Source organism: Parcubacteria group bacterium (genome assembly GCA_016181765.1).
Lineage (GTDB): Bacteria > Patescibacteriota > Patescibacteriia > UBA2169 > UBA2169 > CG10-46-32.
Genome location: JACOYR010000001.1, coordinates 1 through 57,671, shown reverse-complemented (window position 1 = coordinate 57,671; position 57,671 = coordinate 1). Strand labels below are relative to the sequence as shown.

General features: G+C 56.2%; 54 protein-coding genes, 3 tRNA genes and 1 other RNA gene (1 of these 58 running past the window's edge). 50 read left to right on the top strand and 8 right to left on the bottom strand.

Annotated elements, in window-relative coordinates; translation table 11 throughout:
- The 5 genes in view from HYT31_00290 to HYT31_00270 are tightly spaced (at most 58 nt apart) and all read left to right on the top strand, a layout consistent with a single transcriptional unit that may run on beyond the window.
- Positions 1-335, top strand: partial view of an NAD(P)H-dependent glycerol-3-phosphate dehydrogenase gene (locus tag HYT31_00290; protein MBI2050226.1) — the 3' portion only. 661 nt of this gene lie to the left of the window's left edge; the window shows 335 of its 996 coding nt (coding positions 662-996); its start codon lies off the left edge, out of view; the stop codon is at positions 333-335.
- 32 nt (positions 336-367) lie between these two features.
- Positions 368-607 carry a hypothetical protein gene (locus HYT31_00285; GenBank protein ID MBI2050225.1) on the top strand — a complete coding sequence of 80 codons (240 nt, stop codon included), beginning with the start codon at positions 368-370 and terminating at the stop codon, positions 605-607.
- A gap of 58 nt (positions 608-665) precedes the next feature.
- Positions 666-1,589, top strand: a complete 924-nt coding sequence (locus HYT31_00280) for an ATP-binding cassette domain-containing protein (protein ID MBI2050224.1) — start codon at positions 666-668, stop codon at positions 1,587-1,589.
- Positions 1,586-2,329, top strand: a complete 744-nt coding sequence (locus HYT31_00275; GenBank protein MBI2050223.1) for an ABC transporter permease subunit — start codon at positions 1,586-1,588, stop codon at positions 2,327-2,329. The genes HYT31_00280 and HYT31_00275 overlap by 4 nt, the downstream gene beginning before the upstream one ends.
- 4 nt (positions 2,330-2,333) lie before the next feature.
- Positions 2,334-3,950, top strand: a complete 1,617-nt coding sequence (locus HYT31_00270) for a GldG family protein (GenBank protein ID MBI2050222.1) — start codon at positions 2,334-2,336, stop codon at positions 3,948-3,950.
- A gap of 64 nt (positions 3,951-4,014) precedes the next feature.
- On the opposite strand, the gene HYT31_00265 is transcribed toward HYT31_00270, so the two are convergent.
- Entirely contained in the window at positions 4,015-4,485 is a 471-nt protein-coding gene (locus HYT31_00265; GenBank protein MBI2050221.1) for a hypothetical protein, read from the bottom strand.
- A gap of 296 nt (positions 4,486-4,781) precedes the next feature.
- Here HYT31_00265 and HYT31_00260 point away from each other — a divergent pair, with 296 nt between their 5' ends.
- Positions 4,782-5,741, top strand: coding sequence for a DUF4340 domain-containing protein (locus HYT31_00260; GenBank protein MBI2050220.1), 960 nt, complete (start codon positions 4,782-4,784; stop codon positions 5,739-5,741).
- 136 nt (positions 5,742-5,877) lie between these two features.
- On the opposite strand, the gene HYT31_00255 is transcribed toward HYT31_00260, so the two are convergent.
- Positions 5,878-6,306, bottom strand: a complete 429-nt coding sequence (locus HYT31_00255; GenBank protein ID MBI2050219.1) for a hypothetical protein — start codon at positions 6,304-6,306, stop codon at positions 5,878-5,880.
- Between the two features lie 305 nt (positions 6,307-6,611).
- On the opposite strand from HYT31_00255, the gene HYT31_00250 reads away from it, so the two are divergent.
- From HYT31_00250 to HYT31_00185, 14 genes are all read left to right on the top strand, one after another.
- Positions 6,612-7,580 carry a sensor histidine kinase gene (locus tag HYT31_00250; protein MBI2050218.1) on the top strand — a complete coding sequence of 323 codons (969 nt, stop codon included), beginning with the start codon at positions 6,612-6,614 and terminating at the stop codon, positions 7,578-7,580.
- Positions 7,581-7,583: 3 nt separating this feature from the next.
- Positions 7,584-7,871, top strand: coding sequence for an STAS-like domain-containing protein (locus HYT31_00245; GenBank protein ID MBI2050217.1), 288 nt, complete (start codon positions 7,584-7,586; stop codon positions 7,869-7,871).
- Between the two features lie 149 nt (positions 7,872-8,020).
- A complete protein-coding gene (locus HYT31_00240; protein MBI2050216.1) occupies positions 8,021-8,491 on the top strand; it encodes a Gmad2 immunoglobulin-like domain-containing protein in 471 nt (156 codons plus the stop codon).
- A 6-nt stretch (positions 8,492-8,497) separates the two neighbouring features.
- The gene (locus tag HYT31_00235; GenBank protein ID MBI2050215.1) at positions 8,498-9,145 is read left to right on the top strand and encodes a peptidylprolyl isomerase; all 648 of its coding nucleotides are present in this window, start codon (positions 8,498-8,500) and stop codon (positions 9,143-9,145) included.
- A 24-nt stretch (positions 9,146-9,169) separates the two neighbouring features.
- Positions 9,170-10,399 carry a PKD domain-containing protein gene (locus tag HYT31_00230; protein MBI2050214.1) on the top strand — a complete coding sequence of 410 codons (1,230 nt, stop codon included), beginning with the start codon at positions 9,170-9,172 and terminating at the stop codon, positions 10,397-10,399.
- A complete protein-coding gene (locus tag HYT31_00225) occupies positions 10,396-11,310 on the top strand; it encodes a magnesium transporter CorA family protein (protein MBI2050213.1) in 915 nt (304 codons plus the stop codon). The genes HYT31_00230 and HYT31_00225 overlap by 4 nt, the downstream gene beginning before the upstream one ends.
- The gene (locus tag HYT31_00220; GenBank protein MBI2050212.1) at positions 11,307-12,317 is read left to right on the top strand and encodes a carbohydrate kinase family protein; all 1,011 of its coding nucleotides are present in this window, start codon (positions 11,307-11,309) and stop codon (positions 12,315-12,317) included. The genes HYT31_00225 and HYT31_00220 overlap by 4 nt, the downstream gene beginning before the upstream one ends.
- On the top strand, positions 12,310-12,552 hold the full coding sequence (locus tag HYT31_00215; GenBank protein ID MBI2050211.1) for a hypothetical protein: 243 nt from the start codon (positions 12,310-12,312) through the stop codon (positions 12,550-12,552). The genes HYT31_00220 and HYT31_00215 overlap by 8 nt, the downstream gene beginning before the upstream one ends.
- Positions 12,553-12,597: 45 nt before the next feature.
- Positions 12,598-13,239: a DUF975 family protein gene (locus tag HYT31_00210; GenBank protein MBI2050210.1), complete on the top strand. Its 642-nt coding sequence runs from the start codon at positions 12,598-12,600 to the stop codon at positions 13,237-13,239.
- Positions 13,232-14,914, top strand: coding sequence for a single-stranded-DNA-specific exonuclease RecJ (gene recJ / locus HYT31_00205; GenBank protein MBI2050209.1), 1,683 nt, complete (start codon positions 13,232-13,234; stop codon positions 14,912-14,914). Before HYT31_00210 ends, recJ begins: the two co-directional genes overlap by 8 nt.
- A complete protein-coding gene (locus HYT31_00200; GenBank protein ID MBI2050208.1) occupies positions 14,904-15,521 on the top strand; it encodes a DUF3800 domain-containing protein in 618 nt (205 codons plus the stop codon). The genes recJ and HYT31_00200 overlap by 11 nt, the downstream gene beginning before the upstream one ends.
- Positions 15,522-15,632: 111 nt before the next feature.
- Complete coding sequence (locus HYT31_00195; protein ID MBI2050207.1) at positions 15,633-16,076, top strand: ribonuclease HI family protein; 444 nt, start codon at positions 15,633-15,635, stop codon at positions 16,074-16,076.
- Between the two features lie 91 nt (positions 16,077-16,167).
- Complete coding sequence (locus HYT31_00190; protein ID MBI2050206.1) at positions 16,168-16,401, top strand: hypothetical protein; 234 nt, start codon at positions 16,168-16,170, stop codon at positions 16,399-16,401.
- A 39-nt stretch (positions 16,402-16,440) separates the two neighbouring features.
- Complete coding sequence (locus HYT31_00185) at positions 16,441-16,611, top strand: hypothetical protein (GenBank protein MBI2050205.1); 171 nt, start codon at positions 16,441-16,443, stop codon at positions 16,609-16,611.
- A gap of 63 nt (positions 16,612-16,674) precedes the next feature.
- Here the strand turns inward: HYT31_00185 and rnpB are convergent.
- Positions 16,675-17,081, bottom strand: an RNA gene (gene rnpB / locus HYT31_00180) — RNase P RNA component class A.
- Positions 17,082-17,191: 110 nt separating this feature from the next.
- Here rnpB and HYT31_00175 point away from each other — a divergent pair.
- From HYT31_00175 to murJ, 7 genes are all read left to right on the top strand, one after another.
- Positions 17,192-18,604, top strand: coding sequence for a sugar transferase (locus tag HYT31_00175; protein MBI2050204.1), 1,413 nt, complete (start codon positions 17,192-17,194; stop codon positions 18,602-18,604).
- Entirely contained in the window at positions 18,601-19,692 is a 1,092-nt protein-coding gene (locus tag HYT31_00170) for a glycosyltransferase (GenBank protein ID MBI2050203.1), read from the top strand. Before HYT31_00175 ends, HYT31_00170 begins: the two co-directional genes overlap by 4 nt.
- Positions 19,676-20,836, top strand: a complete 1,161-nt coding sequence (locus tag HYT31_00165) for a glycosyltransferase family 4 protein (protein MBI2050202.1) — start codon at positions 19,676-19,678, stop codon at positions 20,834-20,836. The genes HYT31_00170 and HYT31_00165 overlap by 17 nt, the downstream gene beginning before the upstream one ends.
- Positions 20,820-21,980, top strand: a complete 1,161-nt coding sequence (locus HYT31_00160; GenBank protein ID MBI2050201.1) for a glycosyltransferase family 4 protein — start codon at positions 20,820-20,822, stop codon at positions 21,978-21,980. The genes HYT31_00165 and HYT31_00160 overlap by 17 nt, the downstream gene beginning before the upstream one ends.
- 9 nt (positions 21,981-21,989) lie before the next feature.
- The gene (locus HYT31_00155) at positions 21,990-24,824 is read left to right on the top strand and encodes a DUF4012 domain-containing protein (protein MBI2050200.1); all 2,835 of its coding nucleotides are present in this window, start codon (positions 21,990-21,992) and stop codon (positions 24,822-24,824) included.
- A 389-nt stretch (positions 24,825-25,213) separates the two neighbouring features.
- Positions 25,214-25,729 carry a hypothetical protein gene (locus tag HYT31_00150; protein MBI2050199.1) on the top strand — a complete coding sequence of 172 codons (516 nt, stop codon included), beginning with the start codon at positions 25,214-25,216 and terminating at the stop codon, positions 25,727-25,729.
- Between the two features lie 401 nt (positions 25,730-26,130).
- Complete coding sequence (gene murJ, locus HYT31_00145; protein ID MBI2050198.1) at positions 26,131-27,696, top strand: murein biosynthesis integral membrane protein MurJ; 1,566 nt, start codon at positions 26,131-26,133, stop codon at positions 27,694-27,696.
- Between the two features lie 63 nt (positions 27,697-27,759).
- Here the strand turns inward: murJ and HYT31_00140 are convergent, their stop codons facing one another.
- The 3 genes from HYT31_00140 to HYT31_00130 all read right to left on the bottom strand — a co-directional run bounded on the left by HYT31_00140 (position 27,760) and on the right by HYT31_00130 (position 28,657).
- Entirely contained in the window at positions 27,760-27,987 is a 228-nt protein-coding gene (locus HYT31_00140) for a type II toxin-antitoxin system HicA family toxin (GenBank protein MBI2050197.1), read from the bottom strand.
- Positions 27,988-27,992: 5 nt separating this feature from the next.
- Positions 27,993-28,247 carry a type II toxin-antitoxin system HicB family antitoxin gene (locus HYT31_00135; GenBank protein ID MBI2050196.1) on the bottom strand — a complete coding sequence of 85 codons (255 nt, stop codon included), beginning with the start codon at positions 28,245-28,247 and terminating at the stop codon, positions 27,993-27,995.
- A 149-nt stretch (positions 28,248-28,396) separates the two neighbouring features.
- Positions 28,397-28,657, bottom strand: a complete 261-nt coding sequence (locus tag HYT31_00130; GenBank protein ID MBI2050195.1) for a hypothetical protein — start codon at positions 28,655-28,657, stop codon at positions 28,397-28,399.
- A 146-nt stretch (positions 28,658-28,803) separates the two neighbouring features.
- Here HYT31_00130 and lepA point away from each other — a divergent pair, with 146 nt between their 5' ends.
- The 5 genes from lepA to HYT31_00105 all read left to right on the top strand — a co-directional run bounded on the left by lepA (position 28,804) and on the right by HYT31_00105 (position 35,095).
- Positions 28,804-30,570 carry an elongation factor 4 gene (gene lepA / locus HYT31_00125; protein MBI2050194.1) on the top strand — a complete coding sequence of 589 codons (1,767 nt, stop codon included), beginning with the start codon at positions 28,804-28,806 and terminating at the stop codon, positions 30,568-30,570.
- 95 nt (positions 30,571-30,665) lie between these two features.
- The gene (locus HYT31_00120; GenBank protein MBI2050193.1) at positions 30,666-31,352 is read left to right on the top strand and encodes a PH domain-containing protein; all 687 of its coding nucleotides are present in this window, start codon (positions 30,666-30,668) and stop codon (positions 31,350-31,352) included.
- 134 nt (positions 31,353-31,486) lie between these two features.
- Positions 31,487-33,700 carry a hypothetical protein gene (locus tag HYT31_00115; GenBank protein MBI2050192.1) on the top strand — a complete coding sequence of 738 codons (2,214 nt, stop codon included), beginning with the start codon at positions 31,487-31,489 and terminating at the stop codon, positions 33,698-33,700.
- 1 nt (position 33,701) lies between these two features.
- Positions 33,702-34,178 carry a septum formation initiator family protein gene (locus tag HYT31_00110; protein MBI2050191.1) on the top strand — a complete coding sequence of 159 codons (477 nt, stop codon included), beginning with the start codon at positions 33,702-33,704 and terminating at the stop codon, positions 34,176-34,178.
- Positions 34,175-35,095, top strand: coding sequence for a peptidylprolyl isomerase (locus HYT31_00105; protein MBI2050190.1), 921 nt, complete (start codon positions 34,175-34,177; stop codon positions 35,093-35,095). Before HYT31_00110 ends, HYT31_00105 begins: the two co-directional genes overlap by 4 nt.
- 6 nt (positions 35,096-35,101) lie before the next feature.
- On the opposite strand, the gene HYT31_00100 is transcribed toward HYT31_00105, so the two are convergent.
- Positions 35,102-35,175: transfer RNA gene (locus HYT31_00100), tRNA-Gly, on the bottom strand.
- A gap of 1 nt (position 35,176) precedes the next feature.
- Positions 35,177-35,252: transfer RNA gene (locus tag HYT31_00095), tRNA-Thr, on the bottom strand.
- 92 nt (positions 35,253-35,344) lie between these two features.
- Between HYT31_00095 and ftsE the strand changes: the two genes are divergently transcribed.
- The 18 genes from ftsE to HYT31_00005 form a co-directional block, all read left to right on the top strand.
- Positions 35,345-36,025 (top strand): cell division ATP-binding protein FtsE, encoded by a 681-nt coding sequence (gene ftsE / locus HYT31_00090; GenBank protein ID MBI2050189.1) that lies wholly within the window; start codon positions 35,345-35,347, stop codon positions 36,023-36,025.
- 67 nt (positions 36,026-36,092) lie between these two features.
- Complete coding sequence (locus tag HYT31_00085) at positions 36,093-37,013, top strand: ABC transporter permease (protein MBI2050188.1); 921 nt, start codon at positions 36,093-36,095, stop codon at positions 37,011-37,013.
- Positions 37,014-37,083: 70 nt separating this feature from the next.
- Complete coding sequence (locus tag HYT31_00080) at positions 37,084-37,329, top strand: AbrB/MazE/SpoVT family DNA-binding domain-containing protein (GenBank protein ID MBI2050187.1); 246 nt, start codon at positions 37,084-37,086, stop codon at positions 37,327-37,329.
- The gene (locus HYT31_00075) at positions 37,326-37,709 is read left to right on the top strand and encodes a PIN domain-containing protein (protein ID MBI2050186.1); all 384 of its coding nucleotides are present in this window, start codon (positions 37,326-37,328) and stop codon (positions 37,707-37,709) included. Before HYT31_00080 ends, HYT31_00075 begins: the two co-directional genes overlap by 4 nt.
- Before the next feature lie 4 nt (positions 37,710-37,713).
- Positions 37,714-37,787: transfer RNA gene (locus HYT31_00070), tRNA-Gln, on the top strand.
- A gap of 178 nt (positions 37,788-37,965) precedes the next feature.
- On the top strand, positions 37,966-38,340 hold the full coding sequence (locus tag HYT31_00065) for a response regulator (protein ID MBI2050185.1): 375 nt from the start codon (positions 37,966-37,968) through the stop codon (positions 38,338-38,340).
- A 171-nt stretch (positions 38,341-38,511) separates the two neighbouring features.
- Positions 38,512-39,204, top strand: a complete 693-nt coding sequence (locus HYT31_00060) for a VIT1/CCC1 transporter family protein (protein MBI2050184.1) — start codon at positions 38,512-38,514, stop codon at positions 39,202-39,204.
- 201 nt (positions 39,205-39,405) lie between these two features.
- Complete coding sequence (locus tag HYT31_00055) at positions 39,406-41,400, top strand: hypothetical protein (protein ID MBI2050183.1); 1,995 nt, start codon at positions 39,406-39,408, stop codon at positions 41,398-41,400.
- Between the two features lie 136 nt (positions 41,401-41,536).
- Positions 41,537-46,030 (top strand): fibronectin type III domain-containing protein, encoded by a 4,494-nt coding sequence (locus tag HYT31_00050; GenBank protein ID MBI2050182.1) that lies wholly within the window; start codon positions 41,537-41,539, stop codon positions 46,028-46,030.
- Positions 46,031-46,217: 187 nt separating this feature from the next.
- Complete coding sequence (locus HYT31_00045) at positions 46,218-47,198, top strand: hypothetical protein (protein MBI2050181.1); 981 nt, start codon at positions 46,218-46,220, stop codon at positions 47,196-47,198.
- A 133-nt stretch (positions 47,199-47,331) separates the two neighbouring features.
- Positions 47,332-48,456 carry a hypothetical protein gene (locus tag HYT31_00040; GenBank protein ID MBI2050180.1) on the top strand — a complete coding sequence of 375 codons (1,125 nt, stop codon included), beginning with the start codon at positions 47,332-47,334 and terminating at the stop codon, positions 48,454-48,456.
- 1 nt (position 48,457) lies between these two features.
- Entirely contained in the window at positions 48,458-49,312 is an 855-nt protein-coding gene (locus HYT31_00035) for a hypothetical protein (protein ID MBI2050179.1), read from the top strand.
- Positions 49,313-49,316: 4 nt separating this feature from the next.
- A complete protein-coding gene (locus HYT31_00030) occupies positions 49,317-50,423 on the top strand; it encodes a hypothetical protein (protein MBI2050178.1) in 1,107 nt (368 codons plus the stop codon).
- A gap of 5 nt (positions 50,424-50,428) precedes the next feature.
- A complete protein-coding gene (locus HYT31_00025) occupies positions 50,429-53,008 on the top strand; it encodes a hypothetical protein (protein MBI2050177.1) in 2,580 nt (859 codons plus the stop codon).
- 44 nt (positions 53,009-53,052) lie between these two features.
- On the top strand, positions 53,053-53,970 hold the full coding sequence (locus HYT31_00020) for an ABC transporter ATP-binding protein (GenBank protein ID MBI2050176.1): 918 nt from the start codon (positions 53,053-53,055) through the stop codon (positions 53,968-53,970).
- Position 53,971: 1 nt separating this feature from the next.
- Positions 53,972-54,766: an ABC transporter permease gene (locus HYT31_00015; protein ID MBI2050175.1), complete on the top strand. Its 795-nt coding sequence runs from the start codon at positions 53,972-53,974 to the stop codon at positions 54,764-54,766.
- Between the two features lie 96 nt (positions 54,767-54,862).
- On the top strand, positions 54,863-56,371 hold the full coding sequence (locus HYT31_00010; protein MBI2050174.1) for a glycosyltransferase family 2 protein: 1,509 nt from the start codon (positions 54,863-54,865) through the stop codon (positions 56,369-56,371).
- Between the two features lie 442 nt (positions 56,372-56,813).
- A partial coding sequence (locus HYT31_00005; protein ID MBI2050173.1) for a helix-turn-helix domain-containing protein occupies positions 56,814-57,671 on the top strand: 858 nt, incomplete at its 3' end.

Genomic DNA, 57,671 nt, shown 5'->3' with positions numbered 1-57,671 from the left:
AGGGGTTCCGCGAGCTCTCGCGCCTCATCTGGAAGATGGGCGGATCCGAGGAGACGGTGTACGGCCTTGCCGGATTCGGGGATGCCCTGGCAACATGCCTGTCCCCGGAGAGCCGCAACCGGGCCTTCGGCGAGCTCATCGGGAAAGGCAAGACCATAACCGCGGCCCTCTCAAAAGTTGGGGAAACCGTGGAAGGCCTCTCTGCCATTGAGAGCCTGCACCAGATTGCGGCAAAAGAGCGGCTCAAACTGCCCATACTCGCGGCATTGAACGATATCGTGGTTGAGCGCAAAAAAGCGGACAAGGTGTTCCGCGAGCTGATGCAGAGTTTGTAGGAAAAAGACGAGTTATATGGTATAATAATCGCATGGAACGAATCCATTTCATAAAAGAAGCAAAGCACTCCACGCACGCATTGGCGTGGCAGTTGGTGGTGCAGGGCGGGGTCATGGTTTTCCTGGGGCTCCTCATTGTGATGTACCCACAGCTCCTGATCCTGTTTTTCGCGTTCGCGTTCATCCTCATGGGTTTGGGCTCCATTGCGGCGGCCTACAAAATCCGGCGGTTCGCCAAAAAGTTTGACCTGTTTTTTGACCTGTTCGGGTAGCTTGATTGCCGGGCAAGGTATGCTATAATGACATCCCAAAAGATGTCGTTTTTTCAGTATGATCCAGATACAAAATCTCACCAAAACCTACGGCCCTACCCGCGCCTTGGATAACGTGAACTTTGAGGTGCGGACCGGGGAAGTCCTGGGTTTTTTGGGCCCGAACGGAGCCGGAAAGTCCACGACCTTAAAGATCATCACCGGCTTTATTGCGCCCACGTCCGGCACTGCCATGGTGGACGGGTTGGACGTGGTGGACAGCTCGTTTGAAATCCGCAGCCGCATCGGGTATCTGCCCGAAACCAATCCTCTGTACACGGACATGCGCGTGCACGAGTATCTGGCGTTTGTGGCAGCCGCCCGCAGGATTCCCAAAGCCAAGCGAGGTACCGCCATCCGGCGCATGGTTGACGTGTGCGGCTTGGGGAGCGTGTACTCAAAATCCATTGACGCGCTTTCCAAGGGGTACCGCCAGCGCGCGGGCTTGGCGCAGGCCATGATGCACAACCCGGACATCCTCATCCTGGATGAGCCCACGAGCGGATTGGACCCGAACCAGATCGTTGAGATCCGCGATCTCATCAAGCAGATCGGAAAAGAGAAGACCGTCATCCTCTCAACCCACATCCTGCCGGAGGTTACGGCGACATGCTCGCGCGTGGTCATCATCAACAATGGGAAAATCGTTGCCCAGGGCACGGCGGATGAGCTCACCCTCGGCTCTAACCGCGAGGTCATTTACATCAAGTTCAAGGGCGACCGCGGCCTGGTGCGGCAGATGCTTTCCGAGTACCGCACCGTGGGCGCCATCAGAGAATATGCGGGCGAGGGCAGGGACATCTACGCGTTCGGGGTTGAGATTACGGAAGGGGACGGCAGGGAGTTGATTTTTAAGTCAGCCGTGTCCAACAAGTGGACCCTGCTGGAAATGTACAAGAAGCACGAGAACTTGGAGGACGTGTTCAGGAGATTGACGGTATGAAACTAACAGCCATCACCTCAAGCATCTCAAACATCACCCCTATTTTCAGGCGGGAATTTGCGAGCTACCTCGGAAGTCCCATTGCCTATATTTTCGCGGCCGTGTTTTTGGTGGCCACCAACTGGCTGTTTTTCCAGAGTTTTTTCCTTACGGACCAGGCAGTCATGCGGCAGTGGTTCGGGCTCCTGCCCTGGGTGTTCCTCCTCCTCGCGCCGGCCATTACCATGCGCAGCTGGGCCGAGGAGAAAAAGAGCAACACCGTGGAGTTTCTGCTCACCTTGCCCATCCGCGACTTTGAGGTGGTGCTTGCAAAATTTTTGTCCAGCTTTGCGTTCCTCGCCTTGGTGCTCGCCTTTTCTTTCACCCTTCCCGCAACCATTGGCTGGCTCGGGGACATTGATACCGGGGTGGTTGTCACCGGGTACCTGGGCGCGCTCCTCCTCGGTAGTGCGTACCTCTCGCTCGGGCTCTTGGCGTCATCATTCACGCGCAACCAGATTGTGGCGTTCCTGGTGAGCTTGTCCGTGATGTTTGTACTCTTTATCATGGGTTCCAACCAGGTGCTCGGGTTCGTGTCCGGCCCCGTGGCCGCGGTGCTGCAGTTCCTCTCCACAGCCTCCCACTTTGATACGCTCTCGCGCGGGGTGGTGGACACGCGGGACGTCATCTACTACCTCTCATTCACCGGCCTTTCCGTGTACCTCAACGTCCAGGCCATTAGCTCGCGCAACTGGCGGTAATCCTATGGCGCTTTTCAACTCCAAAAAACAAGTGAACCGCGCAAGCGCCCTGCTCGCCATTGGTTTGGTTGCGGCAGTGGCAGTGGTGCTGAACCTGGTGTCGCTCAAAATTTTTGCGCGATGGGACGCGACCGAGAACAAAGACTACAGCATCTCGCGCACTACGAAAGATATCTTGGCGAGCATGGATGACGTGGTGAACGTCAAAGCCTACTTTACGAGTCAGCTGCCCGGGTACTTGCTGGTGCGCAACCAGGACGTGCGCGGCATCTTGTCCGAATTTGAAAACTCAAGCTCCGGCAATGTCAAAGTTACGTACCTTGACCCGGGCTCAAGCGACGAGCTCGCGCGGGAGGCGCAGGGCGTCGGCATCCCGACCCTGCAGTTCAACGTGGTGCAGAAAGATGCGTTCCAGGTTACGAACGGGTATTTGGGGCTTGCCGCCTTTTACGGGGATAACCAGGAGATTATCCCTATTGTGCAGGACGCATCCACGTTGGAGTATGATCTGGCCGCGGCCATCACGCGGGTGGCCCAACAGGAGCTCCCCACGGTTGCTTTTGTGGCGGACAAGGGAGCACAGCCCGGGACAGCGCTCGCGCGCGTGCGCGGGATGCTGGAACAGCAGTACCGCGTGGAAGACATTACCCTGCAGAACGTTGAGCTCATTCCGGAGCGCATCGCGACGCTGGTGGTTCCGGGGCCTACAAGCCTCAACCGCAGGGACCTCTACGTGCTTGACCAGTTCTTGATGCGGGGCGGCGATCTGCTAATCCTTGCCGAAGGCGCGGACGTGGACTTTAACACCCTCACCGCCCAAAAGCGCGAGGGCTCGCTCGGAGAATTTTTGGCGAGCCACGGCATCCGCCTGAACAAGGATTTGGTGCTGGATGTTTCCCATGAGCTCGCGCCGTTCCGCACGGACCAGACCCAGTTCTATGCGCCGTACCCCTTGTGGGTCAAGATCCAAAAGGGAGGGTTTAACCCGGATTCAAACATAGTGAACCAACTGGAGTCCCTGGTGCTGACTTGGGCATCAAGCATTGACGTCATTGAGGAAAAACTTGATGAGCGCACCGTGCGCACGGATTTGGTGCGCACCACCGCAGGCGCCTGGGCCCAGGACAGCAACTGGCAGTTGAACCCGCGCCTGATACAGGCTCCCGCGCCCGAGGACCAGCGGTCATTTGTCGTGGGAACCATGCTCTCCGGGTATTTCAAGAGCATGTTTACGGCTGACGACATTCCGGGCCGGGTTAGTATTGATGGCGATGGAGAGGGCTCCGAGCCGCCGGCCGCAGCCGAGCGTGTGCAGTTCAAATCCGAAACTGCGGAAGGCCGGCTCATTGTGATCGGGGATGCGGATTTTCCGCTTGATATCAACGTCAGCCGGTGGGAGGCGAATGCCGTGTTTTTCGCAAACCTGGTGGACGCGCTTACGAGCGATGCAAGCCTCATTGAGATCCGCTCCAAGGGCGTCACGGACCGGCCGCTTAAGCAGCTCTCGGACCAGCGCAGATCCCAGATCAAGTGGCTCAACATCGCTGGCATGCCGATTCTGTTCGCGTGCTACGGTCTTCTCCGCGCGGCCCGCAGGCGCAAGGCAAGGGTGGAGATATAAAAAAAGCGAGGGTACCACATCCGTGTGATACCCTCCTCAAAAGTGCATGACGACTTCCTTGTCGTCAGTGAGCGATCCTGGCTCCCTTGACTCCGAAGGGATGATCGCAGATGAGTTCTGAGAGTCCCATCAGCCCGATCGGGGTTGCGATGACCCAGATCAGGCCCTCCATAACCTGATGGAGGTAAGGGTGCTGCAGGGGGACAGAGGGGAGCATCCCAGAGAACCCCCAAAAGCATGAGGCTGAGGTGATGATCATCGACGCTCCCATCAGGAATCGGGCCTTGGCCCCCGTCGACATGATTGAACCAAATATGCCGACACCGATGGCACCGAAAATGATGACCTCTGCGATGACCATCCATGGCGAGTTGCCGTCGCCGACGGTCCCGGTCATCATCGGGATCAGCACCCCGATGATCAGGAGGCTGAAGAATAGAGTGGTGGGACGCTTGGTGAAGGCGCCCCAGAAACTCAACCCCAGGAACCCCGCCAAGGCTCCCAACAACATTCCTACTGCCTCAAAAAACCCCATGGTTCACCTCCAAAAATGAAGTGAGTTGCCTAGGTCGGCCATTTAGCCAACCCATTATGACTTTTTTCTGACTACTGGTCTATAGGCATTTAACCTATAAAACAGTAGTCAGAAGAGGATAAAAAGAACTTTTTGTATGCCTACATATTAACATATCTAATATATTTTGTCAATGAAAAACTATTATTTTTAGCTTAAATTAGCCAAAATTTCTCCTTATTTTGTCCCATGCCAAATCCTATGTTAATATATAAATACTAACGATTGCTCAAACGGACGCCGTCTCGTATTAAAATATGACTTTGCTAATCTCCAAGTTCAAAAATATTTTTTTCCTCCTCGGCGTGCTCGCCGTGCTTCTTGTCGGCTTGGGTATATATCAAGGCATGGCCGGCAACAAAAATGCGCGTTCTGATGCCACATTTTTCCGCGTGGACGCGGATGCCCTGGATAAAATCCGCATCCTCGGGGTCAACGGATTATATGAGAATGTTCTGGAAAAGCGGGATGATGAATGGGTGGTCGCGAACAAGGGCGCGTACCGCGTGAATCCGGAGTACATCGCGGACCTGCTCAAGATATTTGCTGACCTGCCCCGCGGGGAGCTCGCGAGCCGCAATCCGGAAAAGCGCGAGGAACTGCAGGTGGATGATGTGGGCGTCAAGATTCAGGCGTGGGAAGGGGATACCCAGGTTATAGACGCCATTATCGGCAAAGAGGGCCCGGGTTTTTTGAGCACATACGTCCGCCGCGCCGATTCGGACAACGTCTATCTGGCGGCGCAAAACATCCGGCCCGTGTTCAACCGCACGGACTGGCGCGACAAGCGCGTGTGGATATTTGACCCGCTCAAAGTTACGTCCATTGACTGGCGCTATAATGAGGTGGAGATTTCGTTGATCAAAACCGGGGACGGCTGGAAGCAGGTAACGCCGTTTTCAAAAGATTCGTCCGATGCGGTGATCGGGCCTGTGCTCGCGTCATTGGCAGATTTATTTGCGGCTGATATCAAAGAAGATGTCACCAAAGAGCAAGCCGGCATTACCGGCAGCTCCTCTTCTTCGGCGGACAAGGCGCAAACTATCCGCATTGAGCTTGGGTTTGAAACCGGGGAAAAAGACGCGCTGTACGTGGGGGACAAGCTGCCCGCGCCGAGCGAGGAATACTACATCAGCCGCGAGAATTCAAAACTCGTGTGGACCCTTGATTCGTTCACCATTGAGGAAATCTTCAAAAAGGAAATCGGCGACTTTTAGGTTTCCTCCCCTTACCAAGGGGAGGACTAAGGTGGGGTTCTTTGCAAACGTGTGCGCATTGCGGACAAAAAAAGAAGCCTCGGGCGCGGGGAGCGCACGAGGCTTCGGTTCGGGGTTGTTGCGCCCCAAGGAGCGGTCAGGCCGGAACCGCCTGTTCGGTTTCCGCGAGGATTTCACTCACCCGCGCGGTCCATCCCTCCAACTGGCGCTGGAGCTGGGGCAGGGCCATCTGCTGGATGGAACACGCAGCCTCTTTGAGCATGTGCCGAAAGAACTGCGCGTTGGTTGTGTCTGGAAGCCACTCATCCGGCGTCCTTTTGTAGTCAACGTTCTTAAACACCAGGAACCGAGCTATTCCGTGGCCGACTCTCGGAAACGTGATATGGCACATAGCGCTCGGTGCGTTCCCATGGAAACCTGTGTTGTACACCATCTCCACCGGCATTCCGAGGCGCTCTTCCAGGAACATTGCGAGCTCGCTCGCCAACAGCGCGGCAGGTCCATCCTCTTCCCGAAGAAAGCGGACCACACCGTCGTACGAGGTTGCGCTTTCAACACGGAACATACTCTCCTCCTTCCGGGTCAGCGGATCGTGAGCGCCATGAGTGCGCCACGTGGGAAACGGTCTGATCGCGGTTTTGACCACAGTGCCCTCCTTGCGGCAAAGGGTGGGGTGATTGGTTGTCCAGGTGCGGATTACAAAGGTACCTTTATCACAACGTTCGTGTTCTGTCAACAGATTACAAGTGGCACCGTTCATTCTGTGGTTGGTAAATACAGAAACCCCTTATTTTTACCGGGAATTTGGGTATATTGACTTTTATCAAAAATCCCGGTAAAATATTGGATAAATGAACATAATTTGAGTTTATGAAGATACATTTGCCAAATAGCGCTTTTTTGGGTAATATTGATTCTTTTTTTAAGAGTTTTGACCCATCAAACAAGGGGAAGCTTGAGATTACCGCGAATCCGAATTGGATATCCATTCATCCAGTTGTTTTGGCAATGGTTGCGGCACTTGGCCTTGAGTTAGACCCCTCATATATTACGTGTGAAAAATTTACTGCGCGGTCAAAACACTACTTGGAACGCATGGGGCTTTTTAAATTTTTAGGTGTTCAGTCGGACATGGTAATAAAAAAACATGAACCAGCCGGACGATTCATACCTTTAACTCAAATTAACACCAGCGAGGAATTGAAAAAATTTATCACCGAGATGACGCCTCTTTTGCACCTTAGTCCAAAACATGCGGAACCTATACGGTATATTATCAGCGAGTTGGTGCGTAATGTGCTTGAGCACTCTTTGTCACAGTACGGTGCTCTTGTTGCGGCGCAATATTTTCAAAAGAGCAATACTATCCGAATCGGAATAGCCGATACCGGGGTCGGCATCTGGAAGACTATTAATAATGCGTATAATCCAAAAGATGATCTTGACGCAATACGCCTTGCGTTAACTCCTGGCATTACTGGTACGACGAGAAAAGAAGGCGGGACAGAACAAAATGCCGGAGCTGGATTATTCTTTATCAAATCAATTGCTAACGTAAATCGGGATTTTTTCGTGATTTACAGCGGCACGGCAATGTACAAACTGTTAAAGAGACAATCGTCGAAGATTAAGAAGATTAAATTGTATGCTGACCCGTTGCGCGACCGTCATTCGAGCGAGGTTCATCTTCCCAATTGGGAGGGCACGGTGGTTGGCATAGATATTTCTTTGGCGACCACGAGCGAGTTTTCGCTGCTTTTGGATTTAATCTCGCAAACATACCGCGAGGCTATTAGAGAGAGAAAAACAGCGCGTTACAGAAAGCCTAAATTTATATAACCTATGAGAACCATTACATTATTCGACAAAACCGGCTCGTTTGCCGAAGACAAGGATTTAGCCAGGAATATAAGGGTTGCGCAGCTGATACCCGCGTTGGAAAAAGGAGAAAGCATTGTTTTGAATTTTGAAGGCGTTGATTCTGCGACCCAGTCTTTTATTCATGCGCTGATTAGCGACTTGATGCGGAAGTATGGAAATGACGTTTTAGATAGAATTCAATTTAAATCATGCAGCGAGACGGTGCAAAAAATTATAGCTATAGTCGTTGACTACATGCAGGAAAGCTAGTCGGCAGTTTTAGAATTTTCAGTGGAAGTTCCGAGAGGCGTTGTTTCTGCGGGAGTTTGCACATAGGAGACGTGCATCTTGCGCACCGCGTTCATTGCATAAGTTCAGATACGTTTGACGGCTAAAAAGGCGGATGATATTATCAACCCATGGCAAAATACATTTTCATCACCATCATACTGCTCGCTGCCATGCTCGGCCTCGCGTACAAGCAGGCGCCGAATGAGCCCGAGGTGAGTCGGCCGCAGGAGGACTCAAGCCAGGAAATAATTGCCGATGTTCCGCAAGCCGAAGAAGGCGAGCCTGTTATTTCAGATTCCGGGAACGTGCGAGTCACCCAGCCCCGGCCGGACGCAACAATAACAAGCCCCATGCTCGTTAAAGGCTCTGCCAAGGCCTCCGCACCCGCGCTCCACTTGCGCCTTAAAGATGCAAGCGGAACCGTGATTGCCGAAAAGCAGGCAACCGCGGCCGCGGCAGGGGAAGACGGGTTTGGTTCGTTCGGCGAGCTTCTGCTGTTTGAAAACGTTGCCGCTGATTCAGGCGTACTGGAAGCCTTTTCCAAGAGCCCGTTTGACGGCTCGGAGCAGGACCTTGTTTCAATACCAATTAAGTTTTAAGCGCGTATGCAAAAAGCAAAATTGTTCCCGCTCGTGTTCGCAGTTGCACTCCTCGGGGTGTCGTGCGGCCAAAAGGACCAAGCATCAGTATTTAATGAGCCCCAAGGAGAAGAAACCATGGCCCCAGAATCAAGCGCGCCCGAAACCCCTTCCGCAAACCCAATCGCGACCCTCAAGACGAGCATGGGCGACATTGCGATTGAACTGTTTATGGACAAGGCCCCGATCACCGCAGGCAATTTCCTCAAGCTCGCCAAAGAAGATTTCTATGATGGGGTCGCGTTCCACCGCGTGATTCCGGATTTCATGATCCAAGGCGGAGACCCTTTGTCAAAAGATGATGATCCGGCAAATGACGGCACCGGAGGCCCGGGCTACTTCATAGAAGACGAGTTTTACCAGGGCTCATCCAACGTGCGGGGCGCCATTTCCATGGCAAATGCGGGACCCGGAACCGGGGGCTCCCAGTTCTTCATCAACATTGCTGACAACACGTTCCTGGATTACGACAAAGAGCCGCTTTCATCCAAGCACGCGGTGTTCGGCCAGGTCACAAGCGGCATGGATGTGGTGGATGCGATTTCCAAGGTTTCCCGCGATCCGCGCGACCGGCCCAACAAGCCTGTGGTCATAGAAGACGTTGTTGCCCAATAATCCAAAATATAGTATACTAGCTGCATGCTGAAGCTTGTTCAGACCATCGCAGTAGTGAGTTTAATACTGCTCGCTCCGCTCGCCGTATCTGCGGCTGATTTGGCCGTGCCCAAAGAAAACGTCTACTTTTCCAATACAAAGCCTCTGGCCGGGGAGATTGTCCGCATCTACGCGACCATCAAGAACCAAAGCCAGCAGGACGTGCGCGCGAGCGTGGAGTTCAAGGTGAACCAAACCCAGGTCGGGAGCGTTCAGCCCATCACCGTGCTCAGCCAGAAAGAATCCACCGTGTTCGTGGACTGGGGGCCCTTGGAGGGGTACTACGACATTGCGGTATCTGTCATCAATCCGGATGCAGGGGATGAGAATTCCGAAAACAACACCGCTGAAATCACTGATTTTATCGTTGATTTGGACACGGACAAGGACGGCATCTTTGACACCATAGACATGGATGATGACAATGACACTGTTGAGGACGGCTTGGAGCGCGTCAAAGGCTCAAACCCGCTTGTCGCGGACACGGACCAGGATGGTGCGCACGACGGGATTGACGCGTTCCCGCTTGATCCCAACGAAAAATACGATAACGACAAGGACGGCATTGGCAACAACGCGGACCCGGACAACGACAATGACGGGGTGCCAAACGGGGATGATCCTGCCCCGTTTGACCCGAACATCAAGGCCGCTCCAGCGCCAAGCGTTCCAGAGCCAAGCGGCGTGGATCCCTCGGGAATACTCGGGACAGGCTCTGGCGGCCGCGACGCTGGCGGTCAAAGCGGCTCCGCCGCCTCCGGCGTCGAAGCCGCGCCGCAGGCAGAGCAGGAACCCGATGGCGCGCCCGAATACAAAACAGAGGAAGTTGAATACACGTTCCCGGACCAGTCCGAGGCTGACTACACTTTGGACGTTTCAATCGCAAAAAGCAAAATCGCCTGGAACCGCTACCAATTTGAGGTGCTGGGCGCAGACGGCTCATTCTTGTATTTGTGGGATTTCGGGGATGGGACGTATGCCCAGGCCATGGATGCGGAACACGCGTTTCCCGGGGCGGGCGAGTATGAGGTGGCTTTGTCCGTAAGCGACGGCGCCGGAGGCCTGGGTCTTGCAGCAGAGCGCATATCCATCGGCTTCTGGAACCTGGGCAACCTTGCGGTCAAGCTCCTGGTCGGCCTGCTCGGGTTGTTCAGCCTTTTCTTGATCGGGTATCTCGTGCTCCAGGCCCTGCCAGCGCGCGCAAAAAGAACATGAAACCAATCATCCGCAACAACATCACGTGGCGCCACTTTACGGACAACGACAAGAAAACCGTAAGCGCGCTCAAAAAAGATTTTCAGTTCCACCCCCTGGACATTGAGGACGTACAGGCCGGCCCCCAGCAGCCCAAGTCCGACTTTTACAAGGACTATGTGTTCGCGATTTTCCACTTCCCGCACTACCACAAAGACGAGGAGCGCATCCACGTGTTTGAGCTTGACGTGTTCCTCTCAAACAGCCACCTCATCACGGTCGCAAAGGGCGACTCCGGAAAAATCCACGAGATCCGCCAGCAGATTGAGGCGGACGATGAGTACCAGCACGAGTTCATGGGCCAGGGCGCCGGGTTTCTGCTGTACAAGCTCCTGGATGCGCTCACCGAAGCGAGCTGGAGCGTGATCAGGAGGATGTCCACGCAGATGGGGGACATTGAAGAGGAAATTTACAGCGAGCAGACAGGCAAGGGCACGGTCTGGCGCATTGCGCTCATCCGGCGCAACCTCATCCGCTTGCAGCGCATCTTAAACCCCCAGCTCGTGGCGCTCGCCTCGCTCGTGCACGCGGACAAACCCTACCTCCCCAAAGACCTGTCACTGTACTTTGACGACGTCCAGGATACCCTTAACCGGCTCCACGCAATCACCGCGGGCAATGTGGAGGTCATGAACACCCTGCACAACGTCAATGAGTCCTTGATTTCCCAGCGCACCAACGAGGTCATCAAGCTTCTCACCGTAATTTCCGTATCCCTCCTGCCCATGACGCTCTTAACCGGGTTCTACGGCATGAACGTTGAGGGGTTGCCGCTCATAGGGCACCCGAGCTTCGTGTGGCTGCTCTTCGGGGCGCTCGGCGGGATCATCCTCGTTTTCCTCCTCATTTTCAAGCGCAAGGACTGGGTATGAAGTACGACGTGATCACTATTGGCAGCGCGGTGCGCGACACTTTCTTGTTCGTGGACCCTGCGGATGCGCCGGTCATCGCGAACCCGAACCCTGACCCAAAGCGCAAAAAGTTGATTGCGCTTGAGCAGGGCGCGAAGATTGACGTTGTTTCTTCGGCGCGGACCATCGGCGGGGGCGGGGCCAACGCCGCGGTCACGTTCAGCCGGATGGGCTTGAAAGCCGCGGCAATGGTGCGCGTGGGAAATGATGAAGCTGGCAGGGTTGTGGCGCGCACGCTTGCATCCGAGGGCATAGCCACGCGGTTTGTGCAGCGCGACCCAAAGCTTCCCACGGCCTTTTCCACGCTCATTGTTGCAGGCTCACGGAAGCGCGACCGGGTCGTGCTCACCGAGCGGGGGGCCTCCAAGGCCAACAACTTTTCTCCGGCCGCGCGTTCAGCCGCCAAAACGAAATGGTACTGCACGTCCGCGCTCTCGGGGCGTGCGTGGAAAAATGAGCTCCGCGATATTTCAAAAACCGCGAAAGCGCACAACATTTCATGGGCATGGAACCCAGGCTCGGTCCAGCTCAAAGCGGGCCTTTCCGGGGTGCGTCCGTTTATGAAAATTTGTTCTGTGTTCAACGTCAACAGGGATGAAGCGCTTGAGCTTACGGGTGCGGCCAACAACCCCAAAGCGCTTCTCGGGGCCCTGGTCGCGGCCGGCCCCGAGCGCGTGCTTTTAAGCGACGGGCCGGCCGGCGTTTACTACGCGGACGCGGGCGGGATGCTGCACATGGCTGCTGACCCGAGGATCAAGGCGCTGGAGCCGACCGGCGCCGGGGATGCGCTCCTCTCCGGGTTCATTGCCGGCTTGATTGCAAAGAATGATGTTGCGTACGCCCTGGATCTCGGCCTTGCTAATTCCGAATCAGTCATCTGTAAAATCGGCGCCCAGGCGGGCATACTGCGGCCGAGCGAGCTCGCGGCCGCCTTAAAGAAACAAAACCACAAACTTTCCCATGCCTAAAAAACGCCTAAAATTGGAAATCCTGGAGCACATGGCAACCCTCGCAACCGCGGGCTTTGGCCTGGTGGCGGCACTCGCGTGGAACAGCGCTATCCAGGATTTATTTGAAAAGGCCAACGTGTTCGGCGAACCGGACGGGATCGCCGTCAAATTCATCTACGCAGCCCTGGTCACGGCCATTGTGGTTCTGGTAACCATGGGCATCGGGCGGTCCATCAGCAAGCTCAAGGGCTAACGCGTACTCATGCGCCTCAAAAAAATAACTTAATTTCCACATACTATGGGAGCACAATTTTTTTCAATCAGCGAAGCCATGCGTTTCGGGTGGCGCACCGCCAAAGAGCGTTTTTGGTTCTTTGCGCAGGCCATCATTGTTATAGCGCTCATCACGTACGGGCCGGGCGTCATCATGCGGAGCTTTGACCGCATTGAATTACCCACGCTCGTGACCCTGTTCTTTTTCCTGGCGGGAATCGTTTTTTGGGTGGTCCAACTCTTGATTTCCATCGGGCTCATCCAGATCACGCTCTCGCACGTGGACAGCCGCAAAACAGATATTGCCGAATTGTTCACGGGCGCCCGGTTTCTGATGGATTATGTTTTGGGTTCATTTCTCTTTGCGCTGATTGTCGGCGTGGGCTTGGTGCTCCTCGTAGTGCCGGGGCTCATTTTTTTGGCCCGATTCCAGTTCTATCAGTATGTGATTGTGGATAAAGGAGCCGGATCTGTCCAAGCGCTCAAAGAGAGCTGGCGCATCACAGCCGGCGCGTTCTGGCAGCTGGTCCTTTTCTGGCTCGCAGTGCTCGGCGCGAACATTTTGGGCTTTGCCGCGCTCGGCATTGGTTTGTTCTGGAGCATCCCCGCTACCATGCTCGCGACAGGCTGGGTGTACCGGAGGCTATCGCACCGCTCGCATGCGTAACTGGAAAGTATCGGAGAAAATTTCAGAAGATTTCATTTTGCAGTTGCTCTCAAACCGCGGCATCTCGTTGCCGGAAGAAGCCGCGTCATTTTTGAATCCCGCGTATGAACAACTGCACGACCCGTTCCTGTTTCGCGACATGCAGAAAGCGGTGGACCGCGTCAAAATCAGCCGTGACCAGAACCAAACCGTGTTCGTGTACGGGGATTATGACGCGGACGGTGTTACCTCATCGGTTCTGCTGGTTGAAACACTGCGGCAGTGCGGCATCACCAACGTCCAGGCGTACATTCCGCACCGCGAAAAAGAGGGCTATGGCCTCAACACTGCTGCCCTGGATTACATCGCATCCCAGGGTACTGCACTCCTCATCACCGTGGATTGCGGGACCTCGGCCGTTGCCGAAGTCGCGTACGCGCGCGCAAAGGGCATGGATGTCATCATCTGCGATCACCACGAAGAGCCCCCCGCGCTCCCCCGTGATGTTGCCGCGTTTTTGAACCCGCACCTTTCGGGCGAAACCTATCCCTTTATGGGCTTGGCCGCGGCTGGGGTCGTGTTCAAATTCATCCAGGCGTTGTGGAAATCATGCGGGCTTCCTGCAGGACAAGAAAAATGGTTTTTAGATCTCGTGGCAATCGCAACAGTCGCGGACATGATGCCGTTGGTCGGAGAGAACCGCGTGTTCGTGGCGTTTGGTTTGAAAGTGCTGAACAAAACCAAGAGGCCGGGCCTGCAGTCGCTCCTCTCGGGCGCGCAGATTGATCCGCAATCCTTGGGCACCTACGAAATAGGGTTTGTGATCGCGCCGCGGCTTAATGCCGCGGGCAGGATTGATCATGCCAACACCGCGTACGAGCTGCTTGAAACGCACGATCCGGCTCGGGCGGCAGAACTTGCCCAGTCCCTGAATAGGACCAACAAAGAGCGCCAGTCCGAGACCTTAGCCATCACCAGGGAGGCGGAAGAGCAAGCCAAAGCCCAGCTCCCCGCGAAAGTGCTGGTCGCACAAGGCGAAGATTGGCCCGTAGGGGTGGTGGGTTTGGTGTCCGGCCGCATCACGGAACAATTTTTTCGGCCAACGCTGGTGGTCACCAAATCGGAAAAAGGCCTGGTCGGATCGGGCCGCTCCATTCCTGGGTTCAACATCACCCAGGCCCTGGCCGAGTCTGCCGAGTATTTGGAGCGGTTCGGCGGGCACGAGGGCGCGTGCGGGTTTACGCTGAAATCAGAAGAGTCGCTCGCGCCATTCGTGGCCAAGCTCAACGCAATCGCGGATGCGCGGCTCTCGGACGCTGACCTCGTCAAGACGCTCGCCATTGATATGGAGCTCTCCATGAGCCAGATAAACTGGGAGCTGATTGGGCTCCTCAAAAAACTTGAACCCCATGGCATGGGCAACCCGGTTCCGAAGTTCGTTTCCTATGGAGCGCGCGTGGCTGATGTGTTTTTGATGGGTAAGGATGGCCAGCACATGCGCATCAAACTGGATCAATCCGGCGTCCTGCACCAGGCAGTTGCGTTCGGATTCGGACAGTACTTCCACGGCACCCTGAACCAGGGCGATTTGATTGATGTGGTGTACACCATTGGCGTGAACGAGTGGAACGGCCGCAGGGATATCCAGCTCAAAATTGTTGATATTAAGCACCTCTGTCATCCTAATGAACAGTGATCCAAAATTGCATTACGGGTTTCTTGATGAATCGGGGATTTTAGAGAAGAAAGCGACAAGCGGAAATTATTTTATCATCTCTGTTGTGGTCGTGGGCAACCCGGCTGAACTCGGCCGGGTGATGAAACGCGCGCGGTACCGCGCGCGTGGAAGATTCAAGGCGCATTCCGTTTTTAAGGCCAGCAAAGAGAGCGCGGGGTTTATCAAGATAGTTTTGGAGGAAATCGCAAAACGAGACGTTCAGATTATTGCGGACGTTTGGGATAAACGGAAGAAACATTTTGACGGAGACAAAAATCAGCTCTACGCGCATCTGCTCGCGGAAACGACAGCAGACACGCTTGCGCTGCACCCCAAGCTTGATGTGGTGGTGCACAAGCGGTACGCCTCGCCCCGTATCCGCGACCTGGTGACCCGCGCCATGAGCGAGATTGCGGGATCGGGACATTTCCTCTCGGTGAGCCATCGGTCAGAGACCGAGTGCCGCCAGTTAGAGCTCGCGGATGCGGTTGCGTGGGCCATTTTTCAAAAGTATAATAACAGAGACGAAACTTTTTACCGCATTATTGAGCGCGCAATCAAAAAAGAAAACAGGCTTGCTGCCTAGGGTCTGATTCTCACCCCGGAATCGGGGAGTAGCCTCACGCTCTGGTGAGGCAGACGGTCTGGGCCTTACGCGGACCTGTTTTCTGTAAACAGTATAGCATAGATAGGAATTATGTCAAGCGGAAAATTAACCATCCACACCGATGGAGGGGCCAGAGGAAATCCGGGCCCATCAGGGATTGGCGTGGTCATTTCTGACGAGAAGCGCAAGACCGTTCGTGAAGTGTCAGAATATATCGGAAAGGCGACCAACAACCAGGCAGAGTACCGCGCTTTGATCCGCGGCTTGGAAGAGGTCAAAAAACTCGGCGCAACTTCAGCTAGCATTTTCATGGACAGCGAGCTCATCGTCAAACAGCTCAACGGAGAGTACAAGGTGCGGGATAAAGGGCTGCAGCCGTTGTTTGCCAGAGCGTGGAATCTTTTGCAGGGCTTCTCGTCATATGGCATCAAGCACGTCATGCGCGCAAAAAACAAACGAGCAGACGCGCTTGTGAATCAGGCGCTGGACGACCAAGGCGGCGTTGATGCGAAAGAACTGTTGAAGCGCCTCTAGGGTATAGACCTTTTGCAAAATAACTTAACAATTTAACAAAATTGGCTTAAAATAAAGGAAAAGACAATCTAATGTCAATGCTTTAATTGGTGTGATTGAGAGTTCATCAGAAATGTTAGGCAAAGAAGCGCCGAGCCGGGCGCGCCGCGTTCTTAAGACTGGAGATGTTATTGTATCCAGTGTGGAAGGGTCGCTCGGAAAAGTGGCGTTTGTCGATTCTGCGCAAGATGGTTATTTGGCGTCCACTGGATTTTTTCAGTTTAGGAGTAAGGAAATATTGCCAGAGGCTCTTTTGATGTTGGCAAAAAGCATAGTTTTTAATTAGCAGTTACAACAGAGAACGGCCGGGACTATCTTAACCGCAGTGCCGGGCGAATCATTGAAATCTGTTTTAGTTCCGGTTTTGCCAAAATCAACCCAACAAAAAATCGCCGATCTAGTCCGTCAGTCGCACGAAGCGAGGAAGAAGGCGAAGGATTTATTAGATGAAGCCAAACGCACGGTGGAGCGCTTGATTGAACAAGGTAAACAATAAATACGCCAGTCGTATGGCGTATTTACAACTATCATGACTATTGGGTCAATCGCACGCTTGCAGCGGACAGGAAAACCGATAAGCCGAATTCCGTAGTCCGTCCGCCGAAGAGGCGGACGGACGGCAATCATCTATCTAGACGCACGATTGCTCGTACGTTCTAACGGGCTACCATTTATGCGCCCTTTCGCCGGGTAGGGTTTACCTCTTTTCGCGCGTCACCGCGCGAACGCGTGGGCTCTTACCCCACGATTTCAACCTTGCCGGTCCTTGCGGACTTAGGCGGTATGCTTTCTGTTGCACGTGCCCTGGCTTGGTATTCCTATGAGAATTCTCGAGAGACTCCTCATAGAATTACGTATACCGGTCGGTGTTACCGATTACCCTTGTCCCGCCGGTGAGGCGGGGGTGTTCGGACTTTCCTCCCGCCTTCGCGCGAGGCTATGGCGGGCGATTGCCTGGTCTTCCTGTCCATTGCAAATGTGCGATTTTTAGTATATTATCAAAACTTGCCAAATCTGTCAACTTTTGCTTATCATGCTTTGATACAAAGGCTCCAAAGTGCTAGAGTATACCCCACATGAAACGATCTGAATTATTCTTCTCATTTCTCCTGATTCCGGTTGACTGGCTCATGGTGGTGCTGGCTGGTTTAGGCGTATACTTTTTGCGGTACCAGACGTTCTTGACGGACGTGCGGCCCGTGGTATTTGAGATAACGCTCGCCGAGTACGCCCGCATTGCCGCGCTCGTGGCGCTCCTGTGGCTGCCGGCGTTCGCCCTGGCCGGCATGTACGCCATCCAGGCCAACCGCCGGCACATCGGGGAATTCAAGCGCGTGGTGGTGGGCTGTTCGCTCGGGCTCGTGGAGATCGTGCTGTTCATATTCTTCCGGCACGAGCTTTTCGGCTCGCGGTTTATCGTGCTTGCCGGATTTTTGGCGTCCATTGCCGCGGTATTCATGGGCCGCGTGCTCATCCGTTCCGTTCAGCGCTCGCTGTATAAAAAGAACATTGGCGCTTACCGCACCGTGGTGTTCGGGGGAGGCACTGCCGCGCACCGGCTCATCCAAGCCCTCAAAGACGACTCCACTGCCGGGTTTCGGGTGGTGCGCCATTTCCGCACCCTGGATGACGCGTCTCTGGGAATGCTTGCGAACATCGCAAAACACGATCAGGCTGACCTCGTGATCCACGCCGAGCCGGACCACGGCCGCCGCGAGATCACCCGCTTGTACGAGTTCTGCCGGGAGCACCACTTTGAGTTTTCCTACGCCGCAGATGTCCTGGAAGCAACCAGCGCGAACGTGGAAGTGACGGACCTCGGTGGCACGCCCGTGGTGCACATCAAGCGCACCCCGCTTGACGGGTGGGGGAGGATCGTCAAGCGCGTTTTTGACATTGTTGCTTCCGCGGGCTTGCTCGTCTTTTTTTCCCCGCTTCTCGCGGCCACCGCGATCTTGATCAAGATTGATTCAAAGGGGCCGGTGTTTTTTACGCGGCTTGACGACGGGACGCTCCAGCGCCGGATCGGCCAGGGCGGCAGGGCCTTCAGGTACTTCAAGTTCCGCTCCATGCGCGCTGGAACGCACGGGATGCGCTACGCCGAACTCTCGGGGCTCAATGCCCGCCGCGGCCCCCTGGTAAAGATACCGGACGACCCGCGCGTCACGCGCGCGGGGAAGTTCATCCGCCGGTTTTCCATTGACGAGCTTCCGGAGTTTTTCCTTGTGTTTTTGGGCAGGATGAGCCTGGTCGGGCCCCGTCCCCACTACCCCGAGGAGGTTGCCAAGTACACGGGTTACCAAAAACGGCTCTTAACCATCAAGCCCGGGGTTACGGGTTTGGCCCAGATTTCCGGAAGGAGCGATCTTGATTTTTCCGAAGAAGCGCGGCTGGACATGTTCTACATAGAAAACTGGAGTTTTTGGATGGACCTGCAGATTCTCCTGCGCACGCCGTGGGCCGTGTTCCGGGGGAGAAGGGGAGTATGAAACTCGCATTGGTGCATGACCACTTAAACCAGATCGGAGGGGCCGAGCGAGTGCTCTCGGCAATGCACGAGGTATTTCCTCGGGCGCCTCTCTACACCTTGGTGCACGACCGGCGCATTGTCGGCAATTTTTTTAACAGCCTCCCGATCAACACGTCATTCATCCAGAAGATGCCGTTCTCGCGCACCCGCTTGCGCTGGTACCTCGCGGCCATGCCCGCAGCCATTGAATCGTTCAACCTTTCAAAGTACGACGTGGTGCTCTCAAGCGCCAGCGCGTTTGCGAAAGGAGCTATTGCGCCGGCCCACGCCATCCACATCTGCTACTGCCACACCCCGACCCGGTATCTGTGGAGCGACAGCCACACCTACGTCTCTGAAGTCGGCGGGGGCCGCATCATCAGCGCCATTCTTCCGTTCGTGCTGCAGCAGCTTCGGATGTGGGACTATGTGGCGGCCCAGCGCGTTGACCGCTTCATCGCAAACTCGCAGTTCGTGGCCCGCCGCATCAAGCGCTACTATAACCGGGAGTCAACGGTCATTTATCCTCCGGTTGATGTGCACCGCTACCCCGACGTTGCCAAACTCAACTACTTTGCCCTGGTGTCGCGCTTGCGGCCGTACAAAAAAGTTGATATCGCGATCCGCGCGTTCAACCGGCTCAACATGCCCCTCGTGATCATGGGGGACGGGCAGGAGCGGAAGCGGCTTGAATCAATTGCGGGCCCCAACATCCACTTTACGGGTACCGTGGACGAGCGCGCCAAAAAGCGCCTGCTTGCCGGGGCTCTGGGGTTTATCCACCCGCAGGAAGAGGATCTGGGAATCTCCGCGATTGAGGCCATGGCAGCCGGCACCCCGGTGGTTGCGTACCAGTCCGGCGGCGCGTGCGAGACCGTGCGCGAGAACGAGACCGGCGTGTTTTTTGAGGAGCAGACCTGGCAGTCCCTGGCGGACGCCGTGATCCGGTTCCGGCGGCAGCGGTTTGACTACGGCCGAATCCGCGCCCATGCCCGGCAGTTTTCCCGCGAGCGGTTCCAAGGCGAGCTCAAAAATTTTGTAACCAAGGCGTATGAGAATCGGCATTGATGCGCGCGTCCTTGCCGAGGGGAACGGGGGCGTGTTTGTGTACGCAAAAAATCTCCTGGAGCATCTCATACCCCTTGCCGCGCGCCACGAAATCAAGCTGTTTGCAAACCAGGCGAGCCGCGCGGATTCCCCGGTTCTGTACTCGCTCGCACAGCACCCGAACGCTACCGTGCACCAGTACCGGTTCCCGAACAAATTTTTAAACGCGTCATTCCGCTTCAAGTCCTGGCCAAAGATTGATGAGCTCGTCGGCGGCTGCGACGTGCTGTTTTTTCCGAGCATGATGTACGCCGCCTGGTCGCCCCGCACGAACACCGTGCTGACCATGCACGACCTTTCGTACGAATTTTTTCCGGAGTTTTTTACGTACCGGCAGCGCGTCTGGCATAAGCTTATGGATCCGCGGAAGCTGTGCGAGCGGTCCGATGCGGTCATTGCGGTTTCGGAGAGCACGCGCCAGGACGTCATTGCCCGCTACCGCATCCCCGAGCGCAAAGTCACCACCATCCATTCAGGCATTGATTCCGCCTTCAGGCCAATCCGCGACCGCGCGGTCCTTGCGCGGGTGCGCGCAAAGTACGGCTTGCCCGAAGGCCGGTACATCCTGCAGACCGGCACCCTCAACCCCCGCAAGAACTGCCAGGCAACCCTGGCCGCATTTGAGCGCCTCGCAACGCGCTATTCCGCCGAGTTCTCGGACGTGCGGCTTTTGTGCGTGGGCCACGCCGGCTGGAAGTCCGGGGGCCTCCTCTCCGCAATGCGCGCGAGCGCGTTTAGTGATAGAATACATGTCATACGCGAGGTTCCGGCCTCCGAGCTGCCGGCCCTGTACTCGCTCGCAAGTGTTATGGCGTACCCGAGCTTTTACGAGGGGTTCGGGTTCCCGGTGCTGGAGGCGTTCTCGTGCGGCATACCCGTGGTGGCAAGCAATACATCGTCTTTGGGAGAAATCGCCCAGGGTTCAGCCCTTCTCGTAAACCCGCACCGCGTGGATGAGCTCGCGGCCGCGCTCCGCGAAATTTTGAACACGCCGGAGCTGGCGCGCCGACTGCGAAGCGCGGGCTTGCTCGCAACCGTGCGCTTCGGGTGGGACAAAACCGCCAAACTTACCTTAAGCGTCATTGAACATGCGCATCGGCATTGATTGCAGATTGTACGGAACACGCCATCGGGGAATCGGCCGCTACACGGAGCAGCTTGTGTTGAATATTGCCAAGTACCCGGCCAGCCACCAGTACGCGCTGTTCGTGCCAAGCGTTGTTGCGGACGCGCTCCGCCTGGACCCAAATCAATTCACCATTGTCCGCGCGGACGTGCCGCACTACGGCCCAGCCGAGCACCTGCGCATGCCCAGGCTCATTAGGAGGAGCGGCGTTGATGCGATGCATTTTACGCACCTCAACGTGCCGTACTGGTGCCCGGTGCCCTACGTGGCCACGATCCACGATTTGATCGCGTTCCACTTTCCCTCGGAGCGCGCCACCGAGCTGCCGAAGTGGAAGCACCGCATCAAAATATGGGGGCTCAAGGCGGTGCTTAAGAACGCGGTTAAGAAAGCGCGTAAAGTCATCGCGGTCTCGGAGTTCACCAAGCGGGACCTTGTGCGGCATCTTAACGTTCCCGAAGAGAACATCATTGTCACGCACTTGGGCGTTGAGCAGCTGCTCTTGGGCACAGGCCTCTTGCGCAACACGCCCCAGTTTGACGCGATGCTTGCTGAAAAGTTCGGGATTGACCGGCCGTACCTCTTGTACGTGGGCAGCGCGTACCCGCACAAAAATTTGGAAAAGCTGATTGATGCGTACGCACTGCTCTGCCGCGAGCACCGGCGCAGATGGCAGCTCGTGCTCGCCGGCAGAGAGGATGCGTTCTACGGCCGGGTTCGCGCGTACGCAGATGCCGCGCTTACAGAGCCGGAGTTTCGGCGCGGCGTTATTTTTACGGGCGAGGTTTCGGACAGCGTGCTTGACGGGCTGTACCGCAGCGCCAAGTGCTTCGTGTTCCCGTCCCGCTACGAGGGGTTTGGCTTGCCGCCCCTGGAAGCGGCGCTGCGGGGCGTGCCGGTTGTGTGCTCAAAAGCAGGGAGCCTGCCCGAGGTCATGGCAGAGGGCGCGTGCTATATTGATCCGGACAGCGCCTCGGACATTGCGGACAAACTCAACGCCATTGGAAGTTCGCACAAAGTTGCGGACGAAATCGCATCTCTCGGCCGGGAGCGCGCAAAGCGGTTTACCTGGGAAAAGACAGCGCAAGAGACTGTTGATGTGTACGACAGTATTGTGGTATAATCACCGCACATGCCCAAAAAAGAAAACAAAACTCCGCTAAAATCAAAATCGCTGTCATCACGGAAAATTGCCCGGGAGGCCAAGGACAATCTTGATTTTTCAATCACCAAAAAGGTGATCCACCACGACGATTACGAGGCTCTGGTAACCAAGCGCGGGTACGAACACCGACGCGCACCGAGGAGCACCATGCCCACGGAAGCGCCCGCGCCCGCACAAGAGAGCGCCCTAAAGGCCCCAAGCAGAGAGAAGCCTGCCGCGCCCTCGTACGTCCTGGCTGTGCGCCACGGCGAAAACACGCGCTCCCCGCACGTGGTGCGCCTGCTCGGGGAGTGGGAGAAAGGGGCACAAGCCGCGCCCAAGCAGGCCGCCCGCAAAAGCAGCGCAAGCCGCGTGCTTCCGGACAATCCCCGGTGGCAGAAGGAGGTTGCGCGCTTGCGCAGCCAGGCCGCGGAAACGTACAAAAACGCCGCAGGCCGGGTTACGGTTGACCTCTTGGGGAGGAAAAGCAAATCAAAGCACAGGGCAAAGCAAAAACCTGTCGCATTTTCGGAAATAATGGACCGCACGAGCGCCGGGGTGATACGCGCCTTTTTCGCAACCATACGCTGGCTGTTTGAATTCGTACTTTCCATTCCGCTCGGATTTTTGCTTGCGTGTACCGTGCTCCTCTCCCTCATAGAGGCGGGAAACAAGGGCAGCAAGAGCGTGGTCCGGGCAGCGGCCCGATTCGTGTCGTGGGCAATCCAGCAGGCGTTTTTTACGCTCATCGCAGTGGCCAAAGCAGTGCTCGTGGTGCCCATCAAGCTCGTGACGCTCGGCGTTGCCGGAGTCTACCGCGCGGTCAGCGCTCTCGGCTTGCTTGCGGCGGGTTCGGGCAAAGCCGCGGCAGAGGCAGTTATCAATTATTTTTCCGTGTTCGCGCGCCCGCCGCAACACCTCTACCGCAAGCTCGCGGCGTTTGCCCTCATCGGCATGTTCGTGATGTTGCCGGTTAAGTTTTTAGAGACTGCTCCAGAAAAAATAAGCTTTCTGCGCGGATCGGTCCTCGGAGCCACCAAGGAAGGCTACCAGAATATCGCCCTTCTGGACCTTGCCGCGGCAAGGACGAATTTTGAGCAGGCGCGGCAGAGCCTGGATTCCCTCAATGCACCCTTGCGCGCGCTCGTGGAAGTTTTGCCGGCCGGCCAGGATGGCGTGCACGCGATCGGCGCCGGAGATGAGCTTGCCCAGGCCGGGCAGTACCTGGAGGAAGCAGCGCGCGCTTTGGGCGCGGGAGAACGCCCGACCGAAACACTCGCAAGCTTGAGTTCAGCGCTCCAGGCCGCTCTGCCGCATTTGGCAAGCGCAGAAGCGCACCTCTCGGCAGTCAGCCCAAATGCCGTGCCCGAAGAGTACCGCGAAAAATTTTCAGCTGCATCCGAGGCACTGCCCCGCGTGAATGCGGCGATCCAGGATACGCTCCAGCTTACGGGCACAGTCTCCACGCTCCTCGGGGAACGCGAGCTCAAGCGCTATGCCGTGCTCTTCCAGAACAACAATGAGCTGCGCCCGGCGGGCGGGTTCATCGGCAGCCTCGCGTTCGTGGATATTTCCGGCGGGCAGGTTGTGAACATAGAGGTTCCGGGCGGCGGGGCATACGATTTCCAAGGCTATCTCTCGGAGCATGTCAAAGCCCCAAAGCCGCTCTCCCTCATCAATGCCCGCTGGGAACTGCAGGATGCGAACTGGTACCCGGACTGGCCAACGAGCGCCGCAAAGGTCGTCTGGTTTTTGGAGCACGCCGGCTACTCCACGGTGGACGGGGTGATTGCGGTGCAGGCAACCACCCTGGAAAAGCTCTTGGCAATCACCGGGCCCGTGGCATTCCCGGAGCAGGGGGTAACGCTTACCAGCGAAAACGTGATTTCCGAAATCCAAACTGCGGTTGAGCTTGAGTATGATAAAGAAGAGAACAAGCCAAAGGCGTACATCGGGGAATTATTGCCGCGCGTCCTGGAATCCGTGCTCGCCTCAAGCGGGGAACGCGCGCTTGAACTCCTCGGGCTCATCAGGTCTGAAATCAGCCAAAAGAACATTCTGCTCTACTTTGCGGACCAGGAGGCAAACGAGTCGTTCAGAGCCCGGGGCTGGCAGCCGGGCATTGCATCCGCGAGCACGGATTACCTCTCCGTGGTCCACGCGAACATCGGCGGCGGCAAGACCGACGGGGTGATCAGTGAATCCTGGAGCCAGGAAGTGGTGATTGATGATGAAGGCAGGGCCACAACAGAACTCACCATCATCCGCGAGCACCGCGGGGACCTTGGTGATGCGTTCACCGGCGTAAACAACGTGGACTATGTGCGCGTGTACGCCCCCGATGGCAGCGAGCTTGTTTCATTTACCGGAACCAAAGCGCCGGCATCAAATTTATTTGAAACTCCGCAGGTATATTACCAGGACGATGAAGAGCTTGCTCGCATTGAAGGCAAGGTGATCATTGATGAGGCGAGCGGCACGCGCATCACCCGCGAGTTCGGCAAGACCGTGTTCGGCAACTGGCTGCAGGTTGCTCCTGGCGCTGTGGTTGTGGCGAAAATCAAATACAAACTGCCGTTCAAAATTAAGCCGTATGATTTGCTGAATCCGAACACCAGAACCGGCTACTCCCTGATCATGCAGAAACAAGCCGGCGCTCGGCCGATTCCGTATTCAATGGCGCTGCGCTACCCCTCCAATTGGTCAGTTTCATGGAGCAAGGCAGCGGGTGACGGGGAAGTGTCTGTGCTCGGCCCGGGATTAACCGTGTTTGAGGGCGACTTGTCATCAGATACCGGTTTTGCAGTCTCATTTGATGATTAGATTCCCGCTCCTGTATTCAGGAGCGGGTTTGCCTATCTACTTCCCCCTCCTTGCCAAGGAGGGGGCTAGGGGGTGGTTTTAGCCCATTTTTAGCCTAAAAAAGCACCCTGCCAAAGACCCTTGACAGGTTTTTTGATTTGTGCTATAATACCCCCTTGTAATCAAAAACCGTTCATTTACTTCTTGCCAGGACTAGTCTGGAGGGATGTGCTGATGGCGCCTTTTAGGACCATAGTGCCGTAAGGCAGTGTGGATTTGCCATCTAGCCCCAGGGTTTATATGGGAGGGCCAATTATATAAACCCATCCCCACCCTGACCTCCAGTTTAGTCTTGGCAACATCCTGTTGCCTTGCATGCGGTTCACTTTCTCACGCAGGAGATGCACGAGATGGCAAAGGAACAGAAGGAGTACGTGCGGGAGATTATGGCCGGTCCCGAAAGGACCGAGATCACGCATGTGCACTGCGGGTTCCGCGAGAATCCGGACGACCTGTCGACGCCGCCGTGCGGGTGCGCCATCCCGGTGCACCTGGCGTCGAACGTGGTGCTCCACCGTCTGCCGAGGCTCGCGAAGCCTCTGCACCAGGCGGGGCTCCTCGACATCGAGGAGGCTGGCGGCTTCCTATGCGATGAGCACCTCGCTCTCCTGAAGGAGGCTGGGTGCGTGCCGGATCTCAAGCTCACCACCCGGCAGATCGACGAGCTTGGCTCTCGGCGGCGCAACGAGTCCCTCCGGGACGAGGATCGCGCGGCCAAGGCCGAGGAGAAGCGCCTCGCAGCCGCGGAGCACGAGCGCAAGCTCGTTGCGGCAAAGGCGTTCGCCGCGAACACCTTCGGGCCCCGTCAGAAGGTGGTCAAGGGGGGCAAGAACGGCCGTCCCCACTTGCACATCGTAGCCGCCTGACCCACCGCGCCTCGCCGCTCCGGCGACGCGCGACCCCAGGCTTAGAGCCGCGCCGGAACATCCGGCAGGGGCCTTGAGCCTGACACGCAAAGTGTGTCCGCAGCCATGGCCCAAAAAGCGTCGGCCATGGCGCGGATAAGGAATCCGAAAGGAGGCAGTACATGCGAAGTACCTAAAAAATATCGCACCGCGGATGGCTCCGCGCTATAAATCGCCAAGGCGCATGCAGTCTGTTATCCCACAGAAGTTCGGGAGATAGACGCTGCGCCTTCTTTTTTTTGCTCAAAAAATATGGTAGAATAAGGCATAAAAGGGCGGCCTCGACCCTCTTTGGGGGCGTGGACGCTTGAGAGGAAAGCGTCGCGGCCGCCAAGGAGCGTCCACGCCGCTACTCCCTCGCAATGACACAAGAAAGGCCGCTCGCAATGACCGTAAAATCATTCAAAAACAAGCTCACCACCACCGCAACCGGCGGGGCTATCATCATTGCCTTCTTTTCCTTGTTCTCGCGGGGCCTCGGGCTGGTGCGGGATAGGCTCTTGTTCTCAACCTTCGGAGCCGGGGACACGCTTGATACGTACTATGCGGCATTCCGCCTGCCGGACCTCATTTTTAACACCCTGGTCTTGGGCGCATTGTCGGCCGCATTCATTCCGGTGTTCTTGGAGTACTGGCACAAGAACAAGCAAGACGCCTGGAAAATCGCGAATTCCGTGCTCAACATCATCCTCATCGCCATGGTGGGGCTCGGGCTTTTGGCGTTTTACTTTGCCCCGGAGCTCATCAGCATCATTGCGCCCGGGTTTGATCTCCAGAAACGCATCGCAACCGCGGAGCTCACGCGCATCATGCTCATCGGCATCCTGTTTTTGGGGCTCTCCAACATCGCCTCAAGCATCTTAAATGCGTTCAAGCGGTTTACCGCGTTCGCGGTCGCGCCCGTAATGTACAACATCGGCATAATCCTCGGCATTACGGTTCTGGTGCCCATGTTCGGCATTGAGGGGCTTGCCTGGGGCGTGGTTTTGGGCGCGTTCCTGCACTTCCTCGTGCAGTTCCCGTCCTTATCAAGCCTCGGCTTCAAATACTCATTTAAAATCAATTGGCGCATGCGGGGCGTGTGGAAAATCGGGCTGCTCATGCTGCCGCGCACCTTTGGCCTCGCCATCAGCCAGATCAACCAGGTGGTGTCCACCATCATCGGCTCAACATTGGCAATCGGGTCAGTTGCCATTTTCAACGCGGCAAACAACCTCCAGAACGTGCCTATCGGCATTTTCGCGATTCCGGTGGCGCTCGTGTATTTTCCCCTGTTCAGCGAGGCATGGGTCAAAAAAGACGTGCCCCACCTCATCCAGTCATTTTCCAAAGCAATGCGCCGCATCCTGTCCATCGCCATTCCGTCATCCATCTTCATCATCCTTTTGCGCGCGCACATTGTCCGGCTGGTGCTCGGCGCAGGCGAGTTTGATTGGGATGCCACCATTCTTACGGCGCGCACATTGTCGTTTTTCGCTATTTCGTTATTTGCGCAGAGCCTGATTCCGCTCATTGCGCGCGTGTTCTACGCTTTGCAGGACACCAAGACCCCGGTCATCGTGAGCGTGCTCTCGCTTGGCCTCAACATCTACCTCTCCATCACGCTGTCTGCGGCCATGGGCGTTGCCGGGCTCGGGCTCGGGTTTTCCATTGCGAGCGTTTTGAACATGCTCGCGCTCTGGCTCTTGCTGCGCAAGCGGCTCGGGGACCTGGATGATAGCCGCGTGTTTTCATCAACTATGAAAATCACGCTCGCTTCGGTCATTGCGGGCTGGGCGCTGTATAGTACGCTCGTCATCGCGGCGCCCTACGTTGATACGCATACCGGCTTAGGGTTGATGGTACAGGCCTCTGTTGCGGGCAGCGTTGGCCTGCTTGTGTATGTGGGCTTAGGGAAGCTGGTGAAACTGGAGGAGATGCGGGTGTGATGAATTCTGTTCCATAAAGAAGCATCCACACTATCAAAAATCCGCCTTGGCGGCGGTTTTTGGCTAGAGCAGGTTTTTGAATGTTTCAGGGGTCAGCCCCGCGTCTGCGATGATGGCATGTAGGAGCGATTTTTTGATGGATCTTCCCGCATGCAAGGGTACCACGGTGCGCGCCTTTGACTGCGGATGAACCAAAACAAGGTGGCTCCCTTTTTGGCGATCTTCCACGAATCCCGCTTGTTTGAGCGCTCGGACCACGTCCCTGGCGGAAAGCGAGGGCAGGTACGGCATAGTATTTAGGCGCGGACCGAGAACGGAACGTTTACGACTCCCTGGAATGATTTCGTTTCTGCAGGAAGCGGCGCGCCCGAGCCTGCCATGCTTTCCAAATAGGCTTCAATGGCTTCTTTAATATTGGCTTCCGCTTCTTCCAGGGTTTCTCCCTGGGTGTGGCAACCCGGCAAAGAGGGGACAAACGCAACATAGCCGCCTTCTGGAGCGGCTTCGTAAAAAACCGAATAGGAATAATTTTTTTGCGCTCCTGTTTCCATATTTTTATTGTAATTCCATGATTATTTGATGTCAAGCGCAGGCACCGGGTGCAAGTGCGGTGTGGATAAAAAAGACCGTGCCCGTCCTGCGAGGAGGGGCAGGGCTCTGGGTTGGGGTGCGATTGCGCCCTGGATGAGCGCTCTCCGGCTTACGCCGAGGCAGCCTCTATGGCCGCGCTGTGGCGGCACGCAGCCACGAAGCTGTCCTCGTTGGGCACGGGCCACGTGAGCGTGGAGAGGTCAAGGCCGTGTTTGCTCGCTTGCCGGAGCGCGTACACGTCAGAGACAGCGGCTCCTTCGTTGGTGTCCAAGAACCCCAGTTCAGCAGGCAGGTAGTCCAGGGCCGCCGAGCGAAGTCCCAGGGCACAAGCCAGGCGAATCCTGGCCAAAGGCGTTAACAACTGTTCCATCACTTCCTCCTTTTTGGCAGGGGGGGTGTGGTGAATGTGCGGAAACTAAAGGTGCGTTGCGAACAGATACCACGTTACTCCGCCGTGATGCGTGTGTCAAGGTGTTTTTGTTGCCCAAACCCGGGCTTTCCATTATACTTCAAACCATGCAGGACATACGGAATTTTTGCATCATCGCCCACATTGACCACGGCAAATCCACGCTCGCGGATAGGTTTTTGGAGCTGACGCACACCGTGTCCAAGCGGGACATGAAAGACCAGATGCTGGATCAGATGGAGCTGGAGCGGGAGCGCGGCATCACCATCAAGCTCCAGCCCGTGCGCATGGAGTACGAGGGATATATTTTGAATTTGATTGATACGCCGGGGCACGTTGACTTCAGTTATGAAGTGTCGCGGTCTTTGCAGGCCGTTGAGGGAGCGATCTTGCTCGTTGACGCGTCCCAAGGCGTGGAAGCGCAGACCCTCGCAAACCTCTACCTTGCCATTGACCAGAATCTTGCCATCATTCCGGTCATCAACAAAATTGATTTGCCCGCAGCTGATGTAGAGAAAGTTACGCAGGAGCTGGTCAAACTCCTGGGAGTCAAAGCAGACGAAATTCTGCTCGCAAGCGGCAAAACCGGCCAGGGCGTAAAAGAGCTTTTAGATGAAGTCATCAAGCGCGTTCCGGCTCCTGAAACAAAAAGCGACAAAACTCAAGCCCTGATTTTTGATTCACTGTACGATGACTACCGCGGGGTGGTTGCGTACGTGCGCATCGTAAACGGCGCCATCAAAAAAGGGGATGTCATTCATCTCATTAGTTCCAAGCGGGACACGCACGCCCTGGAGGTGGGCACGTTCAAGCCCAAATTCAACCCCAAGCCTGAACTCATTGCCGGCGAAATCGGGTACATTGTCACGGGCTTCAAGGAGGTGGGGCACGCGCGGGTCGGGGACACGGTCACGCTCGCAAAAGACAAGGCAAGCGCCCTCCCTGGGTACAAAGAGGTAAAGCCCATGGTGTTTGCCGGCATTTTTCCGGAATCCGGGGACGAGTACCCCAAACTGCGGGACGGCATGGAGGAAATCAGCCTCCAGGACGCGGCTTTGCAGTTTGAGCAGGAGCAGTCCAAGGCTCTTGGGTTCGGGTATCGGTGCGGGTTCTTGGGCATGCTGCACATGGAAATTCTTGCGGAGCGCTTAAAGCGCGAGCATGGGCTGCGCCTGGTCATCACCACCCCCTCGGTGGCCTACGAAGTCAAGCTCGCAAGCAACGGCGCGGTTACCATCCACTCTCCGCAGGAACTTCCGGACCCGTCAAAAATAGTGGAAATCCGGGAGCCTTGGGTCAAAGCCGAAATCGTGGCTCCCAAAGCGTACGTGGGCGGATTGATGTCCTTGGTACAGGAGCGGCACGGCTTGTTCGGTAACACCGAGTATTTAGATGAGACGCGCGTGGTCTTGCATTTTGAGATTCCGCTCGCTGGTTTAATCACGGATTTTTATGATACACTAAAGAGCGCATCCAGCGGGTACGCGTCCTTAAACTACGAGCTCAAAGATTACCGCAAAGCGGACATCGTGCGGCTTGATATCTGGGTTGCCGAAGAGGTGGTGGAAGCGTTCAGTATTTTGGTGAGCAGGGATGATGCCTACGAGACCGGCAAGCGCATGGTCGCAAAACTCAAAGATCTGATTCCTAAACAGCAGTTCGTGATAAAGCTCCAGGCAGCCATCGGCGCCAAGATCATTGCCGCGGAGCGCATCAGCGCCCTGCGCAAGGATGTCACCAAAGGCTTGTACGGCGGGGATGTTACGCGCAAGCGCAAGCTTTTGGAAAAGCAGAAAAAAGGCAAAAAGCGCATGACCTCATTCGGGAAAGTTGAGATTCCGGCCAAAGCGTTTTTGGAGGTATTAAAGCGATAATATGAAGCGCAAAACCATCATCAAAATCATCTGGACCATCATCACGCTCATCGTGGGGTTCTCGTTCGTCATCCTTCCGTTCTTGTACCGCGGATATGGATATTAGGAAAGTCATCAAGAACCTGGATGACGACGAGGACGTGCGCGGCGTGTACCACGAGTTTTGGCTCGTGTACTTTTGGCAGTGTATCGGCGGATTCCTCCTCTTTCTTTCGCCGTTTTTTTTCCTGTATTTATTCCTTACCTGGGGCACGCTTGGGAGCGTGCTCCTGGGGCTCCTATTCCTCTCCGGGACATTCTGGCTCTACCGCACCTGGCGGAGGTGGTACTACGGCATCATCGGCATCACCAGCAAGCGCGTGGTCATCATCCGCCAGAACGGCATTCTGGACCGCATGGTGTCCCAGATTGACTTGGACAAGATATATGATGTCACCTATCGGCGCAAGGGCATCCTGCAGAACCTGATCAACGTGGGCACCCTGTACCTCACCCCGGGCAGCTTTGAGAAGGTGGAGCTCGGGCAGATTAAAGATCCCGCCGCCATCCAGAAGCTCATCTTAAAGACCCAGCAGGAGTTTATGGTAACGCTTGCGCCGCGCCAGTTCTCGGAGCAGGATTTGCACCGCGTCATCGGCGAGATCCGATCGCTTGCGGGCGAAGAGCGCTGGAAGCGCATCCAGGCCGGGGACAAAGAAGACGAACAAAAGCTCATTGACGAGGTGCGCGAGGCCGAGAGCGAGGAAAAAGCCCGCGCCATTGAGCAGTTCTTCGGGGGGTAAAAAAAGGTGTCAGGTACCTTTTTTAAGAAAAAAAACAAAAAAGGTACCTGACACCTTTTTTTACTTTCCTCAAAGCCGCGTTTTGTGCTATAATACTGTAACGCTAATTGTAAAAAACACGTCTCATTTAATGCATGAAGCATATTGTATTGTCCATCATGATAATTGCGCTTTTTTTAGGGGCGCCGAATCCGGCAAAAGCCCGGTTTTATGATGGAAACGACATCCTGACTGATGCGGAACTATTTAATGGCAACGCGCTTTCCCGGACCGCAATCCAGCAATTCTTGGAGCAGAAAAACAGCGCCTTAAAGGGCGTTGCCGCGGACGTATTCGGCGTGCCTAAATTAGTTTCGGAGATGGTGTACGAAATCGGAAAGCAGTACAACATCAGCCAGAAATTTTTGCTTGCAAAACTCCAGCAAGAGCAGGGTTTGATTGAGAAGCCAACAGCTACCGAAAAGCAACTGGACTGGGCAACCGGGTACTCGTGCTTCAACAGCCGGTGCAATGAAAAGTACCGAGGCATCTACAACCAGCTGGACGCGGCAGCGGATACCCAGCGCATTTACGCGGAGCGCACGTACTTTGAGTATGCGGCCGGGAAAACCACCACCACCAAGGATGGGTACCAGGTCACCCCGGCAAACCAGGCAACCGCAAACCTCTACATTTACACGCCCTACCACGGGTCGCTTGCCGGCATTGGCGGCAACTTTTTCTTTTCGCGGGTATGGAACCAGTACTTTACAGAGCGCATCTACCCGGATGGCGCCCTGTTGCGGGACACGGCCGCCAACGAGTATTGGAAAATTGACAACAATAAGCGCCGCAAGTTTGCGTCCCCATCCATTTATCTCGCTGACCACGCCCTGGATGACGCCATTGACGCCTCGCCCGAGCGGCTCGGGTACTACGCAATTGGCGAGCCCATTGCTGTTGCCAACAACGCGGTGGTGGCGGCCGAGGGCGGGGGAATAATGTATTTACTCTCGGACGGGCTCAAGCACCGGTTGGTGGGCTCTTCTGCGCTCGCATCGCTCGGGTACCATCTCGCGGATACCGAACCTGTCACCCCGGCAGTGGTTTCCAAAGCAGAACTTGATGCCCTGGAAGAGGGCGAGCCCATCACCGAGCAGTCCGTGTACCCCAAAGGAGTTCTGCTCAAGAGCGACGGCCCGGAAATTTTTTACGTCAAGCACGGCATCCGTCGGGAGCTTTTGGACGACAGCGTATGGCAGGAGAACTTCAACCGCGCAACTCCTGCATACGTTTCCCAGGCAACGCTTTCAAGCTACCCGCCCGGAGATCCGCTTCCGCTTGCCGAAGGAAGCCTGGTCAAATCCCGGGATAACGCCTATTATGTCATTTCAAACGGCAAAAAGAAGCGCATTGCGTCCGAGGATATTGTGCGGCGCACCTATGGCGCCTCAAGGCTCGCATCCGTGCCCATTGCCACAGACCAAACCCTCGCGCTCACCTCGGTCGGGGACCCTATTGAGTACATTGACTCAACCATCCCTGACCCCGCGCATTACATTGCATACGCGGAACGCGTTGGCCAGGCAAGCTCTGCAACCGCCCCCGCCGCGTCCGCGCCCTCGCACCTCTCTCTCTACGACACCATCGGAGTTCCGGACACGCTCATAGCCGGCTCAAGCGCCACTGTGCGCGTTTCGTTCCGCAACCGCGGCACTGCAACCTGGGAGGCTGGGAAAGTGTACGTAAAATTGATTGATGAGAACAGTTCCGCATCATCCCTCATCGCTCCCAACCGCATTCCACTCGCGTCAACCGCGAGCCAGAACCAAATCGCTGAATTCAGCTTCACCGTCGCCGCCCCGCTCGCAGGCGGCGTGATCCGCGAGTGGTACATCCTTGAGTACACGGACGCATCCGGGGCTATTGTGGAAATGCCGGGCGGGCTCGTGGGCAAGAGCGTGTCAATCATATCCGGAGTTTCAGCGCAGATTATTAAGCACAACATTCCCATTGCCGTGCGCAAGAAGTGGAAGCCGATTTCCATCACCCTGGAACTTAAGAACACGAGCATTGACCAGGCATGGGTTTCGCGCCGGGCCGCGGTGTCGGTGGTCGGCGAGGATGGGGCCGCGAGCCCGTTCTACGACAGGAACGACTGGATAGACAAGGCCGTGGTCGGCGTGCCGCTTAATAAGAGCAGAATCTTGCCCGGGGAAACCGGAATCGTCAAATTCACGCTGGACCCGCGCACAATCAAACCCGGGACGTACAAGCTTGCGTTTTCCATGGAGCTCCGGGATGCCAAAGAAACCGTGTACCTCAATGGCCGCCAGACCTGGGAGCGCATGATCCGCGTTGACCCCTAGTATGCCGAACGGACTATTCAAAGCAATTGTACTGTCCAAGCCCGCTGTCGCGCTCCTCGTGCTGTTGGTCATCATATTCGGAGTGTACGCGAGCCGCGCGGTCCTGGAGAAGCGCGCAACCGAAGCGCGCATCACGGCCCTGTCCCTGGAGATCAGCGCCCTTGAGCGCGAAAAGGATAGTTTGGGCGAGCTCATAGAGTACGTGCAGACTGATTCGTTCATCCGGGAGGAAGCGCGCGAAAAACTGAATCTCACCGAGCCCGGCGAGTCGCTGGTCGTGATTCCTGATGTTGATTCCCAGAATGCGCCTGATTCCGGCGTGGATCCCTCGGCGAAGTTTATGCCGGGTACTCACGGCCTCGGGACAGGCTCAAGCGGCCCGGACGGCTCCCGGGGAAGGGTGCTCGGGGATGCGAACCTCAAGCTCTGGTGGGAGTATTTTTTTAGCCCGGAAGCGCTTTCTGTTGAAACAGAATGATAAAGGCAAAGAACAACGCGCGGCGCTTTGTTATTGCCGGAGCAATGGCGTTCGCAGCGTTTGTATTCATAAGCGGCATTGCCGTTTACCGGTTCCAGTGGCAGTCCCGGGCCGCGTACGCTGTTGCGCGCGTGATTCCGTACCCCGCGATTCTTGTTGATTGGGAAATCATTCCCCTGCACACGTACCTTTCCGATCTTGCGGCATTGTACCGGTACTGGGATTTCCAGCGCGAGAACAAGAACGTGCTTCTCGGGATTCCGGACCCGCAAGAAATCCGCGAGCGGCTCGTGAATAAACTGATTGCCGAAAAGGTGGTGCGCATCTTTGCGCGCAAGCAGCGCATTACGGTCGCGGACCAGGAGGTGTACCTGGAGTGGGAGCGGCTCCGCGAGCGCCCCGAGAGCCAGGAGGAAATCCACGCGTTCGTGCAGGAGGCCTACGGCTGGAATGACGATCAGTTCATTGAGCGGGTCCTGCGGCCGTTCTTGCTTCAGCAGAAAGTCAAAACCGCCCTGCTCTCCGAGTTCGGCAAGAGTGATGAGGAGCTGGAACAGCAAGCATTGTCCTTGGTGGTTCTCGCGCGGGAAGAGGGCGCTGACTTCGCGCAACTCGCGCGCGAGGAGAGCTATGACGCGGCCACCGCGCACCAGGGCGGCGATTTGGGGTACTTTGGCCGCGGAGCTTTGGAACCCGCATTGGAGCAGGCGATTTTTGGCATGGAGATAGGCGAGGTCAGCGATCCGGTCAAGTCATCCTATGGCTGGCACATCATCAAGCTGGAAGATGTGTTGTATGACGAAAACAGGGTCGCGCAAAAAGCCCGGGCCCGCCACATTCTGGTGCGGGGTTTTGATTTTGACGAGTGGGTGGAACAGCAAAAACGCGAGCTCGCGATTTTCAGGCTCGTGCGGTAGGCGGGTTGGAGCGGGATACGGGAATCGGACCCGCTTCTCTAGCTTGGGAAGCTAGCGTACTGCCATTGTACTAATCCCGCGTGGAGCCACCTCCGGGGATCGAACCCGGGACCTCTGCTTTACGAAAGCATTGCTCTACCAGCTGAGCTAAGGTGGCCTAGTTTGACGCGCACAGCCTCTTCGTCATGTTAGGATTATATGCTATAATGTAATATGTCGGAGGGATTTCGTCAATTAGCGGCACGCGCAATGGTTGAATTCAAAAGCGTAAGCAAAATATACCCGGGCCAGCAGACAGCCCTCAAAAACATAAGCCTCAAGATTGAGCCCGGGGAGTTCGTGTCCATTGTGGGCCAGAGCGGAACCGGCAAAACCACGCTCATCAAGCTCATTCTGGCCGAAGAGCGGCCGAGTAAGGGCCGCATTGTCATCGGGGGGTGGGACATCACAGACATCAAACAGCGGGAAATCCCGATCCTGCGGAAGCAGATCGGCGTGGTGTTCCAGGATTTCAAGCTCCTGCCGCGCAAGACTCTGTTTGAGAACGTGGCGTTCGCCCTGGAAGTGGGGGGCGAGGAGTGGGGCAAGATACAGGAAATTGTTCCCCAGGTCCTGCGCATCGTGGGGCTTGAGGGCAAGATGAGCCGGTTTCCGCACCAGATTTCAGGCGGGGAGCAGCAGCGCGTGGTGGTGGCGCGGTCCCTGGCGCACCGGCCCAAGATCCTGGTTGCGGACGAGCCCACCGGAAATTTGGATTCCATCAACTCCCGCGACATCATTGAGCTTTTAAAGAAAATCAACGACTTCGGCACCACCGTGCTCCTGGTCACCCACAACCGCGAAATCGTCAACGACCTGCACCGCCGCGTCATCACCTTGGAGGACGGGGTAGTCATCAGCGACAAGGAGCGCGGAAAGTATCTATTATAACCGTCACCCCGAGTAACGCCGAGGGGTCTAGCTAGATTCCTCGGCAGGCTCGGAATGACGAACAAACATGCTTTTTCTCTCCCTTTCCCGAATCACCAAGTTCTCGCTCCAGAATTTCGCCCGGAATATCTGGCTCTCCATGGTAACCATCACCATCATCGTGCTGACGCTCTTCAGCGTGACCTCGCTCGTGTTCATAAACGCGGTCATGAATGAGGCCATCAGCCTGGTCAAATCAAAAGTGGACGTATCCGTGTACTTTAAGCCGACTGCCACAGAAGAGCAGATTGCCGTGGTCCAGCAAACGCTTGAGGATGCGCCCTATGTCGTGCGGGTTGCGCATGTCACCAAGTCCGAAGCCCTGGCCAAACTGCGCGAGCAGTACAAGAACAGCCCCCTCATCCTTGAGTCGCTCAAAGAGCTTGCAAACAATCCGCTCGGGGACACCTTAATCGTGAATACCGCTGACACGTCGGACTACCAGAAGGTCATAGACATCCTGAACGCGACCCCGCAGTTCGCAGTACTTATAGACAACCAAAGCTTTGACGATAACAGCTATGTCATTGAGAAGCTGGAGCAGATTGCGGGCCAGCTTGAGCGCATCGGCTGGGGGGTCACTCTATTTTTCGGGCTCATTTCGCTCATCGTGATCGTGAACACCATCCGCATCGCCATTTACACGCACCGCGACGAGATTGGCATCATGAAGCTCGTGGGAGCTTCCAACTCGTTCATCCGCGGGCCGTTCGTGGGCGAGGCCATCCTGTACGCCATGGTGGGCAGCGGCATCACGTTCGTGCTTGGGTACGCGGCGGCCACGTTCTCGGACCCCTACGTGGTGGGCCTGCTCGGGCCCGTTGATTTCACCTTGCTCTCGTACCTCAACCAAAACGTAGCCCTCATTTTCGGGGGCGAGCTTCTTGGCATCATCCTCATTTCCGTGTTCGCGACGAGCCTTGCCTTGCGGAGGTATATGAGGGTATAAACTTGACGTTCTATTATTTTTGATATATGATAATGAAAAGAATTATTGCATTATTGTTAGAAATAATAATATGAACCAGATTGTGTCAATTACGCGGCAGGGGCAGCTCACCATTCCAAAGTCAATGCGCGCGCGATTCGGCATCAAAGGAGCCGCCAAAGCGCTTATTCAAGAGCAGGGAAACCGCATGGTCGTACAGCCGACGGATGATTTTTGGTCTCTGGAAGGATCACTCAAGTCCCCGGTCTCATTGAGCGACAGAGAACTTCGGTCCGCCCGGGACGCGTTTGTGAAGCAGTGGCCGCGGCGCGCATGAAAACCTGCCTGCTTGATACTAATGTATTGATTCGTTTTTTAGTCGGTGATAACCGCGCGCAACAGAAAGAGGCAGCGGCGTGGTTCCGGCAAGCCCAGCAGGGAGCGCGGCGCATTATGGTTACCCCGCTCGTGGTGGCGGAAGCGAGCTTCGTGCTTGAGTCGTTTTACCAGAAGAAACGGGGTGAGGTAGCGGAAAAATTAGAACTCTTTGTCAGCCAGCGTTGGTTGCGGGTACCCGAGCGCCGCGCCCTTATGGGTATGTGGCCATGGTACAGCAGAGGGATGCACTTTGTAGACGGCTTTTTACTTTCGCTCGCGCGGCTGCACGGGATGCCGCTCTTGACGTTTGACAAAAAACTCAAAAACAAAACCTCATAATTATTCGGGGGTCGTCTAATGGTAGGACAGCGGCCTTTGAAGCCGTGAATCGGGGTTCAAATCCCTGCCCCCGAGCCATTGATTTGAGCGGAGCCTTTGGGTTCTTTTTTGATGCAAACTTGCGTTTTTTAAGGAAGTGTGTTATACTATTTTTGCTCTTTAGTTCTACAAAAAGATGTCTTCACACCAAACCCGTTACGGAGGGTATGCGGCGATGACAGGAAGGACGAATGACTGGATGAGCGAGGGGACGCCCATGACCATCCTGGTCGTGGATGACGAGGAGCCGGTGCGGAATCTTGTTGCAGAGATCTTCCGGCGCGACGGATACCGGGTGCTGTTCGCGGACAGCGTGCTCGACGCCTTCAGGCGGTGGCGCGGTTGCCGCGGGTCCGTAGATCTCGTGGTCACGGACTTCCACCTCGGAAACCTGACCGCGGTGGCGCTCATTAACGCCATCCGCGCTGACGTCCGAACATGCCCGTTCATCGTTTTGAGCGGCGCGATGAGTGCGGAGGAGCGCGCGGCTGTGAATTCCGAAGTCGCCGAGATCCTCTGCAAGCCCGTGCGGCCCGCTGAACTGCTTGATGCGGCGCGGCGGGTGCTGGTCCGGATCACCTCCGGGGCATAAGCGGAACGCGAGGTTTTTTCAGGCCACAGGCGCCGGGGGCGAGTACGCATAGGTAGCGTGCCGCCCCGATTTTTTTTATTTCAAATTTTGGTGTATACTGAATGCATGGACAAAAACCAAAAACAACAAATGATCGCGGAAGTCAAAGCCGCGCACCATCACGGCAAAGCCATGGAGCAATACCACCACGCGGGCCGGGGCTCGTACCTGCGCAACATGGTGTACGGCGCGAATGACGGAATTGTGACCACGTTCGCGGTGGTGGCCGGAGTCGCGGGCGCATCCCTTGAGCCGAAAATCGTGCTCATCCTCGGGTTTGCGAATCTGCTCGCGGACGGGGTTGCCATGGCTACGGGCAATTTTCTGGGCACGCGGAGCGAAAACCAGCTCCAGGCAAAGGAGCGCCGCATGGAGGAGTGGGAAACCGTGAATATTCCGGATGAAGAGCGCAAAGAAATTGAGCACATCTACCGCGCCAAAGGATTCAAAGGCAAGGAACTGGAGAGTATTGTTGCAACCATCACCGCCGACAAAAAACTATGGGTTGATGAGATGATGGTGGCGGAGCTCGGCATCATTCCCGGAGAAGAGGAAAAGCCCATATCAAACAGCGTTGCCACGTTTGTTGCGTTCGTGGCTGCGGGACTGCTGCCGCTCCTGCCGTACGTGCTTGGCGTTGAATTCGGGAATGTGTTTTACACAGCCATTGGGATGACTGCCATTGCGTTGTTCGCGGTGGGCGCCGCGCGCTCTCTGATCACCAAGGAAAGTTGGATTATTTCGGGCATTGAGATGCTCGGCGTTGGCGCCATTGCCGCGGTTTCAGCCTATGGGGTAGGGTATTTACTGCAAGGTTTGGCGTAATAAAATGGGGACATGCCCCATTTTGGGCCAAGCACCGAATCGGCGCTTGACTTTTGTATGTATTTCTTGTATGATGATACCTATTTTGGGCTAAAATTAGGCTGTACTGAAACCCGCCCAAAATGGGCATGCAAAACCGGTCGTTGACAATATTCCTGCACACACGGTACACACTGGTCTTGAGAGACCGAGGAGGATACCATGCGACAGATCGTCGCACTGCTTTTCGCGGCCGCGATTCTCGGATGCGCGGGCCGTTCGGACAAGGACGATACGGTTCTGGGTCCGGCAAGCGAGCCAGTGTACAAACTCGCTGCACTGCCCCAGGACAACGCGCTCCTGCGTTTATCCGACATCACGGGCCGGACCCTTACGGGACGGGTCAAGGTGGATGGATACCTGCGCGAGCCGCGGGTGATTGGCGGAGTTCCCACGCTGGTGGAAACACGCTTCGCCACTGCCACCGCGCAGGCGGATGCGACCCTCGCTTTCTTCGCTCCGGAAATCACGGCTGACGGGGATGGCGACGGCGTCGTGGGCTTTGACGACTTTTTCCTGTTCGCGGATGTCTTCGGCTTGAGGGAAGAGTCAGGCCGGTTCAATCCGGTCTTTGACTTCAACGGCGATGGCATCGTGGACTTCACGGACTTCTTCGTATTCGCGGACAACTTCGGCAGGAGAAGTCCGCGTGCTTCGGGCAAGCCTGTGGCAATCGCATTCCCGGTTTTGTACGAGGGTGCGCCGAGGGGCCGCATGGATGAGGAGTCTTTCCGGCTTGCGTGGGACGCTCTCCATGAGCGCCTCAACGATCCCGAGCCCGGCGCAAAGGCTCTGCAAGCCATGGAGCCGGAATACCGGTTCCACGTGCAGAGCCTGGAGGAGCCGCCCGCATTTGAGCCCTTTGACGTCATCATCAAGGGTTCATTCCCCGCTCCCGGGGAGCCGCCGCGCGAGATCGTGGTCACTCCCGCAGGCGCGGTCAGCACCATCACCCGGGCGCTGTTCGTAAGCCCGCAGGATACGACCGTTGCCTACGGCCAAAGCGCTGTGGCACGGGGCCTCCTGACGGTTCTGTATGACGGTGTCCCGAGCTTGGTGCAGGCGGTAGAGCCGGTGCCAAGTTCAAGGGACACCGTTGCTAACGCGGACGGCACGTTCCGCGTAACCGTGCGGTTCTCCTACGAGGATCTTGCGGCAACACAGACCGTTACGGTCCTGGCTCCGCCGGACACTACCCCGCCGGCAGTCTCGCTCAATGTTACGGGTACGGTAGTTACGTACTCAATTGAGGAAGAAGAGTCCTTGCCCGTGAGCTACAACCTCCGGGTCGGGGCCAAAGATTCCAGCGCCTTGGCCGATGGGAGTGCGTTCACCGGCCATGCAGACTACAACGCGTTGGAACCGGGCCGGTACGGCGTGCTGCTCTATGCGGTGGACACACGAGGCAATCGCGCGGAGCTGCGCGACAGCCTTACCGTGCCCGAGCGCGCGGCCAACGTCCGCGCCGAACTGACGCGCTACACCAGCGCGCCGGCTTCGGGGCGGGACATGGACATCCGTACGGATGTCTCATCCAGCGTGGATGTGTCGCGCACCATGCGCGCGGTTGCGTACAAGGACGAGGTGGAGTATTCCTCGTTTGATGTGGGCCTGAATCAGTCCTCTGGGCCCACGCACTGGTGGGCGGATATCAAATTCACGCCTCCGGCGAACACCGCCACTCGCACCATCGCGTGGCGGCTTGAGTTCACCGGCGAGACGCTCCTCGGGGGTTCGGGTACGAGCTCTGTTGAGTTCACCCAGGCCGCAGCGGAAGTTGCGCCCCCACCGCCCCCACCCCCTCCGCCGCCCCCGCCTCCGGAGCCAGAACCCGAGCCCGAGCCGGCGCCCCAGCCAGTCGCGCCCGCGCTTTCCAACGTGAGCGTCACGGTCAACGGCAGCCCCATCACCAGCGCCGTCTCCGTCAATACCGTGGTTGAGTTCTCGGTGAGCGCGTCCGGCACTCCAGGTCCTACGGTTACATGGGAAGGCCAACGCAGCAGCGGCGCATGGGAAACGCTCGGGACAGTAAGTACATTGTCCCGGACATTCCCGGGCGGCGGAATCTGGAACGTACGGGTCAGGGCCAGCAATGGCACAAGCCCGGACGCGCAGATTAGCGCCGCGAGCAACATCGTGGTGCTCGGTTCCCCGTAACAAAACGTTCTTCAACCCCAGGAAAGGGGAAACTAACAGGCCGGCTATCAGCTTTTGATGGCCGGCTCTTCTTTTTGTTTTCCTTGACATTTTTTTGCAAAAAAGGTACGGTGGTATCTTATCTTGAATCGGATTTGTGCGGTTAATCGCCCAAAAACTCATCTACTCACCCCTCGTCATTGCCGTGCTTATCGCATCTGGCATTATTGGCGTTGCGGTTTCCGCGAACAACGATATTTTGATTGGCGCAAAAGTGTGGAAAACCGGCATGGCTGACTGGGGCAACAGCATCACCCTAGAGCCGGGCCAGGAGTTCAAAATCACGCACTATGCGGTTAACGCGGGCGCATCAATCGTTACCAGCGTACGCTTGGTTGATGAGCCCGGTTCAAACACCGCATACATTGATGACTCAACGTACCAGCTTGCGCCGGACGGCGTCACCTGGAACGCTTTGGCTGATGACAACACGTCATTCTTTGACGGCCTGGGTTTGAATATCGGAATTCTTGCTCCGTTTGATTTTAAGAACTACAAGTACACTGTCAAAGTTGCTGATTTCGTGCCGCAGGGCACGTCCTCGCTCGCGTGGAGCGGGCCAACGCTCTATTTCACAGATGCAAACGGCGCCACAAGCAAGGCGAGCATGGAAACAAATACCGTTACCATCGCCAACGTTCCCGCCATCTCGTCTTTCTCCGTCAACACGAACACCTACAAGCTGGGTGATGTGATCACCGCAACAGCATCCGGCACAGCTGGCAAGGCGGCGCGCGTTGAGATTGGCTCAATCTCATTTCCTCTCGGCGGCAGCGGCGCCAACTACTCCGGAACCTACGTTGTGCAGGCAGGTGATTCGGCTGCCGGAACGCCTCGCGTGTTCTTCGCAAACAACGGCGCCAACACGGGTTCATACCGCGATGCCGCATCAAGCGCGGCTATTGACGGGGTAGCGCCTCCTGCTCCGGCAAACTTGACCGCAAGCGTAAACTCCGGCACTTTGGTTGCGACGCTCACCTGGACCGCATCATCCCCGGAAACAGATGTAACCCAATACAACGTATACTCAAACAACGGTTCAGGTTTTGTCAATTATGCCGCTCCCGTCGCAGTTGTTCCGGTCGGCGCCAACCAGCATGTGACTCCGCCGCTTTCCGCAGATTCGTTGTATATATTTGCAGTCCGCTCCCAGGACGCAGTTGGAAATATTGAGCAGAACGCGAGTACCGCAAGCGCGGCAACGGATTTCACGGCGCCTGATGCGCCTGATTCCCTGGTCCGCCCAACCACGTTGAACTCAACCGTGGTCCGATTCGGGCCGAGCAACTCTTTGCAGTTCGTGTGGGCGCCGTCTTTGTCCGCTGATGTGAGCCGCTACCGCGTTGAAATTGACGACAACCCGGACTTCAGTTCAATCATCGCGAGCCTTGAGACCGCAGGCGCTCTCACGTCTCTCTCTGCCACGTCCACCATGGTTGCACTGCCGGACGGGGTGTACTCCTGGCGCGTGTCCGCGATTGATGACGCGGGCAATGTCTCAACTCCGCAGACCGCGCCCAACAATACATTTGAGATTGACACTGCCAATCCCGGCGCCGCGTACGGATCGCCCTCAAGCGGCAACCACATTGCGGGCAGTTTTACGGCAACCGGAACCGCGTCTGATGCGGGCACGCACATGCCGGTGAACGGCTCAACAACCGGACTATCCAAGGTTGAGGTATTTTTGCAGAACTTCAGCCCAACCCCTAAAGAGTATTGGAACGGTTCCGCATGGGTCGCCGCGCAGACGTGGCTCACTGCAACGAGCGCGGATGATTTTCTCACGTGGAGCTATAATTTTACGCCAACCATCACGGACGGCGATACCTATATCACGGGCAGCCGCTCAACTGATGAGGCGGGCAACACGGCTGACAGCGCCCTGGTTATGCTCACCGGAAACACATCAAGCCCGAACGTGAATATCACGGCTCCGGCAAACGGCTCCTACCAGGCAAGCGCTGTTACGGTGGCAGGTACTGCGTCTGACCCGGGCGGCACAATCATCGCTGGCGCATCGGTTTCCATCCAGCGCTCCAGCGATTTGCAGTACTGGAACGGCGCGGCATGGTCAGCAGGGGCCGCTTGGAACGCGGCGGGAACCGCAGATAATTTCGCAAACTGGACCTACAACTTTACGCCGGACGGGAGTACGCCCGAAGCAGTGGTGTATACCATCACAGCCCGCGCAATTGACGGCGTGTTTGGCGCGCCGAATACAGGCACATCCTCGGCAGTAACCACCATCAAGGACACAACCGCCCCGGCTGTTGCCATCACAAGCCCCTTGGCCGCGAACTCGCCATTCAACGCGGCAAGCTGGGATGCGGCAAATCCGATTGCCGGAACCGCGGCAGATAGCGGAGCCGGCGTCGCAAGCGTGGAGGTTGCCGTCCGGGATTCAAGCGGAAACTATTGGAACGGAACCGACTGGACGTCGCTGACCGCGGTCTGGTTCAGCGCAACTTCACTTGACAGCTTTGCAACCTGGAAGTACCTGAACGCAGGTTCTGACTTTATCCCGGACAAGGATGATGATTTTACGGTGTACGCCCGCGCAACGGATAACGCAATCAGCGCTCCAAACACCAGTACTGCGGTGAGCGAGTCAATAACCTATGACACGGCCGCGCCGGTTATCGCGAATGTTGTTGTCACGAACTCAACCATGCATAATATCACGACGCTCATCAAGAACGGGGACGTATTCATTCTGTCCGCTGTCATCACGGATGCGCTCCAAGCGGGAATGGCTCTATCAGATATTACCGCAGATCTAACAGCCATCACTGGAAACCCGAGCGATATTTCTGTGGCGCCGACGTCCTATAACACCTCAACAGGAGAGGCGGTCTGGAACTTTGCCAGCGCCGCAGGAACCAGCAACCAGAACCTCGGCGTAAGCATCACTGCAACTGACCCTGCGGGAAATGCCGCGCTCTTCACGAACAATGCGGTGATTGTCGCGGATAACACGGCTCCGGCAATCGCGGCGGCCGCGCTTGAGGCTCCGTCAGCGCCAGGAATCGCGTGGCCCGGAGGTTCCACCCAAAACATCACCTGGACGAGCAGCGATATTACGGACACAAATCTCGCGGCCAATCCCATCACCTTGGAGTACTCAATTGACGGCTCAAACTGGAATCTCATCGCCGCAAACGAGGCCAATGACGGCACGCACAGCTGGGCTGTTCCCTCAATCAACTCAAACACGGTTTTAGTCCGCATCACCGCGGTTGACCAAGTCAACAATACATCAAACGACACATCTGATAATCAGTTTACCATTGACTCTGCGGCTCCAGCAGTTCCGGCGAACGCACTCACAGCCCCGAACGGAGGAGAAGCGTGGATAGCCGGGACCAACCGGACTATCACCTGGAACAATGCCGCAATCACGGACAACTTTAACCTGGCAGCCAACCCGATTACCCTGGAATATACGACTGACGGCCTTGCCTGGAACCCCATTGCCGGGAACGTTGCAAATGACGGCGCGTACGCGTGGACCGCGCCGTTAATTGATTTCACTGCAGTCAAAGTCCGCATCACCGCAGCTGATGCGGCGGGAAACGCGGCCAATGATCAGTCGGACGCGAATTTCGCCATCGGCCTTCCTCCTGTTGTTGTGCAGGCGCGCGCAATGAGCGATACCTTGATTGAAGTGGAATGGGACAAGTCCCTTGCCAGCGCAGGCGCGTTTGCCAATTACACCGCCACGGGCACAACCGCAACCGCGGCTGTGATTTCGGGCGGGAACGACAAGATTGTCAATCTCACCGTCAATGGGCTGAACAACACCGGCTTTACGGCGGCGGATCTCGCGATTAGCGCGGGCACGGTTATTGACACCTTTAACTTCGTAAACGAAGCAGCGGCGGGCGAAAGCATTATTGACCGCCAGGCTCCAATTACCGATATCGCAAACTCATATCCGAACAGCGATCAGCTGATTGTTGATTACTCGCCCAAGATACGCATCGCAATCAGCGAGGCTCCGGATTTGGGTTCAACCGTGTTCAAATACGACGCCGGAGCCCAGGCGCCTGTTTACAATGCGGGCACAGGCATGCTTGAGTTTGACATTGCCGCGACTCTTGCTCCGGGCCAGCACTCCATTACCTTGGATTTGGTTGATGTGGCCGGCAATGCGGAAACAACCCAAACGTGGAACTTCTGGATTGACCAGCTTGAGGTTACCGTCACTGCAAATCCGGTTGTGTACACTTTCAACGGCAATGTTTTTGATGAGTCAGACGGGACTGAACAGCAGACCGTGTCAATTTCCAGCTGGGGCGCGGGGTACACGATTTACGCGCGTTTTAACCCTGACTTTGGGGATGGATTTGGCAACACCATTGCTGATGTGGACATCAAGCAGGATTCACAAGGCTGGAGCGATAAAATTGACCTCGCGGGCGCGGCCTTGGTTTCAATCGTGAACGTTCCCAAGCCCGCGATTCCGTACGGAGCGGCACCGCAGGTTGATACGTACACGTTTGACGTAGGCGCCACCATTCCGGGTATTGCGCAACCAGCAGGCGATTACCGCGGTACGCTTGAATTTGTCGTGATTCCTGAATATTAACAGCCACGCCGTCACCCCGAACGAAGTTGAGGGGTCTAGCGTGAATGAGCCCAGATGATTGCCCGCCAAAAGCGGGCAGCCACCTGCGCTCACCTTATCAGCAGCAGCGCGGGATTAATAACCATTACCTATAAACGTTGAAACGGTCGTAATCAACGGAGTAATGGGAATATAAGGAGACATGATTATGAATAAGATTATTGCATCTTTCGCGGCGTTAGTGCTCGTGGCGGCGAACGTCATCGGGCCCGTAAACGCCGCTGGCGTGGCGGTTACGGTTGCATCATCTGACCGGATCACGTTCACTGTGGGGCTTCCTGCGGGCGTTGACCTGGAAATGGCTGATTCAGCTACCATCACCATCAGCACCGCTTCAAACGGCACTGCAGTTGATTTGACTGCGGGCAGCTTGGTTCCGGCGAGCGCTTATTTTGTGGGGGATGCCAACACGGCAGACACACTCAATAACGCCGCGAACGCAAGCGGACGGTTCACAGTTACCGAAGACGGCGTTGAAAATCCGGCTGCCGGAGCTGACCTGGTCTTTACACTCGGCGCCGCGCTTTCCAACAACACCGCGTACGTGATTACGTACTCGGACACGGATTCCAACTTCAGCGCGGCACTCATCAACTTCGGGACTGCAAACCAGGTTCCGGTGTCAGCGACCGTTGTTCCGATCCTCACTATGTCCCTCGCAAACGGCACGGACGGCAACCAGACCATAGCGTTTGGCCAGCTCGTTCCGGGAACGTTTTCCGAGGATGACATAAACGTCACCTACGCAACCAACGGCGTTGGCGGGGTAAACGTCACCGCGGCCTCAACCGGCCTTGCGACTGACGTTGATGCGGACGGAACCCGCGACAATGCGAATGACCGCGAAATCGGCGTTCAGAGCATTGCCGCGACAGCCAATACTGCCGCAGCTGACTACTACAAAGTTTCAACAGCAGCAGGCGGAACCGCAGCCGTGGCGTTTGACGCGGTTGACAACGTGATCACGAGCGTCGCGGGCCGCGACATGCGGGCAACCCAGGACGTGGTATCCGCAACCGGGCCGGTATCCGCAACCCAGGCCGTAACCGTGGGTACGCGCGTTGCGAACGACACTGAAGCAGGGGACTACACCGACACCCTGACTTTCACATTGACCCCAACCTTCTAATAGTTGGTTGTTGCCAGTGACTCTGCCTTTCCTTGCGAAGGGCAGGGGACTCTGGCAGAAATTAGCAAGCACCTTGCCAAAAAATATAAAATATGCTATAGTTTTTGGTATTAGTAAAAAATTAGTGGATTGTATGAAAATTTTCCCTAGTGTAAGCAAAAATTTAGCATATTTAGTGATTTCCACAGGATTAGCGGCTTTTGGAATAGCCGGCCATGTGCTTCCTGCGGTTGCCGCCAATATAACGGTTTCCCCGCCCAAGTTTGAGTTTAGCGTTGATAAAGGCGGACGCGTAAACGGCGCCATCACTATCACCAATGGCGACGCAGAGCCTCTGGTGCTCATCCCTTCCATTGCGGACTTCACAGCCCAAGGCGAGGCCGGAAAACCGGCATTCGTTGAGGGTGATGATGCGAGCGCGTTTTCGCTCTCTTCCTGGATTGCGTTGCCCGTGGAAGCCATTACCGTGCCTCCAAGCGGCCAGCTGGAAATCCCGTTCAGCGTTGCGGTCCCGGAAAACGCGGAAGCGGGCGGGCACTTTGGAACCATCTTTTTTTCGCCGGTAACCGAGCAGTCCGGAACCATTGCGGTCCAGCAGAAAGTGGGCGTGCTCTTGCTCGTGCGTGTTGCGGGCGAGGTGCGCGAGGCCGGAGAGGTGACTATCTTTAAAGCCTTTCCTGCGGGCACGGAAGCGGAAGCAGTAAGCCAAGCCAAACCCAGGTCAATCTTTTCAGAGTTTCCGGTTAGTATTGCGGTCCGGTTCACGAACACCGGAAACGTGCACTTGAAACCGAGCGGAACCATCACCTTATCAAATATGTTTGGCACGGAATTGGTGCGCGTTGGAGAGGAAATCACGCAGACCCCGTCCGGAGCCATCACCGGAAGCACGCTCGTTCACTATGTGCCGGTGAACGATACCGGCGGAAACGTGCTTCCCAACTCTTCCCGCGTATTCCTTTCTGAATGGAAAGGGTATGGTTCGCACATTTTGAACCAGAGCGGGGAGCGCGAAATCATATGGAAAGGCATTGGATTCGGGCGCTACACCGCAGAGCTCAACCTCTCTTACGGAGACGCTAAACTTCCCAGCCAGACCATCCATTTCTGGATTATTCCCTGGATGATTATCCTGCCTTCGCTTTTCGGGCTTGCCGTCCTCGTTAGCCTCATCACATTCTGGCGCAGGCATTCACGCGAGCGCCTCAAGCAAGCGCTCCGCGAGGAACTGGAAGCGGAACAGCGCATGGAAAATTAATATGAACGCATCAAGCCGAAAATTCAGCATGTTGATTGCAGCCGCCATTGCAACGGGTTTGATGGCGGGTTCAAGCCGCGCCGCGAACCTTACCGGCGTTTCGGTCGCGCTTTCCAACCACAAGCCTTCAAAGACCGGCGTCACGCAGACCATTTCATTCAAGCCGGTAACGAGCGTCCCGGCTCCAGGCGACCTCAAGATCACCTGGGCTTCCGGGTTTGACTTTACGAACGTGATTGCTTCGGCTGACGTTGCGGTTTCGGGCGGAGGCGTTGCCTGGGACGCAGTGGTAAACGGCGACCTTAATAGCGCCACGCGGGTTTTGACGCTCGGCTGGTCTTCGGGAACCCTAACACCGGGCTCAATGGTCACTGTTACCATGGGGTTCACCAAGAACCCGGCCGCGGGCGGCAACTACAATGTTACCATTCAAACCGGGGCTAACGGGTTTGCAACGGCAACCGATTCGCGCACCGTGCCCGTGACCATTGTTGACGCGGGCGTTGCTGTGAGCGCGTCCGTGCCGTATCCGCCCACTAATCCGACCATCACTAACATCACGCCGACCGAAACCATTGTGATCTCTTCCGGCGCCACCCAGGTGATCAGTTTTGACCTGACTGATGTGAATGACGAGAATCTGGACTACACGGCAACGCCTTCCACCGGAGCCATTTCCGTTGCCCCGAGCCCGGTCTCGCCGATTACCGCTTCAACCAAGAACGGGGTTACGATCACGTTTACGTATTTCGCAAACGGAGCAACCGGAAGCCAGACCATCACCGTAACCGCGGATGATAACGAAGGAGTCGGAGGCGGCATTGTTACCTACAACATTCAGCTCTTTGTAATTTAACTGTATGCGGTTGGTGCGCTACATGCAGGCCCATGCGAGAACCGTACTGCTCATTGGTATGCTGGCCGCAGCCGCGCTCGCGGTTATCCGTGAGACGAGTATGACGCGGAACCGCTTGCCGCTTGAGGTGTCACAAAAGGTGCGCAACCTCTCGGCCAAAGAAACCGAATGGCAGCTTGCCGCCACGGCCCAACCCGGGGACGTGCTTGAGCATTTTATGCTCATCCGCCTGGACGCGGGCTACCCCGAGCCCGTGCGCGGCATCCGCATCACTGCCGAAACGAGCCAGTGGGACTCGTACCGCGAAGATTCATTCGCAAGCCGCGTACTGGGCGCAACCGGGGGCAGCTTGAACAGCCGGGGCATAGCAGTTCCCGAACTCAAACCCGGCGAGTTCATTGACCTTTCGTGGCAGACGAGCATCAGTGATACTGCCTCTTTCGCAAACAGCGAAGCTCCGCTCCTTGAGAGCAAGGCAGTGATATCGGCAGCGGGTTTTTCCGAGTTCTCAAGCCGGACCGTTGCAAGCCTGTTCTCTACGCTTCGCCGCTCAAGCGTTTCACTTGCCAAGAAGACGTTTTACGAGCCAAAAGCGTACAGCATGAACCCCCGGTACGCGTACGAGGATTTGGGCACAGGGGTCTTGATTGCCGGGGAAGACCTTTCCGGCGTAACCTCGCTTGCGATTGCCGGGACCGGCACAGCCCTTGTGTGGCGCTTGATTTCCAACGAGCTCTTGGAGGCGGGCATTCCGGCCGGGCTTGCGCCTGGCTCATATTCCGTCCAGTTGTTCAGCAACAGCACGGCACTCGGCCAAACGCTTTCTTTTGAAATCCTGCCCTCAAAAGGCCGCGCAGTTGTGGCGGCTGCCACGCCGAGCCTCATCAAATCCGGCGCCAAGCGCACCCTGGTACTGCAGGGCATACATTTGGACGAGAGCCTCCAGCTCCTCTTGAGCAAGCAGGGCAGTGCTCGGACGCATGCTCTGGAAAATCCTAAAAAGATTAATGAACGAGTGTTAACCGCGGAAATTCCTGCCGCCATTACGTCAGGAACCTACACTATTCTGGTGGGCGATACAGAGCAGGAGGCGCGCCTAACCGTCAATTGAATTATATGAACCATTTTGACCTCTCAATCCGTTCTGTTTTAAAAACTTTTATTATGGCGGGCGTGTTTGCGGCGTCATTCGCAGTTGCGGCAGAAGCGCAGGCCGCGCCGCAGTTTCGCGTTAAAAATACCGGCGGCAGTTTTGCCGCCTCGGTCCGCGCCGAACCCGGCGAAACGCTTGAATTCCAGATGTTCGGCAACAACACGTCCTCCGGCGCCTTTAGCGTTACTCTGCCTTCTGATTTGAGTTATACTGCCACTGCGTTTTCCGCTCCTGCGGCTTCAACCAGCTCAAGCGGCCAAACCGTTACCTGGAATTTTAACACCGCGAGCAACGCGGTAATCCGTTTTACCGCTACTGTTGCCGCGGGAGGGTCGCTCGGCGCCAACCACACGCTCAACGTTACATTTTCTACTGATACGGCCGCAACGAGCGATACGGCGACTGTCACCACGGGCCCGATCGTGACCGGGATTAACCCTTCTTCGTGCAACAATGCGAACGCTGTTCCTTTTAATGGCACGGCAAACGGCTGTACGTCAGGTTCAGGCATCGCAGGCCATGGATTTACCGGCGCCACTTCCGCGGCTCTTTCTCTGAATGGCACGTCAGCGGATTTGACGTTTGACCTTGCCGGAGCCACGATTACGGATACGTTAATCTACGGCCCGAGCATCCGCGTTCCCGCGTCCTTTACCCCGGGGCAATACTGGGTTTTGGTTACAGTTACTTCAAGCGGCAACACGTTGACCACAAACGGGGACGCAACCGAAACCGTGCGCTACACGGCAACGGACGGCATTCCGCCCCAGATGCAGGCCAGCTCAAACGCCTATGTCCATTCAACCGGCGCGCTCATGCTCAATTTTGACGAAACCATTGATGTGTCCGCAACCGACAAGACCAAAATCACGCTCGCGGATGCATCCAGCGGCGGAAACAGCCTGACCTTGGACAATGCAACGGTTTCCACAACTGACAGCGCAACAGTTACGTTTACGCTCGCACAGGCGGACATCAACACCATCTCAACCTGGGGCCAGTCCGTAAATACTCTGTATGCGCACATCGCGGGCAGCGGCATTTATGATACCTCCGGCAACCCGCTTTCCAACCAAGGCAGCCGGACCAGCCTGAACACCTGGACCAAAGATACAACCCAGCCCACCGCAACCGTCACGTACACTCAAAATAGCGCCGCAGTCACTTCCGCCAAAGCCGGAGCGCTGACTGTCACGGTTACATTTAACGAACCCATTACCACAGCCGCAACCCCGCAGATTGCCATCAACCAGCAGGGAACCACGGACATTGGCGCAACGAATCTGACGCTTTCAGGAACTGACCGGACCGCGTGGACCTACGCCTACACCGTGAATCTTGATGATGCGTCCGCATACCTTGACGGAAGCGCAACAATAACCGTCAGCGCTGCAACCGATTACGCGGGCCTCACGCTCTCGTCAACCAGCAATGGAACGTTCACCATAGACACGCTTGTCCCGTCACCGGCAATCGCGACGCTCGCGGCCAGCTCAAGCGGCCAGACCCAAGCCAACTTCAGCTGGACTCCGACGTACAGCGCGTCTGATTTTTCAACCTACAAGTTTTATTGGTCAACCTCAAGCGGCGTCACCAGCGCAAACGGAACCTTGATTGACAAGAACACGTCCGGCTACTCAAGCCTGGGCGCCTCAAGCGCTGGCGCGCTCGCGCTTTCAAGCCTTTCCGCGGGAACCAACTACTACGCAGTCATCTACATCTGCGATGCCGCGGCTAACTGCTCTCTTTCAAGCAATCAAGCGTCTGCGCAGACCCAGCAGAATGCCGTGATCACTTCCCCTGTTTCGGGCGGCGGGGGAGGTAGCGGCCAAAGCGCGCCAACCACATACCAGACCTATAATCCGTCCACCGGAGAACTGACCACAGGCGCGCAACCGCCGGCTGAAACCGAAGGCCAGGTCCTGGGTTCAACCGTGGGCGCGTACCCGAACGGAACCCTGCTCAAGGCTCCGGGCTCGTCCGCAGTGTGGTATATTGCGGGTGATGAAAAGCGCCTCATCCGTTCAGCCGCCATTTTTGAGTCGCAGTTCAACTGGAATGACATTATCAATCTGCCTTCCAGCCGCCAGCTTGAGCTCTATGCGCAGGGGGCTGATGTTCCATTTGCCGCAGGCGCCTTAGTGAAAGAAATGGGCAGCCCGGCCGTGTACCGCGTGAACGCGGCCGGAAGCCTTCAGCCGATTATCTCGGAAGAGGTTTTCCTTGCGGCTGGCTTGAGCTTTTCCAGCGTGGTTGAGGTGGAGGAGGGTTTTCTCGCGGCATATCCGGTGAGCGCGTACATCACGAACGCTGACGCGGCATACCGCGGAGATGCCGCGTCAATGCCGCGGGCGATTCAAGACGGCGCCTTGGTGAAGGGCGATTCTTCAAGCGTGTACGCGGTATCAGACGGCAAAAAGCGGCCCATTGTTTCGGCCCAAGACTTTGAGGCCCTGCTTTACAAGTGGGAAAACGTGCGCACTGTGCCCCAGAACGAACTTGACGCGATTCCGCTCGGCCCGGCGCTCCAGATTCTGCAATAAAAATTTGTTTGATTTATAGCCATTTTTGTGATATACTGGCATGCATGAATATTTTAGAGGTGAGCGGCCTCAAAAAATCATACGGCGCATTTGATGCCCTCAAGGGCATTTCTTTTTCTATAGGAAAGGGTGAAATACTCGGGTTTTTAGGGCCGAACGGAGCAGGCAAGACCACCACCATCCAGATTCTCTTGCAGATCATCACCCCGAATGCGGGCGAGGTAAAGCTCTTTGGCATGGATGCGTTCGCAAACCGCGAAGCTGTTCTCCAGCGCATGAACTTTACATCCGCGTACGTGTATTTGTTCGGATCTTTGACTGTGTGGGAAAATCTCAAGGTGTTTGCCATGCTCTACGGGGTAAAAGGGACAGAGCGCATCACCAAGCTACTCAAAGAGTTTGAGGCGTACGGCCTTAAGGATAAAAAGGCGGTGACCTTGTCATCCGGCCAGCTCACGCGCGTGATGGTGGCAAAAGCCCTGCTCAACGACCCCGAGCTCCTGCTCTTGGATGAGCCAACCTCCAGCCTGGACCCGGACATTGCGGAAAAGATCCGGGAAATCCTCAAAGAGATCCACCGGACCCGCAACATTTCCATGCTTTACACGTCGCACAACATGGCCGAGATTGAAGCCATGTGCAGCCGCGTCATCTTCCTCTCGCACGGGGAAATCGTGGCGAACGACACCCCCAAAAAACTCACCAGCCTCATCCCGAACCATGACTTAGCCGTGACATTTGAACGCGTTCCCGAGGGCCTATCCGCGTTTTTGGAGGAGCGCAAGATCAAGGGAAAAGTTTCAGACCACACCCTGCACATCACTGCCGAAAACGAGGAAATCCCGGGTATTTTGGGAAAGATATACCAGGCAGGGTACCGCATCATGGACATAAGCATTACTGAGCCGGATTTGGAGGACGTATTCTTAAAAATCGCCCGCGAAGGCGCGGTAAAAAAGTGATATGAAACTGCACCGCATCAACGCAATCATCCTGCACCACCTCTACTTTTGGAAAAAGTCAGTTCCGAGGTGGCTTGATATTCTGTACTGGCCCGTGGTAACGCTCGCGGTGTGGGGGTTCATCACCGTGTACCTGCAAAAAGGGGCATTTGAGTCCGGGGGAGCTTCCATAGTTGCCGTATTCCTCGGGGGCATTACGCTGTGGATGCTGTTCCAGCGCGCCCAGCAGGACATTGCTATCTCCTACCTGCAGGACATCTGGAGCCGCTCCATCGTAAATTTGTACGTGTCTCCCATGACCAACGCGGAGTTCATCATCGCGTCAATTCTGGTGGGCATCATCAAGGTAGCTATCACGCTCGCGGTGATGGGCGCATTAAGCGCCGTTTTATACGGCTTCAACATCTTTACGCTCGGATTTTCGCTGATCCCGTTTACCGGCCTGCTCTTGATTTTCGCCTGGGCCTTGGGCTTGTTCATTACGGGCGTGGTGTTCAGGTTCGGCACGGACGCCCAGGTTCTGGCGTTCGGCGCGAGCTTCGTGCTCCAGCCCATTGTGGCGGTATTTTATCCGCTCTCAATCCTGCCCGAGTGGATTCAACCCATAGCGCTCGCGTTCCCGCTCACGCATATTTTTGAGGGCATGCGCGAAGTGCTTGCAACCGGCGTTCTCCCCCTGGATGCGCTCTGGCGGGCAGCAGGCCTTGATGCTGCCTATCTCCTGTTCGGCGCGTGGTTTTTCGGGCGTATGTTCAGCAACGTAAAAACAAAAGGCCTGCTGGCTAAATTAGAGTAGAATCGTATACGATACGCTCTGCCTGGTATACGATGCCTGGGAGCGCGGGCGCCTTGCATCGTATACGCATCAAATATCATTCCACTCGTATCGTATATGCCCAGACTCTCCCATAAGCCTTTGTACCGCCTCCTGGAAACCATACCCGCAACCCTGGTGTGGGTGACTTTGATCGGCTCTGTCGTACTCTCGTATTTTGCGCCCCTGGCCGCGATTTACGTCATCATTCTGTTTGATTTGTACTGGCTCGTCAAGGCGATCTACTGGCTCGTGTATTTATTCAACTCGTACCGAAACTACCGCCGCGACACAGCCGTGGATTGGCTCGCCCTGCTCAAGCGCGAGAACGCGGTTTCGCGCGACGGGATGCAGTCTCATTGGAATGATCTGTACCATTTGATTTTCCTTCCTACATACCAGGAATCTTTCGGGGTCATTGACACTACGTTCAAGGGCCTGGCTGAAAGCAATTATCACACGGAAAAGTTCATGGTGGTACTCGGCATTGAAGAAGGAGACAAGGAAAACGGCCTTGCGATTGCCGAGCAAATCCGCCAAAAATACGGGTCCAAATTTTTCAAATTTTGGGTTACGGTGCACCCAAAAGGGCTTCCGGGCGAACAGCCGGGCAAGGGCTCCAATGACGTGTGGGCCGCCAAACAGGCGAAAATTCAAATTGACAAGCTCGCTATCCCGTACGAACGCATTATCGTATCAGCGTTTGATATTGATACCATCGTCCACAAAGAATACTTCGGCAATTTGACGTACAAATTTTTAGCCCACGAGAAGCCCCATAATACGAGTTTTCAGCCGGTTGCCCTGTTCAACAACAATATCTGGCAGTCCAACCCCATCACGCGCACTATTTCAAACGGCACCACGTTCTGGCTCCTTACTGACCTCTCGCGGCCGGACCGGCTGTTTACGTTCTCCTCGCACAGCATGAGCTGGAAGACGCTCGTGGTCGTGGGGTTCTGGGAGCCGGACCTCGTGACCGAGGATTCGCGCATTTTCCTGCAGTGCTTTCTGCACTACCACGGAAACTACACCGTCACCCCTTTGTACGTGCCCGTGTCCATGGACACGGTGGAAACCGGCTCGTTCTTGGGATCCCTTGTGGCCGTGTACCGCCAGCAGCGCAGGTGGGCCTGGGGCATTGAGCACTTCCCGTACATGGCGTGGCACTTCTGGAACAACAAAAAAATCAGTTTCTTCAAGAAGTTCAAATACTTCTTTAATGTGGCAGAGGGGATGTACTCCTGGGCAACGGCTCCGATTCTCATCATCATCCTCGGCCGTTTGCCTTTGTATTTTGCGGACCGCGCAACCCAGGAAACGGTCATTGCCCAGAACGCGCCGCTCGTGCTGGACTGGCTTCTGACTGCCGCGCTCGCGGGGTTGTTCGCGACCGCCATCCTCTCGGTCGTATTCCTTCCGCCCGCGCCCAAAGGAGAAAAGTACCGCTACGCGATGATGCTCCTGCAGTGGGTATTGTTTCCTGTTAATATGATTCTGTTCGGCTCAATTCCGGCCATAGACGCGCAAACCCGGCTCGCCACAGGCAAATACCTTGGTTTTAACGTGACCAAGAAGAACAGGTAGCGCATCAGGCTTGGGATATCGTATATCGCAACAGCAGGCATAAAAAAATTATGCTGTTTTATCGTATAGCGCTCAAACAAGCGCGCGTATCGTATATATTGCGCAATCTGGATGAAGACGGCATCGTATATGATAATGCCATGAGGACTTACGCGTTTGCCTATTATTCCCGTCATTCTCGAGCCCGCCTCCTGGGCGGCGATAGAATCTAGCCGGATATTGACGGAGATGCTATCGCTCGCGAGTACACTCGCTCCAGCATGACGCCGCATGAGCGCATGAGCGTCTGTTTTTTAATCCTGTGGAAAACTATCGTATATCATATAGACAAAAAAGCGTAAGAATAGGTATAATAAAGCATAGCTATCGTATACCTTTCCGCGCAAAATCACGGCCATCGTATATACAACAAAAAGCGAATAAAATAAGCATAAAACAAAGCGTGCCTCGCGACAAAGACAAAAATAAATACCTGCCGCTTTCCGAGGCTGCGGAACTTACTCCATACTCCGCGGAGTATCTTTCCCTGCTCGCCAGAGACGGCAAACTTTCCGCAATCAAAAAAGGCAGGCAGTGGGTTACCACCAGAGCGGCGGTTAAAGAGTATACGGCTGCGGCAAAATCCGCTCCTCGGGATGCGTCCCAGCCTTCGCGCGGCCGGGCCGGAGATGATTTTATTTCTCTTGCCGAAGCCGCGAAAATCACCGGGCAGTATTCGGGCGCGTACCTTAAGCTGCGGGTGAACCAGAATAAACTCCGCGCAAAAAAAGTGGGCCGCAACTGGTACACCAAGATTGAGTGGATCCATGAGTACGGCCGGGGGAGCGCGCCCAAAGAGAAAGAGGCAACGATTCCGCCCCTTGCTCCTAGCGGCCGCGCCGCTTGGAAAGCGTCCGCTGATAACGCGCGGTTTTATCCCACCCGTTTGCTCGCGGCAGGCCTTACCGCAACCATTGCGTTCCTGTTCGTTGCTCCGCCCCAGGTGTGGGCGCACTGGGGCGTGTCCGCATCGCTTGCGGTCACCGCATCCTTTGGCCTTGCCACGGACGGATCCCGCCAGCTTGCGTCATCCCTTTCCGCTGACTCACGGTTCTCTGAACCAATGGAGCAGGTTATGGCCGCAGTGAAATTCGCGGCCTCATCCCTTGGGCGCGTCACGAGGCAACAAGGCGTTGTGGCTGAACGCCTTGCATCCCGCTTTGGGTTGGATGTTGCGCCTCGCTCCTCGCCGATTGTGTCATTCCGAGGCGAAGCCGAGGAATCCCTTGGCCGTGCCGCAGGACAAGTGGCGGGAGCGTTT

Bases quoted from the DNA above. Each gene is read 5' to 3' on its own strand.
- HYT31_00115 (MBI2050192.1), top strand. From the start codon at position 31,487: ATGAAGCATATTGTATTGTCCATCATGATAATTGCGCTTTTTTTAGGG.
- HYT31_00245 (MBI2050217.1), top strand. From the start codon at position 7,584: ATGAGAACCATTACATTATTCGACAAAACCGGCTCGTTTGCCGAAGAC.
- HYT31_00235 (MBI2050215.1), top strand. From the start codon at position 8,498: ATGCAAAAAGCAAAATTGTTCCCGCTCGTGTTCGCAGTTGCACTCCTC.
- HYT31_00135 (MBI2050196.1), bottom strand. From the start codon at position 28,247: ATGGAAACAGGAGCGCAAAAAAATTATTCCTATTCGGTTTTTTACGAA.
- HYT31_00260 (MBI2050220.1), top strand. From the start codon at position 4,782: ATGACTTTGCTAATCTCCAAGTTCAAAAATATTTTTTTCCTCCTCGGC.
- HYT31_00210 (MBI2050210.1), top strand. From the start codon at position 12,598: ATGGGAGCACAATTTTTTTCAATCAGCGAAGCCATGCGTTTCGGGTGG.
- ftsE (MBI2050189.1), top strand. From the start codon at position 35,345: ATGGTTGAATTCAAAAGCGTAAGCAAAATATACCCGGGCCAGCAGACA.
- HYT31_00250 (MBI2050218.1), top strand. From the start codon at position 6,612: ATGAAGATACATTTGCCAAATAGCGCTTTTTTGGGTAATATTGATTCT.
- HYT31_00155 (MBI2050200.1), top strand. From the start codon at position 21,990: ATGCCCAAAAAAGAAAACAAAACTCCGCTAAAATCAAAATCGCTGTCA.
- HYT31_00110 (MBI2050191.1), top strand. From the start codon at position 33,702: ATGCCGAACGGACTATTCAAAGCAATTGTACTGTCCAAGCCCGCTGTC.
- HYT31_00140 (MBI2050197.1), bottom strand. From the start codon at position 27,987: ATGCCGTACCTGCCCTCGCTTTCCGCCAGGGACGTGGTCCGAGCGCTC.
- HYT31_00015 (MBI2050175.1), top strand. From the start codon at position 53,972: ATGAAACTGCACCGCATCAACGCAATCATCCTGCACCACCTCTACTTT.
- HYT31_00035 (MBI2050179.1), top strand. From the start codon at position 48,458: ATGAACGCATCAAGCCGAAAATTCAGCATGTTGATTGCAGCCGCCATT.
- HYT31_00215 (MBI2050211.1), top strand. From the start codon at position 12,310: ATGCCTAAAAAACGCCTAAAATTGGAAATCCTGGAGCACATGGCAACC.
- HYT31_00150 (MBI2050199.1), top strand. From the start codon at position 25,214: ATGGCAAAGGAACAGAAGGAGTACGTGCGGGAGATTATGGCCGGTCCC.
- HYT31_00270 (MBI2050222.1), top strand. From the start codon at position 2,334: ATGGCGCTTTTCAACTCCAAAAAACAAGTGAACCGCGCAAGCGCCCTG.
- HYT31_00265 (MBI2050221.1), bottom strand. From the start codon at position 4,485: ATGGGGTTTTTTGAGGCAGTAGGAATGTTGTTGGGAGCCTTGGCGGGG.
- HYT31_00275 (MBI2050223.1), top strand. From the start codon at position 1,586: ATGAAACTAACAGCCATCACCTCAAGCATCTCAAACATCACCCCTATT.
- HYT31_00020 (MBI2050176.1), top strand. From the start codon at position 53,053: ATGAATATTTTAGAGGTGAGCGGCCTCAAAAAATCATACGGCGCATTT.
- HYT31_00030 (MBI2050178.1), top strand. From the start codon at position 49,317: ATGCGGTTGGTGCGCTACATGCAGGCCCATGCGAGAACCGTACTGCTC.
- HYT31_00220 (MBI2050212.1), top strand. From the start codon at position 11,307: ATGAAGTACGACGTGATCACTATTGGCAGCGCGGTGCGCGACACTTTC.
- HYT31_00165 (MBI2050202.1), top strand. From the start codon at position 19,676: ATGAGAATCGGCATTGATGCGCGCGTCCTTGCCGAGGGGAACGGGGGC.
- HYT31_00040 (MBI2050180.1), top strand. From the start codon at position 47,332: ATGAAAATTTTCCCTAGTGTAAGCAAAAATTTAGCATATTTAGTGATT.
- HYT31_00075 (MBI2050186.1), top strand. From the start codon at position 37,326: ATGAAAACCTGCCTGCTTGATACTAATGTATTGATTCGTTTTTTAGTC.
- HYT31_00130 (MBI2050195.1), bottom strand. From the start codon at position 28,657: ATGGAACAGTTGTTAACGCCTTTGGCCAGGATTCGCCTGGCTTGTGCC.
- HYT31_00010 (MBI2050174.1), top strand. From the start codon at position 54,863: ATGCCCAGACTCTCCCATAAGCCTTTGTACCGCCTCCTGGAAACCATA.
- HYT31_00085 (MBI2050188.1), top strand. From the start codon at position 36,093: ATGCTTTTTCTCTCCCTTTCCCGAATCACCAAGTTCTCGCTCCAGAAT.
- HYT31_00200 (MBI2050208.1), top strand. From the start codon at position 14,904: ATGAACAGTGATCCAAAATTGCATTACGGGTTTCTTGATGAATCGGGG.
- HYT31_00025 (MBI2050177.1), top strand. From the start codon at position 50,429: ATGAACCATTTTGACCTCTCAATCCGTTCTGTTTTAAAAACTTTTATT.
- murJ (MBI2050198.1), top strand. From the start codon at position 26,131: ATGACACAAGAAAGGCCGCTCGCAATGACCGTAAAATCATTCAAAAAC.
- HYT31_00225 (MBI2050213.1), top strand. From the start codon at position 10,396: ATGAAACCAATCATCCGCAACAACATCACGTGGCGCCACTTTACGGAC.
- HYT31_00120 (MBI2050193.1), top strand. From the start codon at position 30,666: ATGGATATTAGGAAAGTCATCAAGAACCTGGATGACGACGAGGACGTG.
- lepA (MBI2050194.1), top strand. From the start codon at position 28,804: ATGCAGGACATACGGAATTTTTGCATCATCGCCCACATTGACCACGGC.
- HYT31_00230 (MBI2050214.1), top strand. From the start codon at position 9,170: ATGCTGAAGCTTGTTCAGACCATCGCAGTAGTGAGTTTAATACTGCTC.
- HYT31_00060 (MBI2050184.1), top strand. From the start codon at position 38,512: ATGGAGCAATACCACCACGCGGGCCGGGGCTCGTACCTGCGCAACATG.
- HYT31_00280 (MBI2050224.1), top strand. From the start codon at position 666: ATGATCCAGATACAAAATCTCACCAAAACCTACGGCCCTACCCGCGCC.
- HYT31_00105 (MBI2050190.1), top strand. From the start codon at position 34,175: ATGATAAAGGCAAAGAACAACGCGCGGCGCTTTGTTATTGCCGGAGCA.
- HYT31_00240 (MBI2050216.1), top strand. From the start codon at position 8,021: ATGGCAAAATACATTTTCATCACCATCATACTGCTCGCTGCCATGCTC.
- HYT31_00255 (MBI2050219.1), bottom strand. From the start codon at position 6,306: ATGTTCCGTGTTGAAAGCGCAACCTCGTACGACGGTGTGGTCCGCTTT.
- HYT31_00285 (MBI2050225.1), top strand. From the start codon at position 368: ATGGAACGAATCCATTTCATAAAAGAAGCAAAGCACTCCACGCACGCA.
- HYT31_00160 (MBI2050201.1), top strand. From the start codon at position 20,820: ATGCGCATCGGCATTGATTGCAGATTGTACGGAACACGCCATCGGGGA.
- HYT31_00065 (MBI2050185.1), top strand. From the start codon at position 37,966: ATGACCATCCTGGTCGTGGATGACGAGGAGCCGGTGCGGAATCTTGTT.
- HYT31_00055 (MBI2050183.1), top strand. From the start codon at position 39,406: ATGCGACAGATCGTCGCACTGCTTTTCGCGGCCGCGATTCTCGGATGC.
- HYT31_00045 (MBI2050181.1), top strand. From the start codon at position 46,218: ATGAATAAGATTATTGCATCTTTCGCGGCGTTAGTGCTCGTGGCGGCG.
- HYT31_00080 (MBI2050187.1), top strand. From the start codon at position 37,084: ATGAACCAGATTGTGTCAATTACGCGGCAGGGGCAGCTCACCATTCCA.
- HYT31_00170 (MBI2050203.1), top strand. From the start codon at position 18,601: ATGAAACTCGCATTGGTGCATGACCACTTAAACCAGATCGGAGGGGCC.
- recJ (MBI2050209.1), top strand. From the start codon at position 13,232: ATGCGTAACTGGAAAGTATCGGAGAAAATTTCAGAAGATTTCATTTTG.
- HYT31_00195 (MBI2050207.1), top strand. From the start codon at position 15,633: ATGTCAAGCGGAAAATTAACCATCCACACCGATGGAGGGGCCAGAGGA.
- HYT31_00175 (MBI2050204.1), top strand. From the start codon at position 17,192: ATGAAACGATCTGAATTATTCTTCTCATTTCTCCTGATTCCGGTTGAC.